Raw genomic sequence first — 56,062 nt, 5'->3', positions numbered from 1 at the left:
AACGAATTACTTAACCTTTACAGAAATGACGGTTTTGGACTTCTCAATTCTCACGTCTCATTACTCAATACTAACTTCTCACTACTAACCACTATGAATTAACAAATATCAACTCCTTCACACTTTCTAGTGTGTCAATTTCTGCAACCGTTTTATCTTTTCGCCAGCGTTTTATTCTTGGAAAACGCAATGCCACACCCGATTTGTGTCGTTTGCTCAGTGCGATACCTTCGAAAGCAATTTCAAAAACAAGTTCAGGCTTTACCGTTCGTACAGGTCCAAATTTTTCAATTGCATTTTTGTTTACCCATTTACTTATTTCTGTAATTTCAACATCCGTCAATCCTGAATATGCTTTTGCAACCGTAACTAAACCGTCGTCTTTTTTAACGGCAAACGTGTAGTCGGTATATTTTGAACTTCTACGTCCACTTCCTTTTTGGGCATAAATCATCACGACATCAATTGTTAATGGATCAACTTTCCATTTCCACCAATCGCCTTTTTTTCGTCCTGTATGATACGGCGATTGCTTCTGCTTTAGCATCAAACCTTCTGAGTTTACATTTCGTGAGTTTTCTCGTATTGCATGTAAATCTTCCCATTGTGGCACTTTGACTATTTCTGATAGTTGTATATTGTCTGCTGTATTTTGCTTGAATATTAATTCTAGTTTCTCTCGTCTTTCTGCTAACGGTTCTTTTCGAATGTCTTCATTTTCAAACTCTAATATATCATACGCATAAAATCCAACAGGAACTTCTTCTAGTAGTTTTTTGGAAACATTTTTACGATTCAATCGTTTTTGCAAATCATTAAATAGCAATACACTACTATCTTTTATGGCTAATATTTCGCCATCAATTACAAAATCATATTTCCAATTGGCAAAAACTTCTGTGAGTTCTGGGAATTGTTGTGTGACCAGTTCTTCGCCTCTACTCCAAATGAACAATTCGCCATTTCGTTTTACTATTTGTCCACGAATGCCGTCCCATTTGTATTCTGCTTGCCAATCGTTGATATCGCCTAATTCGTTCAATTCTTTTTCCAATGCATATGCCAAACAAAACGGATATGGCTTAGAATTGTCGTAGTTGATGTGACTTCCTGATAATAATTCATCAAATGTAATGGAGTTGATGTCCCAATTTCCGATGATACTATGCATGAGTTGATTGGCATCAATGTTTGTCAGTTTTGACAGTGCATTGACCAAGGTTTTTTTAGAAACACCAATGCGAAAGCTTCCACCAATAAGTTTGTTAAATATGAGGCGTTCTTGTGCTTCTAATCCATTCCAAGCATGCAATACATAAGATTTTTTTTCTTCTTCTGTTTTCGATTTTAGTGCGATGAGTTCTTGCATCCAATCATCCAATGATTTTTCAATATGATGTGTTGGTGGTGGCAAGAGTAGCGCTAAAGTTTCACCCAAATCACCTACTGTGCTATAACTTTCTAAAAATAGCCATTCGGGCAATTCGGTAATTTCCGCGCACCATTGTTTCATGAGTGCTGATTTTACAGGTCGTGGCGGACGTTTTCCTGTAAAGAGCGCTATCATCCAAAGTTTGTCTTTGTCTTCGGCAACAGTGAAATATTGCACCAACGCAGCAATTTTAGCATTGGTTTTGTTTGTTATTTCGATGGCGCTAATGAGTTCGGAGAATTGTTTCATAGCGTTGCTTCCGTTTTGGTTTCAGTTTCCAATTCGTTTTCTCCGTATTCTGTTACAACTTCAGCCGCTTCAATTCCGATTTCATTGAGATATTTTGCAAACGTAGCTTGTGATCCGTGTGTAACATATACTTTTTCGGCTTCTGAAGCTTTAACGGCTTGCAATAATCCTTCCCAATCTGCATGATCGCTTACGGCAAAACCTGCATCAACGCCACGCCAGCGTCGGTTTCCTCTAATTTGCATCCAGCCAGAACATATGGCGGTTGCTGCATTGGGCACACGTTTCAGCATTTTACTACCTAATAAAGCTGGTGGCATAATGATGATTTTATTTTGAATGTCTGCTTTGTTAAAATTTCCATCCAAGCGTTGTGTTTTTGGCAAAATGATTCCTGAAGCTTCTATGGCATTGTTGGTATGATAAATGGCGTTATGTACGTAAATATCATCCAAACCTTCCACCAATTTCATGATGCGCTGTGATTTCCCTAAGGAATATCCAAATAAGACACTTGTACGATTGTTGGCTTGGTTTTGAAGAATCCAATTGTGGAGTTGTTCTTGTAATATTTCTTCGGGCAACCATTTGTAGATTGGCAATCCGAAAGTGCTTTCCGTGATGAATTCGTGACATTTTACCGATTCAAACGGAATGGTAAGATTGTCGTGTTTTACTTTGTAATCTCCTGTAAAGACGACTACTTTTCCTTTGTATTCCAATCGAATTTGTGCCGAACCGATAATGTGTCCCGCAGGATGAAAACTCACTTTTACACCGTTGATGGTTTTCGGTTCGTTATAATCTAGCGTTTCAACAGATACATCTTCGCCAATACGATGTTTCATGATGTTTTTCGTGTGCGTGTGACATAAATAGTGTTTCATGCCCCAACGCATGTGATCGGCGTGTCCATGTGAAATTACCGCATAGTCAACAGGCAACCAAGGATCGAGATAGAATTTTCCAGGAATGCAGTAGATTCCTTTGTTTGTAAATTTTATGATTTTCAAAGCAAGCTATTTTTAGTTGACAAGTTGCGCGTTTTATTCCTTTTTTGATGACTCAATACGTTTTAAAATGAACGCAAAAACCTTCTATAAAAATACGACTTTTTGTTGAGGTCTTAGATATGTCACGCTTTAGGCTTGATATTTGTCTTTTGTAAATTCATGACTTGCTGTTCATTTATACATTTGTGAAGTTGTTCCTTTTAAACTTCTCAATACTGTTTCTTAATCCATGTACCGCTAAGTCTTTGAAGTTTAGATGTAAGGGTTTTATTTTAGATATTGATTTTCATATTTCGTATAATTTTACACAAAAATCACTATTTATTTACACTTTTCTTACTTAGCAATATCAAAAAATTAAGATCGTGGAATAAATCAAAATAATTAAACTTAATCTTTTTCTTAATTTAAAAAAAAAGTATATTTGTGTAGCTGAGTGGATCTTTCACTCCAGCTTTTTTAAAAAAATATATCCCCTTTTTTATTTAACGCGCAGAAGGACAACCCCTAACCTAGGATGTCACTCTAGCTATGTATTAAAAATTTAATTTAATCATTAAATATAATTTAGGCTATTGATATGTTTTATGCTTTTTACCATGATAAGAAGAAGAAAGTCTTCCGCTTATTTCTTACATCCATTTTTCATATTTCTATTGCTGTATTAAAGTTAATTACAACAGTAAATTTCTCTTTGGCAATATCTAGAAATAGACTTTTTAAAGCTTTTTACACCATAATTAACCACAGTAAATTTTTATTTATTGAGCTATTTTTTGATGAAAAATTTATTTATAAAACTCGCATCTAAAATGACAAATTATTGACGCTTTTATAACCAAAACTTTACAACCAAATTATGATTAACCTATTTTGTTTTCCTTTTGCTGGTGGATCTGCTTATGCGTTTGCATCTTGGAAAAAAGACTTACCTAAAAATGTCAATTTAAAATTTACGGAACTCGCAGGAAGAGGTACGCGAATTGGAGAACCGCTATACAAATCAATGGAGGAAGCTATTGACGATTTGTACTCAAAAATTAGCAATGATTTAGGTGAACGTTTTGCATTTTTCGGACATAGTTTGGGAGCTTTACTTACTTATGAATTGGCGGTAAAATGTTATACTGAAAAAGGACGAATTCCTGAGCATCTTTTCCTTTCGGGAAGAGGTTTTCCTTCAACTAAAAAAGATGATTTTGTGCATGATCTTCCTGACGAAGAGTTCAAAAACACCTTGCTACATTTAGAAGGAACTCCAAAAGAAGTTTTTCAAAATGAAGAATTATCTAAAATTTTCTTGCCCATCATCAGAAGCGATTATAAACTCGATGAATGCTACATTCCAAAACAAAATATGTCGCAAAGTGTACATACGGATATCAGTGTTTTAAATGGAATTACTGATGAATTTACAAAGGAAGAAATGCAAAATTGGGCAACCATAACTAATAAAAAATGTACCGTTAAAAACTTTGATGGTGGTCATTTTTTTATCAATGAAAAAAAAGAGGACGTACTCAACTATATCAATCAAACATTAGAAGCCCTTACAACTTAACACAGGTTTATAAAAATGGAATCAAAAATAATAGGCAAAGTAAATTTTGAAGAACACTTACTGGACAAAGAGCTGAAATTGATAGATACTTTCGAATTCAATGATTCGTACAGTGAATATGCATCAGGAATTTGGAAAACATGCATGCTTTGGAATCGCTCCGGACAGAAAGATGATCATTTATCTATAGAACATGATACGTATGTAAAACCGACAGAATATGGTAAACAACTTGCATATGTCAATGAAATTATAGCAAATACTTTCAAAAAAGAGCATATAAAAACGGTTCGACTTTTTATGTGTATTAACGGATTAATTATTCCACATAAAGACTATTTAGAATTTAAAAAAGGATTTACACGAATTCACATTCCGCTTAAAATTAACGAACATGCGCTTACTTCCGAAGAAGATGTTGTGTACAATATGCAAAAAGGCGAAATATGGTTTATAGAAGGAAGAAAAATTCACAGTGCCGCCAACTTTTCAAAAGTAAAGCGGATCAATTTAGTGATTGACTTTGCTCCTGATATTCCGTTTGAAGAATTATTTCTAAACTCGGAAAATTACCAACCAAATTTGATTCCAAAAATTAGCCAACGAACACAGCTAAAAGAAGAAGAATTAGGCTATATAAAAGGATTATCTAAGATCATTAATGAAATGAACTTTGACGATATTTTATCAATACTCTCCAAAATACATTTTTATAGAAATGTGTCTAGCGAACTGGTTTTCGGTTGGTTAGATGAAATTGCAACTGCTTCTAACAATTATAACATTCAACGAAAAGCACAAGAAGTGACCGATTTATTAATAAGAAAAGGACCAATAAATAATTAAAACTAACCAAAAATTATGGAAAACGTTCAGAGTGAATACAACAAACTCCTAAAGGCCGAAAAAATAGTAAAAGCAAACTCGTTAGTAGGAGATCATCCTGTATTTAATAATGATGCCTTTGCGTGGGCAAAAGAATTGGAAAAAAATACCGCCGTGATTACTGAAGAATATAAAAACTTCATCAAAGAACTGGCTATAGAAAAGTTACCTACACTGAGAGACTTATCGGAAGACAAAACCGAAGGACATGACGATTGGAGAATTATAGGATTAATGGCGTATGGGGAAACCAATAAAAAAACGATCGAAAGAATGCCCAAAACATTCGAAATTGTTTCTAAAATTCCTGATGTAATTACCTGCTTCTTCTCTATTCTATCGCCAGGAAAACACATCAAACCACATAGAGGTCCGTATGGCGGCGTTATTAAATGTCACTTGCCTATTATTCTTCCACAAAATGGGGATGATTATTGGCTAAAAGTTGATGGAGATAAGTACCAATGGAAAATGGACGAAGCGCTAATATTTGACGACAGTTACATTCATGAAGTACATAACAACACCGATGAAACGCGAGTTGTGCTATTGGTTGAATTCTTGCGACCACTTCCTGAAGATATTGATCAACTCAATAAAAGTGTTGTAAAAGAAATTAAAGAATCAAGTCAAATAAAAATTCCTAAAAAACTATACGAAGCTTGGGAAGAAAAAGAACTGAAATAGCCAATCTGAACAATATGCCAAACATAAACCACGAAGAAAAAGCCGCATTTTTTAAAGAAAATGGATATGCCATTGTTGAAAAAGTTTTCAATGATGAATCCATAAAAGCATTCTCTGAATATTTTTTAATGAGTGAAAATAGGCAAACGTTAGACAGTCGTTTTTACAACCTAAATGCACGAAAAATAAAATATGGTAACGAACTAGGAGACAGTATTTTACTTTCTTTAAAACCCATTGTGGAAGAAATTACAGGATACAACCTACATCCAATGTTTTCACTGTCTTGCGTGTACAGAAAAGGTGCCGAATTAGGGAAACACAAAGATTCTGAAAGTTCTACAATTAGTGCCACCTTAACGCTCGGTTGCAATCCTGAAACTGGATGGAACATATTACTAGATGATAAAGGTGTGACCAAAGAAGCTGTAATGGGACGAGGAGACTTTTTAGTCTTTAGAGGAAACGAAATGACACACTGGCGTGAACCGTTTACAGGAGAATTTCAAATACAAGTATTCATGTTTTATACTGATGCAGATGGACCTTTTGCCAAAGAAGCTAAGTACGACGGAAGAAAACAATTAGGGAAACCAAAATCGATACTACAACTTTCAAAAAAAGGACTCAAAATCGTCAACCTACGTCTAAAAAGACTTTTTGGTAAATAAAACTTAACCAGCTTCCAATCCAACAAATGGCAAACATCTGTTTCATCATATTCAACCAACCAAGCCACTACAATGCCACCTTTGCTATTGCGCGCGCACTAGCGAAACGAGGTCATACAATTACGTATCTAAGTCACAACGAATCGCAAAAAGCATATGTAGAAAAGCAAGGTTTTCCTTTAAAGCGAATCTTTACAGATTGTTATTACAAACATGAAGGTCAAACAGTAGCCGATGAAAATGATTACAAAAGACCACTGAAAATTTTAAAAGAACTCATTGCACAAACCAAAAAATTAAAACATACTTTTTTGGAAGGAATCGAAATACAAGAACTCATCAATCGTGAGAAACCAGACTTGTTTATTATTGACTATTCATACGTTCAATATTATTTTGGTTTGCAAAAATTTAATATTCCTATCGTCATGTTAGAAACGACGGTAAGTAGTGTGCGAACTCCAAAATATCCTGGTGTTTTTTCCACGCTCATGCCAGAAGATTCAATGTTTGGGAACTTTAAAATTTCGCTGAGTTGGAAGCGATACTATGTTAAAAGATGGCTGCTAAATACATGGTACAAAATTCTCTTTCGAGGATACGATCCTAGTTCATTTATCAATTTATTGATTAAAAAAACAGGATTTCCTAAAAACAAAATTGATCGGTCTAGAGCTTTTTATGTCGGAATTAAAGGTGTAAAAGAACTCGTTTTGTGTGAAAAAGCATTCGATTTTCCTGATAGAAACATTCCAGAACAATATCATTTATGTCCAATTATAGATCAACAAAGAACTGGCGATTTTACAAAAGTGGCTGCAACTACACACATAGATGAAAAAAATTCGGCTGCTATATTGGACGCATTAGAACATTCACAACACGTAATTTATGCTTCGCTTGGAAGTTCTGCGTCATTATGGTTTCATGATAGAACTACATTTTTCAACAAACTAATTGATGCAGTTAGAACTATTGACAACTGTATCTTAATTCTTTCTGTTGGAAAAAACTTCGATCAAAACTCATTGAAAACACTTCCTTCACATGTACATATCTATGAAAGAGTGCCGCAATTGGAAATCCTCAAAAGAACAGATCTTATGGTAACACATGGAGGACTCAACTCTGTAAACGAATGTATTTTTAATGCTGTTCCAATGCTGGTTGATACATTAGGATTGCCATATGATCAAAATGGAAATGCTGCAAGAGTTGCCTATCACGGTATGGGATTGCGTGCAAATATTAGAAAAGAAGCTACGGCAGATGTAACAGAAAAAATTCAACAAATTTTAAACAAATCAACATTCAAAGAAAACATTCTAAAAATGCAAAAAATATACAAAAATGCGCAAGATGCCACAAAGCACGCTGCCATTGTAGAAACATTTTTAGAAAACACACATACTAACGGATAACAATATGAAAATAGTTCAAAGTTTTTGGTCTAAACCCATGCGAACACAAAGCAGTGATATTGAAGGTCGATTCAGCGGTGGCTGGTTGGACAAAAAATATCTATACATGAGTTGGGCACTAAGTTGCTTGCAATTTCGAAAATATTATGACAATGTAGAATTGGTTACTGATGCGTACGGAAAAGAAATCCTCATAGATGTTTTAAAATTACCCTACACGAAAGTTACGGTTGTATTAGATGAATTGGATAAATATCCGCAAGACCTTTGGGCACTTGGAAAAATATATGCATACAGCATTCAAAAAGAACCATTCATTCATGCAGATGGCGATGTTTTTATGTGGGAAAGCATCGAAGATAAAGTAAAAAATACGCCGCTGTATGTACAAAGTTTAGAAATAGACATGCCCGTGTATCATACACATTTTGCAGAAGTAAAAAATGCTTTTGAATACATTCCTGAAGTACTAAAAGATTTAAAACCGAATGAAGATTCGCTATCAGCAATCAATGCAGGACTATTTGGAGGAAACGATTTAGATTTTATTCAAGAATATACAAAGGCTGCCTTCAAATTTGTTGATGAAAATCTGCATCATATGGATAAAATTACCAAAGGACCATTCAACATGATATACGAACAATTACTGTATTTCTACATGGCGCAACAAAAAGGAATTCAAATCCAATCCTACTTTGATAAACCCAATAATTTTGACTTGGTACAATTTAGTAGTGTGCCGAGCAAAATGAAATACATTCACGCTATCGGAATCTTCAAAAAATCCTTAGAAGTCAATGAAAATGTAGCCAACAGATTGCTAACAGAACATCCTGAAGCCTATTTCCGAATTGACGGATTACTAAAAAAATTAGCGATCTAAACCCTATTCTCTAAAACAAAAAAAGCACTCGTTCGTAATGAATACTATCGCTCAAAAAAAATTACAAAATAAAGCCATTGCTATTGCAAATATGGTCAATACAACTGCGACCAATACAGATGCAATCAAAAAAAATCTTACATTACTCATCAGCGCTCTTGAATTTGCTGGTCGCGAAAAGTACTTGCCAATCTTATACGCTTTAGCAGACAAATTAGCAGCTTCTCAACACAAAACTGTGAGTAAAAACTACAGTCTATATCAAGGCAATATGGAAACCGTATACCTACTTATACAAGTTGCAAAAATTGCCGACAACGCAACCTATTTGGAAAAAGCGTTAGAAATTGCAAAAGGTTGCAATGCTGAGTTTTTACATTCTTCCGAAATTGCAAACGGACTCTACGCAGGAAAAGCAGGAGCCTTACTTACCTTGTTGCACTTATACGATGCAAGTCCACAAAAATGGATTTTAGCATACATAAAAACATATGCTGAAAAAATAATTCAAGACACAATCATAACACCTAAAGGTGCCTATTGGGATTATAACAACAGAACTATAAAAGGATCGTGTGATTTTGCCGAAGGAACCGCCGGAATTGCCTTTGTCTTTAGAGAATTGGCTTCGTATTTTAACAATCCAGCATTCGGTTTGGTTGCAGATTGGGCAACTACATACGAAAATTCGCAATGGAATTCAGCACACAAAAATTGGGCAAATTACAAAAAGCAAATAAGCTCAAAAGAAGAACTGGATACATATATAGAAGCGTACAAACATGGTAAAATGGAAACATTTTCGCCAAACTTTAATGATTTCTCATGGAAACATGGATGTAGCGGCATCATACTTGGCGCAACAAAATCATCCAATGCACAACAAACTTCGCACATTGCTGAACTAGCTGAAAAAATAGCACAAGAAAACCATCACTACGAAAATGACGAGCAATTTTTCGGAATCGTACGCACGTTGTTCTATGCGGGAAATCATTTAAAAAACAACAATTACAAAGAAAAAGCACGTTCGCTACTATGCGATCAACTAAAAAATATAAAAGATGAAACTTCACTAGCATTGCTATGTTTTGAAATACACAATGACGACTTACAAGCGTCGCTACATTGTCCATTTATTTCAAATCAAAACACTGTAAAACAATCATTTGAATTCGATGAAGCAACAATAAAAAAACTATTGTTAGCCAGAACATTTCCAAAAAGTTTAGAATTCCTAGAAAAAGTAGCGCCCGAAGCATTTAAAAAATTTCTACACGAAGGCAAAAATATCGCAGACTTTACAATGCTGTTATACAGTTCCTATGGAGAAATAGCGACACTTGAAGATACTTCCTTTCAAATGGAAATTCTGTTGGAAAAAGAACAATTTGAAATGTTTACACCACATAGAAATAACGTATTCAACTGGATTGAAAAAATTGTCATGCAACACTATTTCTCTGAAGCATATGCAAAAAATGAAGCCGCAGTTTTCAACAGAGAACTGATGTTAAATACTGATACCATGAGTATTGTGAAAATTTCTAATATTGAAGACATTGATATTACGGATTATCGCGAGCATCCGTTGGAAGCATTTATCAGTTATGGTATCGATTCGTTTATGCTACAAATTACAGACAAAGGAACCATTCACAGAACATCTTTACAAATGATAAAACTTGTCTATGCGAGTTTCATGAAAAAAAATACAATACAAAAAGTTGGCGACGAACTCATTCAATTTTTAAGTCATCAAAATCCACACATTATTCAAGGAGTACGCAGAACACTATTTATGCATGATGATGAGGATTTTGAAGCAGGATTCAAAAAAGCGTTGACCAAAATCACGGTAGACATGGCGTATAACGGAATTTTAAAGCCAGTTGATGGAAAACTTTGGGCGTAAAAATTAATGATAACTAAGTAAAAAAGGGTACAATGAAATATACAAATTTGGTAAATGCACTAATTGATAGAGGCAACAATCTTGAAGCAAATATAGGAATCACTTACATTGGTGCAGGTGGAAAAGAAACCTATGTTTCCTATCCTGAACTATTCAAACAAGCAAAAAATGTATTATTCAATTTACAATCACAAGGTATAAAAAAAGGAGACGAACTTTTATTTCAGTTGACTTCCAACGAAACATTTGTACCTGTATTTTGGGCATGTATTCTTGGCGGAATTATTCCTGTTCCATTAGCAAACGCCAACAATGAAAACCTAAAGCAAAAATTTATCAATGTTTGGGAAAAACTAAACAAACCTTTTTTAATCGCTTCTGAAAAAACAAAAGAAAAACTCTTAGATCATTTACACAGTGAAAAAGAGCATAAAAAATATGGCGAAGTAGTCAGTCAATATGTAGATGAAGCCACAATATATGAACACACAGGAGAAGGAGAAATTTACCATGCTGATGAAAATGACATTGCGTTTATACAATTTTCCTCAGGTTCTACAGGAAAAGCAAAAGGTGTTGTACTTACCCATGAAAACTTAGTTGTCAATATATACGCAATGCGCGATGGTATTCAGCCAAGAGCAACTGGCGAACGCTTTTTAAGTTGGTTGCCGCTTACGCATGATATGGGAATCATTGGTTTTCATCTAGGACCTTTTATTGCAGGTTGGAATCAATACCTAATGCAAACAGAAGTGTTCACGAGAAGACCAAATATATGGCTCGATAAAATATCGGAACACAACATCTCAACAGCTGTATCTCCTAACTTTGGATATAGTTATGTGCTAAAATACTTTAAACCTGAAGATGCCAACACTTTAGACCTATCATGTTTGCGCTACATTTTTAACGGTGCAGAACCTATTTCGTATGATCTCAGCAAAAAATTTACCACCGTTTTTGCTCCTTATGGATTCAAAGAACATACAATTACGCCTGTTTACGGATTAGCCGAAGCGAGTTTATGTGTTACCATATCAGACTTGGCAACGCCGATGGAATGTGAATATGTAGACAGAACATCATTGCATATTGGAGGAAAAGTATCGCTCAATGTTGATCAGCAAAATGCTATTAAATTGGTAAAACTTGGAAAAGTAGTCAATGATTGTGAAATGAGAGCTGTTGATAGTAATGGAAATGTAGTGGCTGACAGAACGGTTGGAAAAATAGAAATAAAAGGAAAAAACGTAACAAAATTATATTACAACGATCCTGAAGTGTCTACAAAATTAATTAGACCTGATGGTTGGGTTGATACAGGCGATTTAGGATATATTGATAATGGAGAACTTGTCTTAACAGGAAGAGTCAAAGATGTTATATTCATCAACGGAATGAACTTTTATGGACATGATATTGAATTTAAACTTGCCACAAAAAGTGATGAATTGGAACTTGGAAAAGTCATCGCCTTCGGATTTTATGACGAAATTGAAAAGACACAAAAACTAGGTGTTTTCATTCAAACACGAAAAAAAGAAGCTGCTTTGTTAGAATTGGCAACTGTTGCTAACGAAACAATTTCTTCCATATTTGGAATTAATATTTCAAAGCTTATTCCTGTAAAGAAAATTCCAAAAACAACCAGTGGAAAAGTACAACGCTTCGTCTTAGAAAAGCAATTTTTGAATCATGAATTTACAGATCAAATCGTGCAACTCGATGGCGCAATACCTAGAGCGCATCCCAAAGAAACTGCTACGGAAGACGCTGACGAATCCGAAAGTCCCAGTCGGCGGCAACTAGACATCGTAAAAAATAGTTGGCAAAAAATTATTGGACTACAAGAAGTAGACACGTCCAAAACATTCTTTGAAAGTGGTGGTTCTTCCCTAAAAGCTGCGGAATTAGCCATTACACTTTCAGACGCATTTGGTGTTCATTTGCCTGTAGAAATTGTGTTTGAATATCCGTTGATTTCAGATTTGACAACAGAAATCAATCGACGTATTCACGAAGCACCAATTACAGATACGCCAAACGAAACGCCAACATATGACGAATTTTTCCCGTTATCATCTTCGCAAAAAAGATTGTATTATCTATATAAAAACAATCCAACTTCATTAGCGTACAACATCGCTATTGCGCTTTCCATTTCTGGAGAAATAGATATTGAAAAGGTTGAAAATACCTTACAAACCATCATTCAAAGACATGCTTCACTTCGTACATCTTTTGTAGAAAACGGCATGATTCCAACACAAAAAATTCATGAAAACGTATCATTTTCACTTTCCTTTCAAAAAATAGACGAAAAAGATGCCAACGAACATATAAAAGCATTTGTACAACCATTTGATTTGCAAACCACGCCATTAATCAGATCTGGTATTTTTCAACATGACACTAAAAAATATACGTGGATTATTGACATTCCGCATATCATTGCTGACGGATTGTCCATGAGTGTTTTATATAGAGAATTTGTACAACTGTATCATAACGGCGAAGTATCAACCATAGACTTTAGCATTCAAGAATACATTGCCAACGAAGATAAATTTAGACATACGGAAACCTACAAAACTCAAGGATTGTATTGGAAAGAACAATTTCAGGATTCTATTCCGTTGCTAGAATTACCTTTAGACCATGATCGTCCTACAGAAAAAAGTGAAAAAGGCGATCGAATTCCGTTTCAACTTGATGCAACGCTAACGCAACAGATACGAACGGTTGCCAAAGAACACAATGTAACTGTGCATACGTTCATGTTGAGCGTTTATTACCTTCTTCTTTCAAAATACAGTCAGCAAGAAGATATTGTAGTCGGTGTGCCCGCTTCTGTACGAAATACACAAGCATCGCTACATGGTTTTGGAATGATGACTAACATGTTAGCAATACGAACGCAACCAACAGCGCAGAAGAAATTTAGCACTTATGTACATGAAGTTGGCGAGCACATTGCTGGAGCTTACAAAAACAAAGAATATCTTTTTGAAGATTTGGTCGATACGGTTGTAAAACAACGAATTCTAAATCGGCAACCAGTTTTTGATGTCGTATTTACGTTTCAAGACATGAAACTTCCACACTTCGACACGCTCAATTGGGAAGTCGCGTTACAGCCATTGCATACAGGTTTTAGCAAATTTGATCTCTGGCTAGAAATTGTAGATCTACAAGAAACCTTACAAGGAAGTTTTGAATATGCTACGGATATATTTTCAAAAGAAACCATTGCGCAATTTGCAACGCATTTCAATACATTGTTAAAAAATATAGTACAAAAACCCACACAATTACTATCAAATATAGAATGTCTTCAAGAGGAAGAAAAAACAGCATTAACAACACTACTAAACAATACAGACGTACAATTTCCTAAAAAAACAATCTGTGACATTTTTGAAACCATTGCAGTTACCAAAGCAGATAAAACGGCAATTGTGTACAACAACACAAAAATATCGTATCAAGAGTTAGCTGAAAAATCTGATCAAGTAGCAGCGTATTTGTCAAAAGAAAATATTGCAACACATCAACCTATTGCACTCTACTTTGAACCTTCTATTGAAATGATTGTTTCCATCATTGGCGTCTTAAAACATGGTTGCTCATATGTGCCAATTGCACCTTCACTTCCTGAAAAGCGGAAAGAATTTATGCTAAACGACAGCAACTCAGCTGTGCTATTAACAAGTGAAAATCTTACTGCTATTGACAGTGCTATCAAAACCATATGTATAGAAACTATTGAAAAAGAAGCAGTCGCAGAGGTCAAAAAAGTGGCCATACAACCTACAGATCAAGCGTATATAATTTACACCTCAGGAACTTCAGGAACGCCAAAAGGAGTCGCTATTTCTCATGAAAATGTAGTTCGATTATTCTTTACGGATAAAAACAAATTTGACTTTAACGATACAGATGTTTGGTCACTATTTCATGCATACAACTTCGATTTCTCGGTTTGGGAACTCTTTGGCGCATTACTCTTTGGTGGAAGTTTGGTAATTGTTCCAGAAGACATTCGAAAAGATGCTTTCAAATTTCATGAACTATTGGCAATACAAAAAGTCACCGTGTTAAATCAAACTCCTTCTTCTTTTTACAACCTTGCTACGGTTGCCAATACAAAACCTGAAGAAACACTTTCCATACGATATGTCATTTTTGGTGGAGAAGAACTTATGCCAAAACGATTAACAACTTGGGATGAGCAATATCCTGATACAAAGCTGATAAACATGTATGGAATTACGGAAACTACAGTGCATGTGACGTACAAAGAAATTGGAAAAGCGGAAATAGCAAACAATTCTAAAAGCATTGGAAAACCGATTCCTACGTTAAAAGCCATGATTTTAGATGCCAATTTAAATATTGTTCCCAAAGGAGTAAAAGGTGAACTCTTTATTGGTGGAAAAGGTTTGAGTAACAACTACATAAACAACCCAGAACTTACGAAAGAAAAGTTTATCAACAATCCTTTTCAGGAAGGAGAAAAACTATATCGTTCTGGCGATGTAGCTCGAATAAACGCTGCTAACGAACTAGAATATTTTGGACGATTAGATGCACAAATACAAATACGTGGTCACCGTGTAGAACTCAAGGAAATTGAAGAATGCTTGCAGCAATATGCAGAAATAACCAATGTGACCGTAATCGCTTTTGAGTTGGGCAATGAACAAGTACTCAGTGCGTATTACACCGCCAAAACTCCAATTGACGAGCGTGATTTTAGAACTTGGGCAGCTACGGTATTGCCAAATTACATGATTCCTGCCTTCTTTAACAAACTCGATGCAATGCCATTAACAAGCAATGGTAAAATAGATAAAAAGAGCTTTGAAAAACCTGAAACCTTTCTGCAAGAAGAAAAAACCATAAAACCTGCAAATGAAGTTGAAGCGGCATTGGAAAACATATGGTTCAACGTGCTTGGTCTGGAAAAGCAATACATCAGCACCGATAAAAATTTCTTTGAATTGGGCGGAAGTTCTATCAAAATTGTCAATGTCGTTAAGCAAGTGTCTGAAGCCAATCTTGGGGAAATTTCGGTCGTAGATGCTTTTAAATATCCAACCATCAAAATGTTGGCAGCACACTTAACCAAAGGAAAGCAATCTTCCGAAGATTTAAAACGAGATGATAAAATTATTGCCAAAGGAAAAGAACGATTAAAACAACGGTTCAAAAGAGCGAAAAAAGTATAAAAAATAAATCCAATCAAACAAAACAATAAAAAAGGGAGCATAACTTATGAATGGATTAGAAATAGCAGTGATTGGAGTAAGTTGTAGATTTCCAAAATCTACCAACCTAAGCACGTATTGGAAAAATCTTATCGACGGAAAAGAACTGATTTCATTTTTCTCCGATGAAGAATTGCGCAATCTTGGAATTGATGAATCGCGTATACAAGACGCCAAGTTTGTAAAAGCTTCTGGTGTATTGAACGATGTCGATTGTTTTGACGCTAATTTTTTCGATTACACACCAAAAGAAGCGCTCAGAATGCATCCTAGTACGCGAATATTTCACGAATGTGTGTGGCACGTACTCGAAGATGCTGGCTACGATCCGTTTACCTACAAAGGGCTAATTGGCATGTACGCGGGAAGTTCGCAAAGTATAGATTGGAACTTTGATGCTTTTCAAAACGCAACCAGTGATACCGAAAAATACCAAACATACATTCATTCGCCACAATTTATGGCATCGCGTTTGGCTTACAAAATGAACCTCAAAGGACCAGTTTCTTTACTAAATACAGCTTGTTCTACTTCGTTAGTTGCCATCCAAGAAGCTTGTAAAAGTTTACTTATTGGAGAATGTGATATGGCGATTGCCGGCGCTGTTTCAGTACACAAATCAATCGCTCCAGGATACGAATACCAAGAAGGCATGATTATGTCTGTCGACGGACATTGCAAAGCTTTTGATGAAACTGCCACAGGAACGGTTCCAGGTGATGGCGCAGGAACGGTACTATTAAAGCGCTATGAAGAAGCTGTAGAAGATGGCGATCGTATTTATGCAGTTATCAAAGGTGGCGCTGTCAACAATGATGGAAATCGAAAAGTTGGCTATACTGCTCCAAGTATTGAAGGACAAATACAAGTAATTCAATCTGCTATTCAAGTTTCGGAAATTGAACCCGAAAGTGTTTCGTTTATTGAAACGCATGGTACAGGAACAAACATTGGCGATCCTATCGAAATAGAAGCACTAAAAACAATATATGGAATGTCCAATCGTACAGAATGCTACTTAGGCGCATCAAAAACGAACTTAGGACATTTAGATGTTGCCGCAGGAATGGCAGGTTTCATCAAAACGGTTATGGCATTACACCACAAAAGCATTCCTCCTACCTTACATTTTCAAACGCCAAACAAGAAAATTCAATTTGAAAAAACACCGTTCCAAATCAACACAAAAGCTATTGATTGGACTTCACAAGAAACACCCTTACGCGCAGGAATTAGTGCTTTTGGAATTGGTGGTACCAATGCGCACATCATACTTGAAGAAGCGCCTAAACAGGAAAAACCAACCAATACAGAAGAAGCGTATGCCATTCAGCTTTCCGCAAAATCGTTAGAATCCTTACAAACTATAAAGCAAGAACTATCAACGTATATAACTACACATCCTGATGTTGCACTTGGAGCTATTGCTTATACACTCAACAAACGTGCTTCACTTCCAATCCGTGAAAGTTATCGTTGTAAAACTATTGAAGAATTACAAAATCACTTACAAAAAGTAGTGACTGCCAGCATTCCGTCACAAAAAAAGAAATTGGTATTTATGTTCTCAGGACAAGGTTCACAATTTCTTCATATGGGAAAAAATCTGTATGAAAACAATGCTTTCTTCAAACAACAATTAGATGCATGTTTGCAAACATTACAAAACTATACAGGAATTGATTATAAGGAAATTTTATATCCTGAAAATCCTGAAAATGCAACATCTCAAATAAACGAAACGGTATACACACAACCGCTTTTATTTTCTTTTGAATATGCGCTAACACAATACTTACTACATGTAGGTTTGCAACCCGATTATATGATTGGACATAGTTTAGGAGAATATGTCGCTGCAAGTATTTCGGGCGTTTTAAAACGTGATGATGCGCTAAAACTTATTGTAGATAGAGCAAAACTAATGCAATCCATGGAAGCGGGAACAATGATTAGTGTCATGCTTTCTGCTGCTGAGGCGGAACAATACACAAACGATCACGTTTCTATAGCTGTCATCAATACGCATAAAAGTTGTGTACTTTCTGGAACTCATGAAGCCATCCAGAAATTACAAACTGTTTTCAAGGAAAAAGGCATCATTTCCATTCCATTAAAAACATCGCACGCATTCCATTCGCACATGATGGAAAATATGTTAGATGCCTATTTACTAAAGCTAAAAACCGTTTCCAAAGGAAATATTCAAATACCATACATCGCTAATACTACTGGAGAATTCATCACTCAAAAAATGATTGCTGATCCTGCTTATTGGACAAATCATTTACGAAATACGGTACATTTTGCGAAAGGTATCGACACGCTAAAAGAAGAAGGAACCACCTTATTTTTAGAAATTGGTCCAGGAAACACACTAACTAGTATTGTAAAATCGCACTTAGGAAGAAATTACAAAGACATTGCTTGGAATACAACCAAAAAAGCTACCGAAACGATCAATGACAACGAACTGCTTTTGCAACGAATGGGAATGCTTTGGGAAAAAGATTTTATAGCAACAATTCCGTGGCAGACTCCAAACGAAACAAGATCAGTCATCACATTGCCTGCCTATCCGTTTGCAAAAACAAAGTTTGAAAAGAAAACACAAACGTATCGCACAACAACGAAAGAACTTAGGTATTATACTCCAACTTGGATTCGCAGAAAATTGCCAATTAGTAGTGAAGAGCATGAATCAGATACAACATGGTTGCTTTTTACAGATAAAACATTGCTCAGTAAAGCATTGCTAGAAAATGAATTCTTTCAGAATAAAAAAGTACGCATTGTTCAGCGAGCAGAAACTTACAAACAACTTAGTGATACGGAACTACGTATTGATCCAACTGACGAATCACATTATCAACTCATTTTCGATCAAGTAAACACGAAATCATTAGAAATCGTTTACGCATGGAATCTTGAAACGGTAGACGACATTCCTATAAATGATCAAATGTACGCGTCATTTTACAACCTACATCGATTGGTAAAAGCGAGTCAATCCATACACAAAGCGACACAAATTCATATACGCCTAATAACCGATTCGCTTTACACGATACTTGGAAACGATAGTACAAACGCTTTGCAATCTATCATACAAGGTATGTTGATGGCTATTCACAAAGAATTTGAACACATTAGCACAAGTACAATAGACATTCAACTCACAACTAAAATCATTGATGAAAGTACTGCTGCTGAACTTGTGAAAGAATTTAAATCGAATCAGAAAAAAACAGCCACGGCTTACAGAAATGGACATCGCTGGATTCAAAGCTATGAAGAATATGATGTTTCCAATACAAAAATCACTACTGCGAAAAATGGTAATACGTACATCATTACTGGTGGATTGGGCGCTATTGGCTTAGCAGTTGCATTGCATATTGCTAAGCAAGCTACGGCTAACATTATACTGATCAATAGAAGCACAAAAGGTATTGATTCAAATGAAAGTTGGACAGCACAATATGAAAATGCTTCTACAGAAGAAACAAAACAGTTACTACAACAACTAATCGCTATAGAAGCATTGGGCGCAACTACAGAATTAGTAATTGCAGACATTACAGAAAAAGAAAGTATTGCAACTGCTTTTGCAACGATAAAACAGACCTACAATAACATCAATGGTATATTTCATGCCGCTGGAATTGCCGATTATGGAGGTTTCTTACTGCACCGAACTGAAGAATCAATACAACAAGTATTGGCTCCAAAAATAGAAGGAACGTTGCATATAGCAGAAGCCGTAAAAGATGAAAAATTAGACTTTTTCATACTATTCTCGTCGCTTGCATCTGTGTTTGGAGCTTACGGACAAGCTGCGTATGTTGCCGCAAATAACTTCTTGGACACATTTGCAAAAAACACCAACTATCTACCAAATTGCAAATTGGTTACGAGTGTCAATTGGACAACTTGGAAGCACATGGGAATGGCAGCTCCAAAAAAAAGAACGAATCAATCAATTGACGAAATCAGCATCACAAAAGAACAAGGTGTAACAGCATTACAAACCATTCTATCATTGCAAGAATCACAAATTATTGTCCTCGATAGAACCCTGAAACAACTACAAGAAGAAAGTAAAAACTTCTTTCAACATAGACTTCATAAAAATGAAAATACGGTAAAAACAGAACAACTAACGAGAACTGCATTAGGTCTAGATGGCACGTTTATAGCGCCTGAAGGAAAACTAGAATTGCAACTAGCAAAGTTGGTAGCAGCGCAAGTTGGTATCTCAGAAATTGGTGTACAAGACAACTTTTTCGAATTGGGATTGACTTCGTTAGACATTACAGAGTTGAATGGAAAAGTAAAAGAAATTACAGATGAAATAATTACAATTACAGATTTCTTCAATCATCCAACCATCCGTGAATTGGCAACGCATATAGCAGGAAACATTCCTGAAGAAGAGATTGTTGAACAAGAAGATAGTTTAGACATCTTAAACCGATCATTATCTTTTTTTAACCTGAATAATGAGCAAGAAAATGAGTAAGAAAACAGCACTAACAGGAATGGAAATTGCCGTCGTAGGCATGCACGGTAAATTTCCAGGCGCAAAAAATATAGCAGAATTTTGGGAAAATCTTTGCCAAGGAACAGAAAACATTACATTCTTTTCTGAAGAAGAAGCGAAGCAAAAAACGTTTCACAAAGGCATCACTACAGCAGAAAATCATGTGAAAGCTAAAGGCGAAATCGAAGATGTTGACTGTTTTGATGCGCGTTTTTTTGGATACGCTGCAGCAGAAGCTAAAGTGATGCATCCGCAAACGCGATTATTTCATGAATGCTGTTGGGCTGCCTTGGAAAATGCAGGCATGAATCCTGAAAATTTAAAAGAAAAAGTTGGATTGTTTGGTGGAAGCTCTTCCAGTTATGAATGGAGAAAAGAACTGGCAAAAGCAAGCGCGACACCTTTTGACGAATATGCAAACGCATTGCTAAGTGATAAAGATTTAATGATTTCACGAGTTGCACACAAACTCAACTTAAAAGGTCCTGCAATAGCTGTTCAAACGGCTTGCTCTACCTCTTTAGTCGCTATTCACTTAGCTTGCCGATCGTTACTTATGGGCGAATGCAAATCGGCTTTGGCTGGTGGTATTTCTGTCAATTTACTAAACGAAGGCGGATACATTCATGAAGAAGGCATGATTCTTTCGCCAGATGGACATTGCAGACCGTTTGATAATGCTGCAAGCGGAACGGTATTTAGTGATGGTGTTGGTGTGGTTGTTTTAAAACGCTTAAACGATGCCATTGCGAATAACGATACCATTCATGCAGTCATAAAAGGCTCTGCGATCAATAATGACGGACATCAAAAAGTTGGATATACAGCACCAAGCTATCAAGGTCAAAAAGAGGTCATAAAATCAGCGCTTCATATGTCTAGAGTTGCGCCTGAATCTATCAGTTACATTGAAACGCATGGAACAGGAACATTTTTAGGCGATCCTATCGAAGCAAAAGCGTTAACAACTGTTTTCAAAGATCAACAAGAAAAAACGTGTGCATTAGGTTTTGTAAAAGCAAACATTGGACATTTGGATGCCGCAGCAGGAATAGCTGGAATGATCAAAACAATACTGTGTTTGAAACACAAATCGATTCCTCCACATCCAAATTTTAAAAATTTAAATCCTGAAATACACTTCAAAAACAGTCCTTTTTTCATCAATGATACGTTGATACACTGGAAAAATGAAAAGTTTCCATTAAGAGCTGGAGTTAGTAGTTTTGGTATTGGCGGTACAAATGTGCATATCATTCTAGAAGAAAATTTACAAGAAGAAAAAAATAATACAACTGATAAAACACAACTGCTTACGTTTTCTGCCAAAACAAAAGAAGCATTACAAGCACAACTGAACATACATACCGAGTTTTTCAAAAAACATCCAACAGTACATCTTGGAAATGTTGCTTATACACTTTCCAAAAAACCACAATTTAAACACAGAGCTGTCATTATCGCAAACAATATTTCGGATGCTATTGCACAACTAGAAGCCGAAAACTGGATAACGAATGATACCAATCAAGATACTTTACGTGATGTATCTGAAGAAAATAATAAGCTAAAAACGCATGCTTTAGTATGGTGTCAAGGAAATGATTTAGATCGAAAAACCATAGATCTTAATCAACACTACAAACTATGTGAGTTACCATCATATCCGTTTGCGAAAACTAAATTTCCATTAAAAATTAAACAGTCGTCTGATGCTGAAAAAACCGTCGAAAAAAGTACAAAATCTCAGGAAATTAACGATTGGTTTTATACTACCGAATGGACACGTGCTACTGCTCCACTAAAAACGAAGCTTGAAAATGATCGCACACAAAAATGGTTAATATACTATGAAGAAAGTTCGTTCAACGCTGTTCTAATTCAAAAAATAAAAGAAAAAAATACGACGGTACTTCTTGTCAAAAAAGGAACTGCATACACAAAATCTGACGCACACAACTATACAATTTCTAGTACAACTCCTGAACACGATCGTTTGGTGACAGACATCTTATCTGACGGACATAAAATTGATACTATTCTATATTTATGGAATGATTTCGAACATGAAACAAATGCATTTGTAAACTATATAGAACTTCTCAAAACCGTGACAAACAAAGACGCTTTTGCAGAAAATGCCGTGGTCAGTTCACTTTCCAACAATGCTTTTGATGTCATCGGAATAGAAACGAATATAGCGCCAATAAAAAGTACCTATAGCGGTTTGGCGAAAGTCATCAACAACGAATTTGCATCACTACAAGCCAAACATATTGATATCGCTTTAGTTGAACATATTGAGACGCTGAATGATGCTAACGCGTACGCTGAAAAGATCCTTTCAGAAATCAACAGTACAGCTACAGACGCGCTAATTGCGTATCGTGGAAAACATCGTTGGATTCAAAAAACGAGCAAACTAAACTTAGAAAGCACGAAGGAAACTGCTATCAAAATTAAAGAAAAAGGAGCCTACATCATTACTGGCGGATTAGGTGGTGTTGGACTTGCACTGGCTTCTTTTTTAGCTAAAGAAAGTAAATGTACGCTCGTATTGACCACTCGAAGTGCTTTTCCTGATAAGAAGAATTGGGAAAAAGAAATACACAATGAAAATACGCCTACCAAGCAAAAAGAAACAATCGCCAAACTCTTGGAAATTGAACGTTTGGGAGCAGAAATCATGATTAGTACCGTAAATATTGCGGACGAAGAAAACATGCGTCAACTTTTTGATACTGTCAAAGAAAAATTTTCTGCAATTAACGGAATCATTCATGCAGCTGGAATTGCTGACGGAAGTCTCATACGATTCAAAGAAACGGAACAAGTACTAAATGTGCTTGAAGCCAAAGTGCAAGGAACACTGGTTATTGACAAACTCATACAGAAAGAAAATCTAGATTTTGTCATCTTATGTTCGTCACTAAGTTCGTTACTGGGCGAAATTGGGCAAGCTGCTTACGTTGCCGCAAATGCGTTCATGAATCATTATGCACAATCAAGACAGCATACAAAAACAACGCGAATTATTTCAATTCTGTGGGATCGTTGGTTACAAACAGGAATGGCTCAAAAAACAGCAGCTATCTACGAAGAAGAAACTTCCACGGATTTAATTGGTGTGACGGCAACTGAAGGTGTTGCAGCTTTTAAAGAAGTTCTTTCTCTCAACATTCCTACGATTGCCGTATCTGTAACAGATTTAGAAACACGAATTAGTTCGGAAGCTGAACGTTTGCAATCATTTTTAGGCGAAACCAGCAAGGAAGAAATTAGCGAAAAACTATCGCAAACGCAAGTACAACAAGGAGTTAGTGATATTTTTGAAAAAATACTTGGCGAACGTCCACAACTTAATGAAAACTTCTTCGAATTAGGAGGCGATTCGCTAAATGCATTGCGATTGCTTTCCATGATTCAAAAACAATACAAAACGGAACTTTCCTTGGAAGTATTCATGGCAAATTCGACAGTGGAAGCCATCACAACACGCATTATGACGGCGCAAGATTCCTTTAGATCAAGTGAAATTCCTTCCGTTGAAAAAAGTACACAATACACGGTTTCGTCTGCTCAAAAAAGAATTTATGTCCTGCAAGAATTAGATCGAACAAACGTTTCCTACAACATGTTGCAAGTAGTCCGCGCTAGTCATATGAAAATTGATCGCTTGCAAAACGCGTTTCAAAAATTACTAGAACGCCATGAAATTCTTCGTGCCTACTTTGTATTAGATCAAGGAATTCCTGTGATGAAAATACAAGATACGGTACCGTTTGCCATCGAAGAATATTCACATGATTCAGGAAATTTAGCAACAATCATACAAAAATTTGTACGTCCATTTGAGTTAAACTCACCTTCGCTGATTCGTGTGGGAATGCTTCAAAATGAGCAAGAAACCATCTTGTTGGTAGACATGCATCATATCATTTCGGATGGTGTTTCGCTAAACATTTTAATACGTGATGTCATGGCGTTGTATGAAGATGAAACGCTGCAACCATTAACGATTCAGTATAAAGATATTACGGCTTGGCAATTGCAAAAAGAATATCTCGAAAGTTTAGATGCACAACGAAATTTCTGGAAAGAAAAGAAACTGGAAACCATTGCTCCGTTGCAATTACCAATTGACAAAGCACGAAAAAAGAAAAGTACTAACGGTAAAATTTTCCAATTTGAACTTTCGAAAGCGCAGCAACAAAAATTACAAGAATTTACAAAGAAACACGCGTTCACAAATTTCAATGTATTGCTAAGTACTTTTTACTTGTTACTGTCTAAATTATCGAATCAAAAAGAAATCATAGTTGGAACTTCTGTTGTAGGAAGATCGCATCCTGACATGGAAAAATTAGTTGGATTGTTTGCAAATACAATTCCGTTAAAAGCAACGATAACAGCGACAACGACTTATATTGATTTTATTAAAAATGTAAAGCTAGAAGCAGATACTTGTTTCGAAAACCAAGAACTTCCATTTGAAGAATTGGTGGCCGACATATCCCATTCATGGACGGCAGATCGAAATCCACTATTTGATGTCATGTTTGATTTCAAAAAACAATCAAATATCCTTAAAAGCGATTCGAGTGGATTAGTTATTGAACGAATTACCGACTTTGAAGCGCATCAAACTACGTCTAAATTTGATCTTTCGCTCACAGGTTTTGAAAGCGACAAAGGCATTCGATTCAATTTAGAATATGCAACTGATCTTTTTCTAGATACATCAATAGAACGCTATGTGGCTTATTTCAATGAAATTCTTGCGTTGTTAATTGAAACGCCAACTTCAAACATTGCAACAGCATTTCAGCTCAATGCTACAGAAAGTGCATTTTTACAAACCTACAATGCTACTGAAAAACCTGAATATTTAGGAAAAACGGTATTGGATGAATTCAACAAACAAGTACTTCGCGTACCAAACGAAATTGCTATTGTACATGGAAACTCCAACATAAGCTACAAGGAACTCGATGAAAAATCGAACCAATTAGCGCATCATTTACTAAATGAGTTGCAGATACAAACGGGCGATGTAGTCGCAACAGTTGCCGATAGAAGCATCAATTTACTCATAGGTATTTTAGGTATCCTAAAAGCTGGCGCTGCATTTGTTCCAATAGATCCAACATATCCGGAAGAACGCATAAATCTCATCCTACAAAATGCAAACATACAAACAGTGCTCACGGAAACATCCTATTTCTTTGAAATTGCCATTGCTGCCGAACATGTATTTGCATTAGATGCAGAATTAGATCATATCGCACAACCAATTACGTCGCCAGAAATTCAGATTACAGCAAACCAATTAGCCTACATCATTCACACTTCAGGAACAACTGGCGTTCCGAAAGGCGTTATGATTTCGCATGAAAACTTGTGCAATTACGCATTATGGGGAAAGGAAACCTATTTGGATGAAACACATGTTTGTTTCGCTTTCTGTACTTCGATAGCTTTCGATTTAACGATGACGTCCATTTTTGTACCATTGGTTAGCGGAAATACTATTGAAGTATATTCTGACAAAGAAACGCCAGCAGCATTGATGACAACAATTATCAAAGACGATCGCGCGCATGTGATAAAGCTTACACCTTCGCATCTGAAAATTATAAGCAACTATTTTCAAGAACGTGGAATTTCCAACACCAATTTGAAATGTATGATTGTCGGTGGAGAAGCATTTTCAGCAGATAGTGCTTCAAAAATACATACATTATTTAATGGAAATGTTACGCTGTACAACGAATACGGACCTACAGAAACCACCATTGGTTGTTCGGTGCAAAAATTTAATAATCAGACACATACAGGAGTTAGTGTTCCGATTGGAAAACCTGTTGCCAATACGAAAATTTACCTCTTAAATGATACACTAACGCAAGTTCCACTTGGTGTTTTTGGAGAAATCTATGTTTCAGGTAACAGTGTTGGTTTAGGATATTACAACAATCTAGAAGAAACTCAAAAACGATTCATAAACAATCCTTTTGAGCCGAATACAACAATGTATAAAACGGGCGATATTGCTAAGTTTTCTGCCGATGGCGAGTTGATATATTTCGGAAGAAATGATGAACAAGTGAAAATTCGTGGTTTTCGAATTGAAACGGCGGAAATAGAAAAAGAACTCCGTACACTGTATCCACAATTTCAAACGGTATTGGTTGTTGCAAAAGAAGATTCACATGGCGATCAGGTTTTATACGCATACTACATTTCTGATGAAAAAATTAAAGAAAAAGAAATACGCGACAAATTAGCCGCACGACTTCCATCGTATATGATTCCGAATCATTGCATGCACATTTCGGAAATTCCAATTACGAGTAACGGAAAAGTAAAATTCAGTGAATTGCCAAATGCTTCCAACAAACAAGCGGAACAACATGAACAAGCAATCTCTACAACGGAAATAGAACTGACTAAAATTTTTGCCGATATTCTCGATCAAAATCCTGAAACTATTGGTGCAACAAGCGATTTCTTTGATCTTGGTGGACAATCACTAAAAGCAGTCACACTCAGTACACGTATCTATGAAGTTTTTAATGTAGACATCAGTTTACACGAAATTTTTAAACAACCAAATGTACGTGCATTGGCGGCACATGTTGACAACGCGGAACATACTATTGAAAAACAACCAATTGTAAAAGTAGCGCCGAAAGACTATTACACAACGTCCAACGCACAAAAAAGAATATTTTTAGAATTGCAGTTGCATCAAAATAGTACGATGTACAATACGGCACTAAAAATTCCTTTACAAAACATTGATGCCAAAAAATTAGAAACGGCATTCAACAGTTTAGTAGAACAACAGGAAGCTTTGCGCACGTCTTTTCATATCATTGACAATGAAGTAGTGCAGAAAATTCATGAAAAAAGCAGCATTCCATTTCAAGTCAAAAGTCTTGATTCGTATGACGCGCTGCAACAAATGGAAACTACATTTCTACAACCTTTGCAGTTAGAAAATCCTGAATTGGTTCGTATGGTATTAGTACAATTGCCTGAAAACAAAAGCGTATTATATTTTGACATTCATCATATTATTTCGGATGCTATTTCTGCAAAATTATTAATTCACAATCTGCTTGATTTGTATCACGGAAAACCAATAGAAACTGCCGATATTTCCTATAAAGATTATGCGGAATGGGAAGCTTCTCAAATTGAAAACCAACCAATTTCCGATTTCTGGAAACAGCAGTGCAACGATGCAAAACCTGTAAACTTACCGTATGATACAAATCCAAAAGAAGCATCAGAATCGTTACTTGGCAACGAAGAAAATTTTGTCTTACCAATAGATAAAACAGCACAACTCAGACATTTATGTAAGAGTAACAAACTAACAGAAGCCACCGTACTTTTGGGCGCTTTTGGAATATTGCTGTCAAAAATTAGTGGACAAGAAGATATCATTGTAGCAACACCATTTTCAGAGAGATTTCAAGAAGAAACCAAAAACGTTGTTGGAATATTTATCAAAACATTTCCTGTACGAATGTTTCCAAAAAGTGAGCAATCTATTCTGGAATTTTTTAAAGAAATACAAACTGAAGTATGGAATATTCTGGAGCATCAAAAACAAGCTGTTGATGGCACATTGAATATTCCTAATGATGACTTCTTATACGATATTTTATTCGCATACCAAGAAAATGAAGGTTTGGTAACGGCATTGCAACAAAATAGATTGTACGATGAAACACAAACTATTGAAGCGATTTTTAATGAAGTAAAATCTAAATTGATTTGTATGATTGATGATCAAAACGATACAATTCAGCTAAAAATTGCTTACAGAAAAGAACTCTTTCTAAAAGAAACTATTATCCGATTAGCGACGTATTATCAAGAAATCATTGAGCTAATTACGAAGTTTGAAGCAACTAAAATAGAAGACATTCAGCTTCAAAATCAATTAAACGAAGTGAATACGGAATTACCTAATATGGACTTTGATTTTTAACAAACGAAGACACGAGCAACGAAAATGAAAGATCAATTACACATCATCGCAGCACAAAAGAAAAAGGAAAAAGCCTTTTGGTTATCTCAATTTGAAGATATGCCAACAAAAGAGGCACTTTTGGAAGTATTGGTCGCGCGTACTGCAAAAGCAAATGCTGCTGTAGAGACGATTCCATTTACGATCAACAAGGAAACCTATACAGAATTGATGCGTATTTGTAAAAATTCAGATCATTCATTGCATCTATTTTTACACACTGCGCTTTTGGTTTTGCAATACAAATATACGGGCACAACCACACAAACCATTGGCACAACGGTGTACAAACAAAAAAGCGATCAAGAAAAAATGATCAATACAGTGTTGCCATTAAAACAGCAAATTTCTTCGGAAGATTCCATTAAAAAAATACTTTTGGACACGCGCGCGGTAGTCACGGAAGCAGTAGCACATCAAAATTATCCGTTTGAAATTTTAAAACAACACATTCATCCAGAAGCTACAGCAGAAAATCCTGTACTTTTTGATACTGCTTTAGTGTTAGAAAACATACATGATAATAATTTCCCTGGCGCATTACAACCGCTATTGCTATTTTCATTTCATAACGATCAAACACAATTAAAAGGAAAACTTAGCTATCAAGAAGGTCGCATTTCCAAAGACATTGCTACGGCAATTACAACACATTTCGCGGATATATTACAACAAATTGTAGCGAAAATAGACACTACTGTTGCTAAGATTTCGTTAATGCCATCTGCACAAAAGCAACAATTGGCTAACGGTTGGAATGCCACTACAAATACCATTTCTTTAGACAAAACCATACACAAACTATTTGAAATTCAAGTGGATAAAACGCCTGATAAAGATGCGATTGTGTTTGAAAACAAGACATTAACCTATCAAGAACTCAACAAAAAAGCAACTGCTGTAGCAGGTATATTGCAAAATAAAGGAATCAAAAAAGGCGAAGTAGTTGCGATAATGACATCAACTTCTTTTGAAATGATAATTAGCGTCTTTGCCGTGTTAAAAGCTGGCGGATGCTTTCTTCCTGTAGATCCTGCAAATCCTACGGAAAGAATTCAATCCATTGCAAACGATAGCAATGTTCGGTATATACTTACCAACGGGAATCAAACTAAAAATTTCACTTCCGAAGTTGAGCTTATTCACATCAATAGTGAAACTCTCAACACAACCGATACTGCATTCAAATCGCATGCTGGCAATTCTTCTGAAACCTGCTATGTTGTATATACTTCAGGATCTACAGGCGTTCCTAATGGTGTAAAAGTTTCGCATAGTGCATTGGCAAATTTGTGTGCATGGCATAACGATTTCTTTGAAGTTTCTGCGACAGCGCGCGCGACCAAAATTGCAGGTTTTGGCTTCGATGCTTCCGTTTGGGAAATAATGCCATACATTATTCAAGGTGGAACACTATTTTTAACTTCTGACACGATAAAATATGACATTCATGAACTTCATCTGTTTCTTGAAGAAAATAGCATTACACATTCTTTCTTGCCAACAAAACTTGGAGAAGCCTACATACAACGATATGATTCGTCTTCTTTACAACACTTATTAGTTGGTGGCGAAAAATTAGCACGCGTCAAAAAACGTTCGTATACAATTACAAATGCTTACGGTCCGTCTGAAAATGCAGTTGTTGCCACAGCGTATAAAATTTCCAAAACTGCGTATGAAACAATTCCAATTGGGAAACCAATCACAAATACAAAAGCATATGTCATACAACCTAAAACACTCGAATTATTGCCATTGGGAATGTGTGGCGAATTGTGCATTTCAGGCGCAAGTTTGGCAAGCGGATACGTATCTAATGACGAACTTACGCAGCAACGTTTTTGTAAAAACTTGATCAATAATGGAGAAATTGCCTATAGAACTGGCGATTTAGTCCGTTGGAACTCCGAAGGAAATCTTGAATTTATAGGACGTGTCGATACACAAATAAGTTTAAGAGGTTTTCGAATAGAACCACAAGAAATAGAAACGGCAATTCTAAAAATAATACAAGCAACACACTGTGTAATTGTCAAACGAGCAATCAATGAATCCGAAAGTGTGATCTGTGCATTTATTGAAACAACTCAAAAATTTGATAGTAAACAACTTAAGCAAGAATTAAAAAAGAGTTTGCCCGAATATATGATTCCTACGCACATTGTACAATTGGAAAAACTTCCCTTGACAACGAATGGAAAAATTGACAAAAAAGTATTACAACTTCCGAAACGAAAAACAAACGATATTGTACTGCCTACCAATGAAATAGAAGAAAAATTAAGACACATTTGGAGTCGCATCTTAAAAATTGATATTGAAACAATCAGCACTGAAGAAAGCTTTTTAGAATTGGGTGGAAACTCGTTAAGTGTTACACTGCTAAAAGCCAACATTCAAGATGCCTATGCAGTTGCCATATCTGTAAAAAAGTTGTTTGAAATTGTAACCATAAAAAATCAGGCAGTATACATTGCTTCCGCAGAAAAAGCAACTATGGTAACCATTCCGAAAGCAATTTCGAAAACAAAATACACTGTATCTTCTGCGCAAAAACGAATCTTTTTTCATCAACAATTGCATCCAACAAGTACGATATACAACATTCCAAATGTATTTGAACTCAAAAATTATACGCATGAAAAACTAGAAAAAGCGTTTCAACAATTAATTGCACGGCATGAAATTTTACGCACTTCTTTTCAGTTTGAAATCAATGAACCTGTCCAAATCATTCATGAAACCGTCAATTTTACAATTGATGTGCTGCATACAACTGCGGCATCACTAGAAACTACATTACAAAATTGTGTACAACCATTTCAACTGGAAACTGGAACACTATGCAACGTAAAAATTATACACAGTGATGATGCACAAACATTTCTATTTATTGACATTCATCATATCATTTGCGATGGTGTTTCCATTCTTATCTTGCTAAATGAATTACTAGCGCTGTATGGTGGAGAAACACTCTCACAACCAACCATACAATACCGTGATTTTTCGGAATGGGAACAAGCAACGCCACAGCAATTACGAAAAAAATCGCAGGAAAAATTTTGGCGTACAGAACTTCAAAAACCAATACCTACCGTAAATCTAATTACTGATTTCAAGCGTCCAAATAGTGCATCTTATGAAGGAAGCACGTTGCATTTTACCTTAAATAGTACTGAATTTGAACGTGTGCAACAAGCTACAAAGGCACACAAAACCACGTTATTTGTGTTTCTACTTAGCACATTTAAAATTTTACTGTCAAAAGTTACAGCGCAAAAAGATATCATCATTGGTACCGCCGTTACAGGACGTGAACACATGCAATTATTAGATACGGTTGGAAATTTTGTCAACACGGTTTGTATCCGAAGTCAAGTAGAAGCAACTGAAAGTGTCGCGGAATATATTAAAAGACTAAAAACTAAAATCGCAAACGTTTTTGAGCATCAAACATATCCTTTTGAAGAACTTGTAGAAAAGCTCGACATTACTGCTGAAGCTGCTAGAAATCCACTGTTCGACATTGCTTTTGTGCTTCAAAATATTGCAGATGAACAACTACGAACCGTTGACAAAAATGGTTTATCCCTAAAAAAAGTAGCACAACTCGCTTTTACCGAAAATACTGCCAAAGTCGATCTCGTGTTCACCGCAATTTTAGATGGAGATCAATTGGCATTTACCATTGGTTACAAAACGAAACTATTCAAGGAAAGTTCTATAAAACAATTCTTTGAATACTACAAACATGTTTTAAACAGCATTATTACAAACGATCAAACAAGCATACAGGAACTAAACCTTCCGATAAAAATAAAAGAAGTACAAAAAACAAAAATTGACAGCTTTAAAGAAGATTTTAATTTCTAATAAAACCTGCTAAAAAGCATTAACAATATTATAAATGAATGATAGAAAACTAGCGTTAAACATACAAACCGAAGAAAAAAAATACTGGGAACAAAAACTTTCAGATGTACCTGAATCGTCTTCATTTCCTTCAGATTTTCCATTGAAACATACTGTTTCTCCTACGCAAGAAAGTATCGCTTTTCAAGTGCAACATGCGTTATATGAAAAAATAAATGCACTAAGTGAAGGTTCGCATTCCAAATTGTACATGATTCTTGCGAGTGGACTTTTGGCACTATTGAACAGATACACAGGAAACGAAGATGCACTTCTTGAAACACAGATTTTCTCCAATTCAGAAGACACGGATCTGTTAAATGAACGCTTAATTTTAAGAACAGCATGTACTGCCGAAAATAATTTTAAAGACATCTTAATGGTAGTTCGAAAAGAGGTAATAGACTCCATTGAACATCAAAACTATCCGCTAGACCTTTGGATCAATGCACAAGAAGCGGAACACAAAGGAAGCAAACATGCGTTTCTTCAAACTGGATTGCGATTGACAAACTTGCAAGCCATACAACCAAAAACCGCTTCTGCCCTATTTTTCACATTTACCGAAACTGATGATCTCTTAAAATGTGAGGTTACTTATAATTCTGCTACATACAAAAAAGTGAGTGTGGCACGTATAATAAAAAACTACCAAAACATGCTAGCTGCATTATTGACAAATCCTGAGGAAGCCATCGGAAATGTTGCAATTGTAGATACAGAAGAGCAAGAAGTACTTTTCAATTTTAACGCTAACAAAGCATACGATGTCAAGTTAGCAGTGCATGAAATAGTTGAATTGCAAGCAGAAAAGCATCTTGATAAAATTGCAGTTGTAGGCGAACAGGAAACACTTACTTACAAACAATTAAACGAACTATCCAATCAAGTAGCACATAGTTTAATTCATGAATACGGAATAGAAAAAGGCGATGTAATTGCAATACTATACGAACGTTCTCCAAAAATGATTGTTGCCATGCTGGCAATTCTAAAAGCTGGTGGCGCATACGTTCCAATTGATGTAAATTATCCAACAGATCGAATTCAATACATTTTAGAAAATACAGAAAGTAAACTCTTATTCACGTCTTCTAACTTTCTATTCGATTTAGATTTCTACACAGGTACATTTTTTGCGCTAGACTTACAACTTGAAGATTTAACCACAGCAACCGAAAATGTAAACCTAAAAATATCGCTGGAAGACTCCGTGTATGTCGTATACACTTCAGGTTCTACAGGTCGCCCAAAAGGTGTTGAAATTAAACATGCTTCATTGGTAAACCTCGTCAATGTCTACAAAGAACAATTTAATATCACTGTAGATGATCGCTTAACGCAAGTTGCCAGTGCCGGATTTGACGCCATGGGATTTGAAATATGGCCAAGTCTGCTGAACGGTTGTGCGCTCTACATCATTGATGAATTCATTCGATTAGACACCATTCAATTAAAAAAATGGCTTGAAGAAAACAAAATTACGGTTTCGTTTCAACCTACCGTTTTAGCAAAAAAACTCTTGGAACTTCCGTGGCAAAAAGGAACACTACGAGCGCTAATTTCAGCAGGAGAAAAACTTCAAATAGAAACAGTACCCGAAGTTCCTTTTGACATATACAACTTATACGGACCAACCGAAGATACAGTTTGGACTACCTGGAAAAAACTAACGCCAGCAACAATGCGTCCGTACTACTCTATCGGAGCACCAATTCTAAATCATGCAGTATACATTCTGACCAACACACAACAATTACAACCTATTGGAGCCAAAGGAGAAATCTGCATTGGCGGCATCGGAGTTGCCAAAGGATACTATAAAAATGAAGCACTTACGGCTGAAAAATTTATCAAAAATCCTTTCAAAGAAAATGACTATTTATACAAAACTGGCGATATTGGTATTTGGCATGATGAAGGAGAAATAGAATTCATAGGTCGTGTAGACGATCAAGTCAAAATAAGAGGACAACGGGTCGAAATCAAAGAAATAGAGCATGTAATTCTCAAAAATACAACCATTTCAGAAGTTGTAATTATTCCTAAAACAGATGATGACAACCATGTCTATCTAACGGCGTTCTGTGTGACGCAACATGCGGAAACGATGCATGCACTAAAACAAGAACTTGCGAAGGAACTGCCTGATTATATGATTCCTACAGAAATGGTACAGCTTGAAACCTTGCCGCTAACTGTGAATGGAAAAGTAGACAAAAAAGCGTTGCAACAACAAAAAGTAACAAAGACCAAAAGTCAAAACTATGTGGCGCCAGAAGGCAAAACGGCGATCGCGATTGCAAAACTTTGGGGAGATCTTTTAGATGTAGCAAGTGAAAACCTAAGTGCCGAAGACAACTTTTTTGACATTGGCGGACATTCGTTAAAAGCAACCATTCTCATCACGTTGCTCAATGAAGAATTTCAGACGGCATTCACGCTAAGTGATATCTTTAAGTACAATTCCATTGCGCAACAAGCGGCGTACATTGATTCGCTAGCACAAAAAACGGTAGTTGACACAAAAATTCCGTTAGCACAAAATCAAGAATACTATCCATTATCTTCTACACAAAAAAGACTCTTCTTTGTCAATCACTTTGGTGGAATAGGAATTACGTACAACACACCGCTAATTGTAGAAACCGAAGGAACTGTTGACATTCCACGCATGGAAATGGCGCTGAACAATCTCATTAAGAGGCATGAAATACTAAGAACTTCATTTGAAGTAAAAGACGAAATTCCTGTACAAATAATACATGAAGAATTGCACTGTAGCATTCAAATCATCGAAAGAAATCATGAAAAACTAAACGATCAAATTAGAAAACTCATCACGCCGTTTCAATTGGCTACTTTGCCACTACTCCGCGTATTTTTCATCAAACAAACACCAGAAAAGGGAATTTTAATATTTGACACACATCACATGATTTCCGATGGAACTTCGCTCGGCATCATCATCAAAGACCTTTTAAAACTATACAACAATGAAACTATAGCCGACTTAGCAATACAATACAAAGACTACGCTACTTGGCAACAAAGTGATGCATATACAGAATTTCTAAAACCACAAGAAGAATTTTGGTTACAAAAACTATCCAATGAATTGCCCGTACTAAAGCTTCCGCTAGATTATCCTCGGAAAAACATTGAAGAATACGACGGAAGTACGTTTGAATTCTTGCTAGACGCACACACTACAAACAAGCTAAAAGAACTTTGCAAAGACGAAAAAACAACACTTTTCAGCACGCTATTTAGTGTATTTAGTGTTTTCCTTACCAAAATTACGGGACAACACGACATGATTATCGGAACTCCCGTATTTGGACGTACACATGCAGGTTTGCAAGATTTAATAGGAATGTTTGTAAACACACTTGCGGTTAGAATTGCTTCCGACAACTCGTTAACGCTACACGAATTCATGCAATCTGTAAAAACAGAAGTCTTAGATGCATTAGCGGCACAAGACTATCCGTTTGAAAGCTTAGTAGACAAACTTTCTGTAGAAAGAGACATGAGTAGAAATCCACTATTTGATGTTTGCTTGGTAATGCAAAACATGGACATTCCTGAAATAGAATTTCCAAATCTCACCGTGCGACAACGTGATTTTCACGGAGCTACTTCAAAATTCGACTTAACGCTTTTTATCGTGGAAACTCCAGAAGGAATTGTATGTAGTTTCGAATACAAAACTGGATTATTCACAGCAAAAACAATTGAAAAATTTGCAGGTTACTTTGAAAAAATCACAAAAGCATTCATCACAAATCCGCAACAAAAAATTCAAGAAATCCATCTCGTATCAGAAGCTGAAAAAGTACAGCTCCTAGAAGAATTCAACGCCACAACTTTTGAATATCCACACAATAATAATGTGATGGAAATCTTTAAAAAACAAGTTGTCGCAACGCCACATGCAGTAGCACTATCGTTTGAAGATAAAACACTTACATTTCAAGAATTAGACGAACAGTCAGATGCCATTGCAAACTATCTAATTCACGAAGAAAACACCACACAAGAACAAGCTGTTGGCGTTTTAATGTCAAGATGTATACACCTTTTTCCTGTCATCTACGGAATCTTAAAAGCTGGTGGCGTATACGTTCCGTTAGGTGTCGGATTGCCTGAAAACAGACTCAGACAAACAATTGAAGATGCAGAAATTGCAACAATTCTAAGTGTCAAAAGTGAATTAAAAACACTCAACCGATTGCAATGGGAATGTCCAAAATTTCGCAGTTACGTTTGTATAGACAGTACAAACATTTTCAACGAAAAAGAAACACAAGAAAACCTCTTGATGAACAAACAAATTTGGGATCATGTTGGGGAAACCAGTAAAAACGAAATTGAAGGTGGTGGATGGCAAAGTAGTTATACAGGACAAGCCTTCTCTAAAGAAGAAATGCAAGAATACGCTGAAAATGTTACCAAAAAAGTACTGCCCGTTTTACATAAAAACAGTAAGGTTTTAGAAATTGGTTGTGCTTCAGGAATTACCATGTATTCGCTTGCTCCAAAAGTTGCGCTGTATTACGGAACGGACTTGTCGGAAGTAATTATTGAAAAAAACAAAGCGAAAATTAACTCCGAAGGAATTGAAAACATACAACTAAAATCACTTCCTGCGGATCAAATTGATACCATAGCTGAAGAAAACTTTGATGTCATCATTATCAATAGTGTAATTCATCTCTTTCACGGACACAATTACTTTCAAGATGTGTTGCAAAAAGCAATTGACAAAATACACGACAAAGGATACATTTTTGTGGGAGACATAATGGATCATGCGCTAAAAGATGTCATGATTGCTGATTTTAATCAATTCAAAAATGAAAACCCAAAGTACAGAACAAAAGTAGATTGGTCACAAGAACTATTTGTTGCCAAAGATTGGTTTACAGATGTAAGTACCAAACTCACAGCGATGAAATCATTGCAGTTTTCAAACAAAATAAAGACCATTGAAAATGAATTGACAAAATACAGGTACGATCTACTTATTGAAATTGACAAAAGCAATACAACGCAACAAACAATTCAAAAGAAAAAGCAACAATTTGATTGTACAATTTTAGAAAAACACGCCGCAAAAACGGTTCCCAACACAACGCTACCAAACAATCTAGCGTATATCATTTACACATCTGGTTCTACAGGAATTCCTAAAGGAGTTATGATTGAGCATGCATCGCTACTTAACAGAATTCATTGGATGCAACGCAAATATCCGTTAAACGCTGACGATGTCATTCTACAAAAAACAACACTGACATTTGATGTTTCCATTTGGGAATTATTCTGGGGCGCATTTACGGGCGCTTCCGTTTCTCTATTGCCAATTGACGCCGAAAAAGATCCGCATCACATCATTGGCAACATTCAGGAAAACAAAGTTACCGTACTGCATTTTGTACCATCGATGTTTACAGCTTTCTTAGATTATGTTGAATGGAATCAGAGCATCGAAAAACTAACAACATTAAAATACATTTTCTGTAGCGGAGAAGCCTTAGGGCGCGATCAAATACGCAGATTTCACAAACTCTTTAAAAATCATACACACACAAAACTCATTAACTTATACGGGCCAACGGAAGCTACAGTTGATGTTTCGTATCATGAATGTAAAGATGAAGAAGCACAAACAATCGTGCCTATTGGAGCGCCAATTGACAACATTCAATTACACATCGTTGATGAAAATTTACAATTAATTCCAATTGGATTGGAAGGACAAATCTGTATCAGTGGTGTTGGTGTAGCACGCGGATATATAAACAGAGAATCGCTTACCAAAGAAAAATTTGTCACGGCTCCATTTTTAAACCATCAAAAAATGTATCTCACGGGAGATGCTGGAAGATGGTTGCCTTCTGGCGAAATAGAATTCTTAGGTAGAATAGATCATCAAGTAAAAATTCGCGGATATCGTATAGAACTGCAAGAAATTGAAAATCAGCTCCTAAACATTCCCGATGTCGGAACTGCTGTTGTCATGGCTCGAACGGCTTCCAACACTCAAAATGATATTGCAACGCCTACAAAAGATACGTACTTAGCTGCATACATTACAAGTACGCAACGCATAAAATATTACGACAACGCCTCAAAGTTGTTGCAACAAGCGCAATTGCAATCGCAGTACTTGCACAAACTAGCCAACGGAATGCCGCTGTTTCATGTAAACACGCGGGAAGCAGATTTTATGTATGGCGAAATTTTCAAAGAAAACGCATACCTAAAAAATGGAATTCAGTTAGCAGAAGGCGCATGCGTACTTGATGTTGGTGCCAACATTGGTATGTTTTCGGTTTTTCTATCACAGCTATTGCATGAAGTAACCATTCATGCTTTTGAACCTATCACACCATTATTTGAAAAACTACAGTTAAATGGACAACTTTACGGAAATCAACACATAAAAGCACATGCCGTCGGAATATCGGATACAGAAAGTGAAGCGACCTTCAAATACTATCCAAATGCGTCTATCATGTCTGGACAATATGGTAATGTAAACGATGATGCAAGTTTGGTAGCTACTTACATGAAAAATCAACTATCAGGCGATGCAATGAACGAAGAAGAACGTGCTGCAATACTTCACGAACGTTTCAAAAATGTAGAAGAATATACTTGCAAACTAAAATCAATCTCTCAAATCATTGCCGAAGAAAACATTCAAAACATTGATTTATTAAAAATCGACGTTGAAAAAAGTGAATGGGAAGTACTAAATGGAATGCAAGAAAAAGATTGGGACATTGTGCAACAAATTGTCATAGAAGTACATGATGTTGACAATCGTTTACAACAAATTCAACAAAAAATTGAATCACACGGATTCACGATTATTACGGAGCAAGATGCAAACTTTACAGATACACACATCTACAATTTATATGCTACACGCGCAACAACTATTGATAATGTCAATAACAAGCCAGCAACGCTACAACTGTACTGGAAATCTGATGATGAGCTCATCAAAGAAATTACGACCAAGCTAAAAAGCGTAGTACCCGATTATATGATTCCTGCACAAAGCGCCATTGTAATTTTGGATGAAATTCCAACACATGCCAATGGTAAAATCAACAGAAAACAATTACCCGATCCATTGCAGCAAAGAAGAGTACATGAAACTGCGTACGCTGCACCAGAAACCGACTTAGAACACTTAGTCTTAGAAGTTTGGCAAAAAGTAATCGGCAGAGATCGTATTAGCATAAAAGACGATTTCTTCCACATTGGTGGCGATTCTATCAAATCTATTCAAATCGTTTCAAGACTGAATACAAAAGGATACACCATAAAGATGAAAGATGTCTTTGAAAATCCTACCATTGAAAAACTTGCCAAAGTCTTGACAAAAAATGAAATTGTTCGTGATCAATCTGCCGTTACGGGAGAAATTGCGCTGACGCCAATCAAAAAAGCATTCTTTCAAAGCGATTTGCAATATGCAGATCATTTTCATCAAGCAGTATTACTGTTCAAAAAAGAACCATTTGATCTCACGGTTTTAGAAAATGTCATCAAAGAATTGCAAACACATCATGATGGACTTCGTTCTGTTTTTCATAAAAATACTTCTGGAGAATATATTCAAAAATTACAAGACATTGAGCATCCCGTAGATCTTACCATATACAATCTGAAAGAAGATGCCGCTTTTGAAACCGCAATGAAAAACATCATGGCAACAATGTCTTCAAACTTTTCACTCGAAGTAGGTCCATTGATCAAATTTGCCGTATTTCAAAGTACAAAAGGCGATTATTTATACCTTTTAAGTCATCACTTACTTATTGATGGACTCTCATGGCGAATTCTTATTGAAGACCTAAATACACTTTTACTACAAGCCAAAGAAGCACAAACATTCCAATTGCCGCGCAAAGTATCTTCCTTAAAAGAATGGTCGGAAGAAATGTACACACACTATGTAGAAAGTTCAAAATTTGAAAAAGAGCTTACCTTTTGGCAATCCTACCAAGCGCAAGAATTTTCAAAAATCCCAGTGCTTACGGATGAAAATACACAGGTAAAAGAAGTCGCTTTCGCTGAATTTTCACTCAACAAAACGCAGACTACAAACGCAATTGAAGAAGCAAATACGGTATTCAATACCAAAGTGGACGATTTGCTAATTGCTGCGATCACACGCGCTGTTCGTGAGGAATTTTCAATAACAAACGAAATTCCAATCCTATTGGAACATCACGGAAGAGAACCGTTTAATGCTACTGTAGATGTCAATAGAACCATCGGTTGGTTTACAACACTATATCCTGTAATTGTGGGCGCACCAACTGATTACGACTTGAAACAACACATAAAATATGTAAAAGAAAAAGTACACCAAGCTGCTGAACACAAACTTGGATATGCCGTTGGACGTTATGTACTTCAAGAAAAAAATACAAAACTAAATCATATCAATCCGCAACTACTATTCAACTATTTAGGGCATTTTGATGCGGATATTAGCAACATTAGTGAACTAGAAACGACAGACATTTCACTTGAAAACATGGAACATCCGCAACGAACACGCGCATACGACATGGAAGTCACAAGTGTCGTCATCAACGGACAATTATCGGTTCGTATATCGTACAGTTCCAATAAATTTGAAGAAGCCACCATTCAGGCGTTCTTAGAAAAAATACAACAAAACTTAGAAGCCATCATTGCGTTCTGCTTGAGCTGTGAAGAAACAGAAATTACACCTAGCGATCTCACATTTACAGACATATCATTAGAAGAATTAGACGCATTAGAATCCTTCTTTGACGAATAAAAAAACAACGAAAACAGTAATGAAAAAAAACGGAAATATAGAAGATGTATACACCTTGTCGCCGCTACAGGAAGGAATGTTATTTCATGCGTTACACGATACAGAAGCAAATGCGTACTTTGAGCAAATTTCGTATCGAATCAAAGCAGCTTTAACAATTGCTACTGTCAAAGAAGCTGTGAGCGCTTTATTTAAAAGGCACGATGTATTAAGAACTTCTTTTTTAGATCATTTAGAAAAACCAGTACAAGTTGTTTTAAAAAATAGAACACCTGATTTTTTCCATGAAAAGCTAGCTACTTCTCTAGACAAAGAAGCTATTGATACAAAAATTGCAGCGTTTAAAATTGCAGATAGAAAAAAAGGATTTGATCTTAAAAGAGGAAGTTTAATGCGTTTGTCGATGCTTCAGATAGACGATACTACGTTTGAATTTATCTGGAGTTACCATCACATCATTATTGATGGCTGGAGCATGGGAATCCTAATTGAAGAATTTTTCGAAATCTACAATGCATTACACAACAATAGACCAACGCGTTTAACCGATCCGCAACCGTACAAACGTTACATTTCGTGGCTTACCAATAAAGACAGTAAAGTTTCCGAGGATTTCTGGAAAAACTATTTGGACAATATTACCACGCCATCACACATTCCGCCGACACAACTATATGCAAGTGATACTGGCTATAAAAATCAACGGAATATCTTAACATTTTCGGAAGAAGAAACCAATCAGCTCAACTATTTTGTCAAAGAGCAACAACTTACGTTGAATAACTTCATTCAGACGATTTGGGGAATTGTCGTATCAAAATATACCCAACAAGAAGAAACCATTTTTGGAATGGTAACTTCGGGAAGACCGCCAGAAATTAGAAACATAGAAGCTATGGTGGGACTTTTTATCAATACGATTCCCGTCCGTATCAAAGTTGATAAAGAAAAAACAATCGCGGCACTTTTAAAAGAAGTCCAAACAAATGCATTACTGCAAGAAGCGCATCAATATGATCCGTTGGCGGACATTCAAGCGGCAACTCCGTTAAAAAATAACCTATTTGATCACATCTTAGTATTAGAAAACTTTCCAATTGCAGATCAATTAGAAGCATTTTCAAACGCAGATAAAGCGGAAGAAAAACTTGACTGTACTATTGAAAATATTGACGTTTTTGAGCAAACAAACTACAATCTAAGTTTGCTCATTCAACCGACAAAAAAACTCATTATTGACTTCCTTTTCAATGGAAATGTACACGATTCGGCTTTTATTAAATTGATTGCAAATGATTTTAAACGACTCATTTTACAAGCAATCAAAAATACAGCACAAACGGTTGATACGCTTTTTCAACTTTCAGAAGCAGAGGTGCAACAGTTAGCGCAATTTCAATCGCATCCAAAACAACAAACGTTACCGAAACAATCGCTCATTTCTGCATTTGCAAAAAATGTACAACACACGCCAAATCGTACAGCATTGTATTTTGAAGGCAACAGCATGACGTATCAGCAATTGGAGGAAGCTTCCAATACGGTTGCCAATTATTTACTTCATCAAGGTGTTCAACAAGGCGATATTGTCGGAATTATTGACGATAGAACTGCCATGTCCATAGTTTCCATTTGGGGAATTCTAAAAGCTGGTGGCGCCTATGTAATTCTTGACAGTTCGTATCCTGTGGGAAGAATTGAATATATGTTGGCGGATAGTAAACCAACATGTACACTTATTGCAACCGAAAATCCATTACGCCAAACGCTAAATCACAAGCAACTTATTTCCTATGAAGATGCATTTACAACTTCCTTTGAAAAAGTAACATTGCCGACCATAAAAGCGGAAGATGCTGCGTATATCATTTACACTTCTGGTTCTACAGGTGTTCCAAAAGGCATTAAAGTTTCACACGAAAATGTATTGTACTTAGTAGACAGTTTATTTGAAAGTGTATATGCACACTATCCTACTTCGGAAGCTTTAAAAATTGCCTTATTGGCTTCTTTCTCGTTTGATCCGTCTGTTCAGCAACTATTTGGCTGTTTCGTTTTAGGACATTCATTATATCTTGTCCCAGAAGAAACACGCAGAGACGGTTACCAACTCATGGAGTATTTCACAACGCATGAAATTGACATTACAGACGGAACGCCTTCGCATCTAAGAATCATGGCAGAAGTATTGGATACCTTGCCAAAAATACCCGCGTTAAAACACTTGCTAATTGGTGGCGAGCAACTAGACCTTCCTGCCTTAAAAAAGATTTATCAATGGTATGGTGCAAATGCTCCGAGAACAATCAACTTGTACGGACCTGCAGAATGCACGGTAGATAGTATTGCGTTTGACATACACGCGGAGAATATTCAAGAAATGAACTTCGCTCCTATCGGAACACCAATGAAACATGCAGAAATATACATTTTGGATGCACATAAAAATCATGTGCCAATTGGTGCGCAAGGCGAAATTTGTATTGCAGGAAAAGGATTTTCCAAAGGTTACATCAACAAAGAACTTGCAGCTTCAAAACGATTCATACAAAATCCGTTCAATGCTGCACAACAACTCTACTGTTCGGGCGATTTCGGACGTTGGTTGCCTGATGGAAATATACAATTCATTGGAAGAAATGACGATCAAATAAAAATACGTGGCTTCCGTGTAGAAATTCAGGAAGTAACTGCCCAAATTGCCAAAATTTCTGGAATCCAATCGGCATACGTACTTCCGTGGAAACAAACGCATGACTATCAATTATGCGCATACATCATTCCTGAAAAGGAAAACTACGATGCACATGCATTAAAAGCGGAACTCGCAACACTATTGCCATCCTATATGATTCCTTCTTTCTTTATGAAAATGGAAAAATTTCCAATGACCGTAAACGGAAAAATTGATGCTTCAAAATTTCCAAATCCTACCGAAAACATTCCTGCCAAAGCAATTCAGAACGCTTCAACCGAAACGGAAAAAACTTTGGTCAACATATGGAGTCAATTGCTAAAAATTCCTGTAGAAAATATCAGCGTTACAGATTCGTTCTTTGAATTGGGCGGACATTCTGTAAAAGCCATGATGCTCGCGTCACGAATTCAAAAACAACTCAACAGCAAAGTAGCCGTTTCAGAAATCTTTAAGCTGCAAAGTATTCGTGAAATTGCAAAATACATGACGACTCTTTCTATTGAAAAAGCAAAACAGATTCCTGTAATAGAGAAAAAATCTGAATATCCATTGTCGCCTGCACAAAAGCGAATGTATCTCTTATATGAGCTGGAAAAAAATAATATTGCGTACAACATGACGCAAGTTATTGAAATGGAACCTTTAGCAAAAGAAAGACTCGAAACGGTGGCGCAGCAATTAATTGAACGACATGAAAGCTTACGAACTGTTTTCTTTATGAAAAATGGAAACATCTTTCAAAAAGTCCTCGACACTATCGATTTTAGCGTAACATATCACAAACTAGATGCGTTTGACACTGTTGAAATCAACAAAAAAGTAACTGCTTTCAAAAGACCTTTTGACCTCAACAAAGGACCTTTATTTCGTATTGAATGTATTGAAACGCCCACAAATTCAATTCTATTAGTTGACATTCATCATATCATTTCGGATGCTTCTTCTACTGAAATTTTACGAAAAGATTTCATGGCATTGTATCAAGAAACTCCATTAACACCTTTACGCGTACAATACAAAGACTATGTTGTATGGTCAGAAAGTGAACAGGAAAAACAACGCAAAGAAGCCCAAAAAGCTTATTGGTTGCAACAACTTGGAGGCGAATTGCCAATATTAGACTTACCGATAGATCATACACGACCCGCAATCAAAAGTTTTGCAGGAGACAGTTATGTTTTCAATATTGACGAAGCTGATTCTAATGCGTTGGTAGCACTATCCAATCGATATAAAGTGTCACTAAACACAACTTTAACGACCATTTTCAACATCTTTTTGCACAAAATCACAAAAGCGGAAGATATAATTGTGGGCGTTCCAATTAATGGACGAAAAGATACAGAACTCGAAAAAATTATTGGGTTGTTTGTCAACACACTTGCAGTGCGAAGTTTTCCAACTCCTGAGAAAAGTTTCGAAGCATTTTTACGTGAATCTTCTGAAACCATTCTGGCAGCATTTGATCATCAAGAATATCCGTTTGACGAACTGGTTAACGCACTCAACATTAAAAGAGAACTCAGCAGATCGCCTATTTTTGATGTACTGTTCAACGCCATTTCCATAGATGCTGGAAAAGAAGACATGCAATCGAATATGGAGTTGTCAACAGAAACACATGCCAAGTTTGATTTAAATGTCGCAGTCATCAAACTACACAAAGAAATCAGTTTTCACTTTGATTATTGCAGTGCGCTATTCACCAAAGAGACCATTAAACGTTTTGCAACCTTTATACAACAAATTGTTAGAGAAGTCATACAAGCGCCAACCATAAAAATAAATGACATTTCTATTCTTGATGCACAAGAAAAGCAAAAAGTAATGGCAATTTCCAGAGGTCCTGAAGCCGCTTTTGAAAACAAAACAACCATTAATGAATTGTTTGAAAAGCAAGCCGAAAAAACGCCAAATCATCCTGCATTGATATTCGGCAACGAAAAAATGACCTATGCAAGCTTGAACGCCAAAGCTAATCAATTGGCACATGTATTGCGCAGAAAAGGCGTTGCGGCAGATGTTCCTGTTGCGCTGTTGTGTACGCGTTCTTTTGAGCTTATCATTTCAGTAATTGCCATCTTAAAAGCTGGTGGTGTGTACATGCCAATTGACATTAGTTTGCCAAACGAGCGAAAACAACAAATGCTCGAAAATGCTGATGCAAAATTCATATTGACCAACTTAGACACAGGCTTGGAAAATATGAGCAATTATGACATAACAGATGTACGAAGCGAAGCCTTACAAAAGGAAGACGCATCGAATTTACCAATTGTAAATGCTGTAGAAGATTTACTCTACATCATTCATACTTCAGGTTCTACAGGCGTGCCAAAAGGTGTCATGTTAGAACAACGAAACTTACTCAACTTACTCTTACACCAAACCCATCATACTGATATAACATTTAAAAATGTATTGCAATTTCACGCGATTAGTTTTGATGTATCAGCGCAAGAAATTTTCTCTGCATTGCTAGAAGGTGGAAGCCTAATTTTAATTGAAGAACGCCATACCAAAAACATCTTTGAATTATTTGAAATCATTGAAAAAGAACAAATTGAAAGTATCTTTTTCCCTGCTTCGTTCTTAAAATTTGTATTGAACACAAACATCTATTTAGAACGTTTGCCAAAATGTATTCATCATATTTTAACGGCTGGAGAACATGTAATTGTTACAGACAACTTCAGAAACTACATGCGCGAAAACAATGTGTGGTTGCACAATCATTGCGGTCCGTCAGAAACACATTCCGCAGCATACAATCATATGTCGCCAACAGGTCATGTGCCTGATATTCCGCCTATTGGATATCCAATTGCAGACACTGATTTATACGTGTTGAACGATAAAAAAGAACTCTTACCAATTGGTGTTGAAGGCGATTGGTACATTTCGGGTGCCTGCGTTGGTCGCGGTTACATTAATGATAAAGTAAAGACTGATAGCAAATACATGCCCGATCCGTTTCACAAAGGACAAACCATGTACAATACAGGCGACATTGCAAAATGGCATCCAAACGGAATGTTAGAAATTGTTGGGCGAAAAGATTTTCAAGTAAAAATTAGAGGATTTAGAGTTGAAATTGGAGAAGTAGAAAGCAAATTTTTGTCGCTACCGTACGTTACCGAAGTGGCTGTCTTGGAACGACTTGACGAACAGGGAATCAATCATTTGGTAGCATTTGTGGTACAAAACGAAGAAAAAACAGAAAAACAACTTCGGAAAGATATTGCCAAAAAACTTCCTGAATATATGGTGCCAACACATATGATTAGTTTGGACGAAATACCGCTAAATACCAACGGGAAAGTAGATCGTAAAGTATTATTGCAACGCTTTGACAAAACTACTGCTGACGATACAGCAACTGCATTGAGTTCTAACGAAGTGCTTAAAAAATTGTGGTCAGAATTATTAATGATAGATACCAAAGAAATTGAAGAAGATGACAACTTCTTTGAAATTGGTGGAAACTCCATGACGGCATTGAGCATGATTGCCAAACTCAAAGAAAACGTAGGAATCGATATTGAACTCATGACATTTTTTGAAGATCCTACCATTGCAAATCTGCTTACCTATTTTGAAAAAGATTCGGAATATAATTCGCTGCATTTATTAAACTCTGAACAGCAACATAAAGTATTTTTCTTTCCGCCTCGAATTGGATATGGCTTTGCATACAAACCATTGGCGCAACATATTGATACTGCCGCTGTATATGCTTTTGATTTTATTGAAGCCGAAAACCGAATAGAGCAATATGTAGAAAAAATTATATCCGTAACTGCAGGCGAAGCCATCGTATTAGCGGGCTGGTCGTTAGGAGGAAATCTAGCGTTTGAAGTTGCCAAAGCCATAGAAGCTAAAGGTATTTCCGTAACAGACGTATTAATTATGGATGCGTTGCCAATGCTTACCAAAATTGATGCGATTGACGATATTTTGCAAAAAGATGAATTTCATAAAGAAATTCCAAAATACATTGAAAAATATCCTGAGTTGGAAACTATTAAAGACGTGGTACTCAACAAAAGTGATGTATATTTCAGGTATGCTTTAACTCAAATACATTCAGGAACGCTAAAAAGTACCATTCAATTTTTAAAAGCAGAAAACACATCACAAGAAGCTATTGAAGGATGGAATTCGCTCACGTTGCAAGAAATACAAACACATCATTTACAGGGAACGCATCAAGAATTATTTTTACCCAATACGGAAGCACTCAGGCATAACAGCGCTACCTTAAAAAGTATGTTGCACGCTATTTTTAACAATTAAATAAATACGGTTTTTCACAGACCTTACGTATCATCTTATGAACAATTCAAACATAGAATTACTTTTACTAACCTCCGTTTCTATACTCCTGTTAGCCATTGTGTACTTTACAGGAAAAACAATTGTACAAATACTTAAGAAACAACGCATATTTGCATCACCAACCAAAAAAACCTATTCAAATTACGGGCTATTCGTTGCATTTCTGGCGTTGCTACTCTACGGTATATTTTCATTGCCACAAGTATTGGAACATGAAACCGTTTTAAATGAAATTGTATTTAGCGATTCTATATACATCTACATTTCTAAAATATTTCTGCTAGCCTGTCTTGCGCTTACAAGTGTATTATTTGTACTATCTACGTTATTTCCTGCGGAAGAACGTAAATATAAATACCTGCTAATTATAGCACTGCTTACCATCCTTACGGGAATTGCCAACGCAGGTTGTATTTTCATACTAATTAGAGCATTGGACACGGACGTAAACAACATGTACGGTTATTTCTTTTTAGTGACGCTCTTTGTTTTTGTCGTATCAAAAAAAATAACAGAATCATACCTGATCCGAACGGCAAACAAATTGATTCAAGAAATTAGAACAAATCTTATCAAAAATATTTTAGAAACCACCTACGAACGTTTTGAACAATTGGAAAAAGGAAGAATCTTTGCCACATTGAGTGGCGACACGGTCAAAATATCTTCCTCCGTAGCAATAGTACTAAAACTCATTACCAGCTCTATAACCATCATTGTGGCGTTTATTTACTTATGGGTTATTGCGCAATGGGCAACTATGTCTATGATTGTCATTGTGTTTTTCTTGGTATTGCTGTATTATTTTGTTGCCAAAAAAGCAACCGTTTATATTGAAAAAGCACGAAGCATCAACGATAAATATTACCATCTTTTAGAAGGTTTGGTCGAAGGTTATCCAGAATTGAGCATCAATACTGCTAAAAAACAAATTTATGAAGAAGAAATATTTGCCCTCAATAAAGATTTGTGCGACACCAATTCTACGGCGCAAGTACAATATTTAAATGCACGAATTCTCAGTGACACGTCAATCATTATGGTGTTGGGCGTTATTTGTTTTGTGGTGCCACTCTATTTTCCTTCGCTACAAAGCAATGTATTACTGAGTTTCTTAATGGTAATTCTGTATCTCTTTGCGCCTATATCGGATGTGATTACCATTGTTCCGACATTGAATGAAATTAAAATCTCGTGGGATCGTATCAACGATTTTCTCAAAGAATTAGAACTCGACAAAGGAGAACGACAATCGTTACAAGAAATTCCAACGGTATCTAATTTTTCGCTCAAAGACATTGAATTCAATTACAAAAACAAAGCTTCTGAAAAAAAGTTCAAAATTGGTCCTATTGATCTCAACTTACAACAAGGAGAAATCTTGTTCATTATTGGCGGTAATGGAAGTGGAAAATCTACACTTGCCAAAGTAATTACAGGTTTGTACAAAGCTGACAAAGGCACCATCAAAATTAATGGCGAAGTAATAGATAATGCGAGCTTGGGCGAATTATTTTCTATTGTATTTAATGATTCGTATCTGTTTAAAAAATTGTACGGAATTGATGTTGACAAAGAAAAAGAACGCATTGACTCGTACTTAAGCTTGCTAAAACTTGACAAAAAAGTACGTTTGATGAATTCAGAGTTTGACACCATAAAGCTTTCCAGCGGACAGAAAAAAAGGCTGGCATTACTAAAATGTTTCATTGAGGACTCTCCCATTTACTTATTTGATGAATGGGCAGCCGAACAAGATCCTGAATTTCGAAAATTCTTTTACCGTACGTTGCTTCAAAAAATGAAAGCCGAAGGAAAAATAATCATCGCCATTACGCATGATGACAATTATTATGATGTGGCGGATAAAATTATAAAACTAGATTATGGAAGCGTGAGTACATCACACTAAAAAAAAATAAAATAATACTGATTTGCATTGAACAGTCCTTTTATCTTTTTAATAAAAAACTGTTTTAAAAACCCCAAAAAATTATGAATTTAAAAATAACCTGTTTCAAAAAAATGCATGTCATATGGTCGAAAAAATTGACAAAAATAGTATCCCAAAAAGTGTAAAAGGAATTATCTCTTTTGGTTCGCTTCATTCTAGTGATGCGGAAAAAAATTACAACGATGAGTTTTCAGATTTAGACATATTCGTCTTTACAACGACTCCAAACGAAATTTTATCAATAGATTCTATCGGATGGTTAGCCTGTTTCGGCACGCCTATGTCGGTCATTGTCATTGAAAATCCTTTTCAGAATACGAGAATCACACGAATTATATACGATGATCTTTTCAGTATAGATTACATTCCTGTGAGTTATTCTAAATTTAGTTTGGTAAAAAAGTATTTGTTTCTAAAAAAAATCGGGCTAGAAAAAATAATACCCAATCTCAGCATCATTCAAGCCGAATTGAAAGCCTTTTATTCCTACCTAATAAGAGGTTATACCATGCTTTATGATACGAAGAATATGGAACAAATGATTCACAAAATTGAAGAAGAATTTACAGACTACGATGACAGTTTGGTAACCGCAAAAAAATTCAACGAATGTTACCTTGATTTTTGGCATTCGGCATATAAAATTTTAGGAAAAATTAAGCGAAACGACATGTACTACGCATTGGTATTGCTCGATAATATATTTAAAAGACGACTGGTGCAAATGATAGAATGGGAAACCAGATATTTTTACAAAAGCAACGAAGATTTGTTTTACTTGGGTAAAAAAATAAGCCAATGGTCTGATGAAGCTACCTATAAAAAATTGAAAAAAACGATATTTTCTTTCAATGAAAAACAAAATATGGAAACCTTACTGACACATGTGCATTTATTTCAAAAAGCTAGTAAAAATGTAGCCGATGTGCAAGGATATCAACGACAAACAGAATTAGAAACAAAAATAGTCGCAAAAATAAACGCTTTCGCAAACGAACCTCAAAAATGAACATTATGACGCCTAAAGTTTCCATCATTATTCCAGTGTACAATACTGAAAAGTATTTGGAAAAAAGTTTACATTCTGCCATAAATCAAACCTTAAAAGAGCTAGACATCATTATTGTCGATGACAAATCAACAGACAACTCGCTTCAGATAATACGAGAATTTCAGAAAAAAGACCATCGGATTACGGTAATTGCATTAGAAGAAAACAAAGGAAACGGTTTTGGTAGAAATACTGCGGTACAAAAAGCAGTTGCTCCGTACATTATGTTTTTAGATTCTGATGATTGGCTAGAACCAAATGCTGTAGAAATTCTATATAATGAAGCTCATACAAAGCAAAGCGAAATTGTACTCTTTGGATACTTTGAAGTAAAGTGCGATAAAAAAGGCAACATTACCAACACTTATCCTATATTGCCAACGCTTCAAGATGGTGCCACAGACTTTATTCCGTATTACCTCAGCAACCGCAAAGGGTTTTCGTCTGCTGCTTGGAGTTATATTTTTTCCAGAGAACACATCGTACGTCACAATGTAAAATTTACAGAAGGTATCTTTTTTGAAGACATTCAGTTTGTAAGTACAGCGGTTCTAAAAGCCAAAAGAATAGATGTGTATAAAGATCAAGCGTTGTATAGTTACCTACGCCGTCCAAGTTCTATAACGTCTTCATTCTCAAAAAAGAAAATCAAAAATCTATATTACGCCAATCAGTTACTTGCTACGTTTTTAAAAAAAGAAGGCATCTACAAAACCTATGAAAAAGATTATATGCTCCGCTTTATCATTGAGTGTGTACATTGGAGTTTTTTAGACTACATGGACATGCCAGGTCGTTTGCTCGATGACGAAATACGAACGTATATGAAAGACGTAAAAAATAAATTTATCACTGATGAAAATCTCGCGTTGGTCAAAAGTAAAATTGACACAATGCAAGCGGATGAAATTATAGTAAAAACCACATATCAAAACATGTACGATACGTTGGTATTGCTAAAAAACAATCCGATTTATTTCAAATTCCGATTGTTCAATACGGTCAAATGGCTCAGTTATTACAGGTTTTTCAGGAAGTACAACAAAATTATACAACAGGCGCAACAATAACGTGTACAATTATTGCAATCACTTTGTGCTTTATAAAACGTATATTGAAGACAGTTTAACATATAAAATGCTACATTTGTGCTTTGCTCCGTGTAACACATTTAAGATTTCTACCTATATTTGAAGTATGGACGTACGACTAACCGCAGATCAAAAAATACAAGTACTCAATGCGCATGATGTATACAGCGTGATGCAACAAATTTTGCTCCGACAGCATAAAATTAGAAGAGCGCAAGAACATTTTTGGGTTGTAGGACTCGCTACGGACAATACCATTCTTTTTATTGAGCTTATTGCCATTGGTGCACAAAACCGCGTTAACGTATCGCCGCCCGATGTTTTCCGTATGGGAATTTACAAACTTGCCGTAAAAATGATTATGGTACACAACCATCCGAGTGGCAACCTAAAACCGTCTAACGAAGACATAGACATTACCGACAGACTGCTAAAAATTGGGAAACTCATCAATATTGATGTAGTAGATCATTTGATTATTAGCGAAAGTGGCTATACAAGCTTTAAAAACAAAGGCATTATAGAAAAACTGCGCAAAAACGGATTGTACGAAATACAAGAACGTGAAAGCGAAGCTATGAAGGAGCTAGAGCTTAAGTTTGAAAAGGATAAGGCTGAGAAAAAGAAAGCGATGGAAGTTGCCCGTAAAATGAAAGCCAAAGGTTATGAAAACCAAACTATACGTGAGTTAACAGGTTTGTACATTAGAGATATTAAGAAGGCGTAACAATGGGAACGTTTTTAGCCAGCATTACTAACATTCAGTTTTTCCTTTTTGTATTGGTATACACGGCAGTACTTATACTGTTGGCATACAAAAAACCTAAGTGGTACAAAGTTGCCTTTTTTGTGTTTGTAGGTATTGTTATGGCTGGTATAATATACACAATGGCTTGGAATGCTGCTATGGAACACACATTTTCAAAGATTCAGGACAGAACTCTAATCGACAATTACTTCTATGGCGCGCCCAACTTCACTTTTCTAATTCACTTTTTATGGCTCAACAACGTTTGGATGAAGCGTGTTAAAAAATTGAAGGAAGAGATTGAAAATTAAGAGGCAAACCAATAGCAAAGCGCCCAAGCACAAAACGATTAAAATTGTTAAATCCTAAAACAATTCAAATGATTTTCATACATTTAGTAATCGAAACCCACCGACACACCAATGCATATCAATCAGCTACAGCCTAGCATCCTCCAAAAATCGAGTCTGTTTGTATTTATACTCGATCACAAAGGCACTATTGTGCACATCAATACGCATGCAGAACAATGTTTTAATGTATCTAATGAACAGCTTGTTGGAAAATCTATATTCAACTACGTATTAGATACCAGTAAAAGTACTTTAGAACATATTGTTCAAAAGATACCGACAGTAACAGCAATTCATCATCAATACATAAAGTTTTGTACTCTTTCCGAAGATGGAGTATTGACTTTAAAACTCGATTTTATCCTCGAAGATGAACATATATATGTTTTAGGAACCGAAACTACAACACAAGAAAAAGAACATCAAGTATTTATCACAGCATCCAAGCTTGGCGATATTGCTACATGGTACTACAACCCAAAAACAGGTATCTTTTTTTGGTCCAGAGAAACCTACATGATGCATGGCATTGACCCTGATGATCCTGATAGAGAAACAAAACGACACCGTGCCTACCAAAAGCAACATAAAGATATTGTACTAAAACATATTGCCGAACTGATAGCCACGCAGCAACCGTTTGATTTTATTGGACAGAATGCCACAAATCCTGACAATCCGAAGTATTTTAGAATGATGGCAGAACCCGTAATACACAATGGCGAAGTAATTTTCGTTAATGGTATTGTGGTAGATGTAACCAAAGTACAAACCTTTATAGAACAACTAAAACATAGTGAAGAAACGAAAAGATTGGCACTAAAAGGAATTCGTTCAGGTTTGTTTGATCATGATATTGAGACGAATATGGTGTACTACAGTCCGTCGTTTCGAAAAATGTTAGGACTTACGTTAAAAGATGAATTTGTCCCTGAAGAAACGTTCCGAAAAATGATTCATCCAGATGATGTAGAGGAAGCGTATGCACGACATTTACACAATTTAAAACAAGATAATACCTATTACTTTAATCAATATCGACTTCGACATAAAGATGGAGAATATCGCTACTATGAAGTATACGGATATTTTACAAAAGATGATACTGGCAAAGTAACACGCATGATTGGCAATTTGATCGATGTTCATCAACGTAAAATGAACGAGCAACTAATTCTAAAAAATCAACGCCATTTGCAAGCGATGGTTAATAATGGATTTCTCTACACATTTTTATTAAACAAAGAAGGAGAAATATTGCTTACCGATAAAGCTTCTGTAGCTATTATAGAGAAGGATTTTAATGTAAATCCCAATGAAACTACATGCCGATTTATAGATGTATTGCCATTAAATTTTAAAAATACATTTGCCGATTCGTTCAATGAAGCGCTAAAAGGAAATACAACGCGCAAAGAATTGGAACGCGTTACCAATAATGGAAATTCGCAATGGTTAGAAATACAATACACACCTATTTTTAACGAACAAAAAAATGTAAGCGCTGTTTTATTAGGGATTTTAGACATTACAGAACGTAAGATAGCCGAACTTGCCATTAAAGAAGCACATATAAAAGAGCAAGAATTAAACAACTTGAAAGCAAATATTCTTGCCAACTTTAGTCATGAAATACGAACGCCACTCAATGGAATTATGGCAATTAGTAACTTGCTCATTACTGAAGAAGATGAGCGTGAGCGCGAAAAACTACTGCATTACCTCAACGAAAGTAAAGATCGTTTGCTAAAAACCATTAATAACTTATCGAACTTTAGTGAAATAGAAACCATCAAAGCCAATATAAATGTAAAAGTGTGCGATCTGAACTTTACAGTTGAAAGTTCGTACCGAGAATTTGATCATTTGGCAGAAAGCAAACAACTCAACTATAAGCTAATTTTAGATAAAAGTAAGCCGCAAGTTGAAATTGATGAAGAATTATTTCGTACAGCGTTTAACAACATCATACACAATGCTATAAAATATACGCATACGGGCGAAATAACAGTGCATATATACACCGATGACGAACGTACAAACGCGTTTATTTCCGTAAAAGATACAGGAATTGGGATTGAAGCAGAAAACATTACAAAAATATTCGATCCGTTTATACAAGAAAGTATTGGACTCAATCGTAAATATGAAGGTACTGGCATTGGATTAAGTCTTTCCAAACGCTACATTGAAATACTCGATGGTAGCATTACCGTTTCAAGTGAAGCGGTACAAGGTTCTGAATTTATCATAAAACTTCCTGTATGCAACTAAACATTTTGTATGTAGAAGATAACAAGGTAAATGCCATTGTGATGGATAAAATGTTGGCGCAGGATAACATTTTAATCGCAGAAACTGGCAAAGAAGCGCTTGACATTGCACAAGCTCGTAAACTCGATTTAATTCTACTTGATATCAATTTGGGGAAAAATCAAATGGACGGTTGTGAAGTTTTAAGAAAACTAAAAGAACTCAACATAACAAGCACAACT

At 35.9% G+C, this 56,062-nt stretch carries 22 protein-coding genes and 2 pseudogenes; 22 read left to right on the top strand and 2 right to left on the bottom strand.

From position 1 onward, the window contains the following. Positions 1 to 91: 91 nt before the first annotated feature. A complete protein-coding gene (locus AA089_RS17965) occupies positions 92 to 1,681 on the bottom strand; it encodes an ATP-dependent DNA ligase (protein WP_046758375.1) in 1,590 nt (529 codons plus the stop codon). Continuing rightward, positions 1,678 to 2,694, bottom strand: coding sequence for a ligase-associated DNA damage response exonuclease (locus AA089_RS17960; RefSeq protein WP_046758374.1), 1,017 nt, complete (start codon positions 2,692 to 2,694; stop codon positions 1,678 to 1,680). The genes AA089_RS17965 and AA089_RS17960 overlap by 4 nt, the downstream gene beginning before the upstream one ends. Positions 2,695 to 3,553: 859 nt before the next feature. Here AA089_RS17960 and AA089_RS17955 point away from each other — a divergent pair. From AA089_RS17955 to AA089_RS17860, 22 genes and pseudogenes are all read left to right on the top strand, one after another. Then, positions 3,554 to 4,255, top strand: coding sequence for a thioesterase II family protein (locus AA089_RS17955; RefSeq protein ID WP_046758373.1), 702 nt, complete (start codon positions 3,554 to 3,556; stop codon positions 4,253 to 4,255). Positions 4,256 to 4,270: 15 nt separating this feature from the next. Beyond that, a complete protein-coding gene (locus tag AA089_RS17950; RefSeq protein WP_046758372.1) occupies positions 4,271 to 5,101 on the top strand; it encodes an aspartyl/asparaginyl beta-hydroxylase domain-containing protein in 831 nt (276 codons plus the stop codon). A gap of 15 nt (positions 5,102 to 5,116) precedes the next feature. Next, positions 5,117 to 5,827: an aspartyl/asparaginyl beta-hydroxylase domain-containing protein gene (locus AA089_RS17945; protein WP_046758371.1), complete on the top strand. Its 711-nt coding sequence runs from the start codon at positions 5,117 to 5,119 to the stop codon at positions 5,825 to 5,827. Further along, positions 5,803 to 6,498, top strand: coding sequence for a phytanoyl-CoA dioxygenase family protein (locus AA089_RS23870; RefSeq protein ID WP_053002553.1), 696 nt, complete (start codon positions 5,803 to 5,805; stop codon positions 6,496 to 6,498). Before AA089_RS17945 ends, AA089_RS23870 begins: the two co-directional genes overlap by 25 nt. Before the next feature lie 26 nt (positions 6,499 to 6,524). Further along, a complete protein-coding gene (locus AA089_RS17935) occupies positions 6,525 to 7,919 on the top strand; it encodes a glycosyltransferase (protein ID WP_046758370.1) in 1,395 nt (464 codons plus the stop codon). A gap of 4 nt (positions 7,920 to 7,923) precedes the next feature. Further along, positions 7,924 to 8,805: a DUF6734 family protein gene (locus AA089_RS17930; protein WP_046758369.1), complete on the top strand. Its 882-nt coding sequence runs from the start codon at positions 7,924 to 7,926 to the stop codon at positions 8,803 to 8,805. 37 nt (positions 8,806 to 8,842) lie between these two features. Continuing rightward, the gene (locus AA089_RS17925; protein WP_046758368.1) at positions 8,843 to 10,720 is read left to right on the top strand and encodes a lanthionine synthetase LanC family protein; all 1,878 of its coding nucleotides are present in this window, start codon (positions 8,843 to 8,845) and stop codon (positions 10,718 to 10,720) included. Positions 10,721 to 10,752: 32 nt separating this feature from the next. Continuing rightward, positions 10,753 to 15,954 (top strand): non-ribosomal peptide synthetase, encoded by a 5,202-nt coding sequence (locus tag AA089_RS17920; RefSeq protein ID WP_046758367.1) that lies wholly within the window; start codon positions 10,753 to 10,755, stop codon positions 15,952 to 15,954. 46 nt (positions 15,955 to 16,000) lie between these two features. Next, the gene (locus AA089_RS17915) at positions 16,001 to 20,515 is read left to right on the top strand and encodes a type I polyketide synthase (protein WP_046758366.1); all 4,515 of its coding nucleotides are present in this window, start codon (positions 16,001 to 16,003) and stop codon (positions 20,513 to 20,515) included. Next, positions 20,508 to 28,541 carry a hybrid non-ribosomal peptide synthetase/type I polyketide synthase gene (locus AA089_RS17910; protein ID WP_162200459.1) on the top strand — a complete coding sequence of 2,678 codons (8,034 nt, stop codon included), beginning with the start codon at positions 20,508 to 20,510 and terminating at the stop codon, positions 28,539 to 28,541. The genes AA089_RS17915 and AA089_RS17910 overlap by 8 nt, the downstream gene beginning before the upstream one ends. A 24-nt stretch (positions 28,542 to 28,565) precedes the next feature. Further along, on the top strand, positions 28,566 to 32,459 hold the full coding sequence (locus tag AA089_RS17905; protein ID WP_046758364.1) for a non-ribosomal peptide synthetase: 3,894 nt from the start codon (positions 28,566 to 28,568) through the stop codon (positions 32,457 to 32,459). 34 nt (positions 32,460 to 32,493) lie between these two features. Next, positions 32,494 to 37,368, top strand: a pseudogene (locus AA089_RS25875) (amino acid adenylation domain-containing protein); the annotation flags it as partial. An 84-nt stretch (positions 37,369 to 37,452) separates the two neighbouring features. Then, a pseudogene (locus AA089_RS25870) lies at positions 37,453 to 38,491 on the top strand (amino acid adenylation domain-containing protein); the annotation flags it as partial. 32 nt (positions 38,492 to 38,523) lie between these two features. Next, complete coding sequence (locus tag AA089_RS25865) at positions 38,524 to 41,334, top strand: FkbM family methyltransferase (protein ID WP_449546067.1); 2,811 nt, start codon at positions 38,524 to 38,526, stop codon at positions 41,332 to 41,334. A 19-nt stretch (positions 41,335 to 41,353) separates the two neighbouring features. Then, positions 41,354 to 48,328 carry a non-ribosomal peptide synthetase gene (locus AA089_RS17895; protein ID WP_046758363.1) on the top strand — a complete coding sequence of 2,325 codons (6,975 nt, stop codon included), beginning with the start codon at positions 41,354 to 41,356 and terminating at the stop codon, positions 48,326 to 48,328. Between the two features lie 37 nt (positions 48,329 to 48,365). Then, complete coding sequence (locus AA089_RS17890; protein WP_046758362.1) at positions 48,366 to 50,282, top strand: cyclic peptide export ABC transporter; 1,917 nt, start codon at positions 48,366 to 48,368, stop codon at positions 50,280 to 50,282. Positions 50,283 to 50,406: 124 nt separating this feature from the next. Next, positions 50,407 to 51,333 carry an aminoglycoside 6-adenylyltransferase gene (locus AA089_RS17885; RefSeq protein WP_046758361.1) on the top strand — a complete coding sequence of 309 codons (927 nt, stop codon included), beginning with the start codon at positions 50,407 to 50,409 and terminating at the stop codon, positions 51,331 to 51,333. Positions 51,334 to 51,338: 5 nt separating this feature from the next. Continuing rightward, positions 51,339 to 52,445: a glycosyltransferase family 2 protein gene (locus tag AA089_RS23860; RefSeq protein WP_162200458.1), complete on the top strand. Its 1,107-nt coding sequence runs from the start codon at positions 51,339 to 51,341 to the stop codon at positions 52,443 to 52,445. 127 nt (positions 52,446 to 52,572) lie between these two features. Continuing rightward, positions 52,573 to 53,193 (top strand): JAB domain-containing protein, encoded by a 621-nt coding sequence (locus AA089_RS17875; RefSeq protein WP_046758360.1) that lies wholly within the window; start codon positions 52,573 to 52,575, stop codon positions 53,191 to 53,193. 2 nt (positions 53,194 to 53,195) lie between these two features. Next, positions 53,196 to 53,525 carry a hypothetical protein gene (locus AA089_RS17870; protein WP_046758359.1) on the top strand — a complete coding sequence of 110 codons (330 nt, stop codon included), beginning with the start codon at positions 53,196 to 53,198 and terminating at the stop codon, positions 53,523 to 53,525. A gap of 111 nt (positions 53,526 to 53,636) precedes the next feature. Further along, a complete protein-coding gene (locus AA089_RS17865) occupies positions 53,637 to 55,841 on the top strand; it encodes a PAS domain S-box protein (protein WP_046758358.1) in 2,205 nt (734 codons plus the stop codon). Then, the coding region (locus AA089_RS17860) for a response regulator (protein WP_046758357.1) at positions 55,832 to 56,062 on the top strand (231 nt) is incomplete at its 3' end. The genes AA089_RS17865 and AA089_RS17860, both read left to right, overlap by 10 nt.

Source organism: Kordia jejudonensis (assembly GCF_001005315.1).
GTDB classification, from domain to species: Bacteria; Bacteroidota; Bacteroidia; order Flavobacteriales; family Flavobacteriaceae; genus Kordia; species Kordia jejudonensis.
The sequence above is the reverse complement of the archived record's forward strand: the minus strand, read 5'-3'. Positions and strand labels throughout refer to the sequence as shown.

What these genes read in the sequence shown, in the direction of transcription:
- AA089_RS17965 (WP_046758375.1), bottom strand. Translation starts at nt 1,681, where the DNA reads ATGAAACAATTCTCCGAACTCATTAGCGCCATCGAAATAACAAACAAA.
- AA089_RS17955 (WP_046758373.1), top strand. Translation starts at nt 3,554, where the DNA reads ATGATTAACCTATTTTGTTTTCCTTTTGCTGGTGGATCTGCTTATGCG.
- AA089_RS17950 (WP_046758372.1), top strand. Translation starts at nt 4,271, where the DNA reads ATGGAATCAAAAATAATAGGCAAAGTAAATTTTGAAGAACACTTACTG.
- AA089_RS17945 (WP_046758371.1), top strand. Translation starts at nt 5,117, where the DNA reads ATGGAAAACGTTCAGAGTGAATACAACAAACTCCTAAAGGCCGAAAAA.
- AA089_RS17935 (WP_046758370.1), top strand. Translation starts at nt 6,525, where the DNA reads ATGGCAAACATCTGTTTCATCATATTCAACCAACCAAGCCACTACAAT.
- AA089_RS17930 (WP_046758369.1), top strand. Translation starts at nt 7,924, where the DNA reads ATGAAAATAGTTCAAAGTTTTTGGTCTAAACCCATGCGAACACAAAGC.
- AA089_RS17925 (WP_046758368.1), top strand. Translation starts at nt 8,843, where the DNA reads ATGAATACTATCGCTCAAAAAAAATTACAAAATAAAGCCATTGCTATT.
- AA089_RS17920 (WP_046758367.1), top strand. Translation starts at nt 10,753, where the DNA reads ATGAAATATACAAATTTGGTAAATGCACTAATTGATAGAGGCAACAAT.
- AA089_RS17915 (WP_046758366.1), top strand. Translation starts at nt 16,001, where the DNA reads ATGAATGGATTAGAAATAGCAGTGATTGGAGTAAGTTGTAGATTTCCA.
- AA089_RS17910 (WP_162200459.1), top strand. Translation starts at nt 20,508, where the DNA reads ATGAGTAAGAAAACAGCACTAACAGGAATGGAAATTGCCGTCGTAGGC.
- AA089_RS17905 (WP_046758364.1), top strand. Translation starts at nt 28,566, where the DNA reads ATGAAAGATCAATTACACATCATCGCAGCACAAAAGAAAAAGGAAAAA.
- AA089_RS25865 (WP_449546067.1), top strand. Translation starts at nt 38,524, where the DNA reads ATGGCTCGAACGGCTTCCAACACTCAAAATGATATTGCAACGCCTACA.
- AA089_RS17895 (WP_046758363.1), top strand. Translation starts at nt 41,354, where the DNA reads ATGAAAAAAAACGGAAATATAGAAGATGTATACACCTTGTCGCCGCTA.
- AA089_RS17890 (WP_046758362.1), top strand. Translation starts at nt 48,366, where the DNA reads ATGAACAATTCAAACATAGAATTACTTTTACTAACCTCCGTTTCTATA.
- AA089_RS17885 (WP_046758361.1), top strand. Translation starts at nt 50,407, where the DNA reads ATGGTCGAAAAAATTGACAAAAATAGTATCCCAAAAAGTGTAAAAGGA.
- AA089_RS23860 (WP_162200458.1), top strand. Translation starts at nt 51,339, where the DNA reads ATGACGCCTAAAGTTTCCATCATTATTCCAGTGTACAATACTGAAAAG.
- AA089_RS17875 (WP_046758360.1), top strand. Translation starts at nt 52,573, where the DNA reads ATGGACGTACGACTAACCGCAGATCAAAAAATACAAGTACTCAATGCG.
- AA089_RS17870 (WP_046758359.1), top strand. Translation starts at nt 53,196, where the DNA reads ATGGGAACGTTTTTAGCCAGCATTACTAACATTCAGTTTTTCCTTTTT.
- AA089_RS17865 (WP_046758358.1), top strand. Translation starts at nt 53,637, where the DNA reads ATGCATATCAATCAGCTACAGCCTAGCATCCTCCAAAAATCGAGTCTG.